The organism is Maritalea sp. (assembly GCF_051251695.1).
GTDB lineage: Bacteria > Pseudomonadota > Alphaproteobacteria > Rhizobiales > Devosiaceae > Maritalea.
This window is the reverse complement of record NZ_JBPOEU010000017.1, coordinates 1-55,517: the sequence shown is the minus strand read 5'-3', so window position 1 is coordinate 55,517 and position 55,517 is coordinate 1. Positions and strand designations below refer to the sequence as shown.

Sequence of the window (55,517 nt, the reverse complement as noted above, 5' to 3'; positions counted from 1 at the left end):
GCGCCCAATGGCGCTTCGCAAAGCTCTTTAAACCCGAATCGCACCGCGCCCGTAAAATGGCGATGGACGACGAAATCCCGTCCCATCAAATCAACCACCTTGGGAGCGGCCTCCACCCCCCCTGTCAGCGTATTCCACGCCTGATCAATGCCCTCACGGGTTTCGTTTTCTGGTCCAAAGAAATAAACCGGCTGAGCTTCCAGTTTTTGACGACGATAGTCCGTGTCCGATGCCAAATTAAGCACTTCTGCGTGGTTGAGCAGCAAATCAATGAACGGCAAAAACAGTTGCCGGTTAAGTCCGTTTTTATACAGCAAATCTGGCACAACATTGCTGGTTGCCACCACCACAATACCGGCTTCAAATAGTTTTTCGAACAACCGCTTCAACAGCATCGCATCTGTAATATCGTTGACGTGAAATTCGTCAAAACACAAAAGCTTTACAGATGCGATGATGGGCTCAACCGCATAGGGGATCGGATCACCGGTCTTTTCAGCATCGTCACTTTTGCGAAATGCGGAAATTCGATTATGTACTTCGTCCATAAACTCATGGAAATGCACACGTTGCTTTTTGGGCTCCTTCACCGCTTCAAAAAACATATCCATCAACAAGGTCTTGCCACGCCCTACATCGCCCCAGATATAAAGGCCTTTGATGGATTGTTCCGCTTGCCGACCAAATAGTTTTGAAATGAATGATGTTGGTGGTTTTTCGACATCTAAAGCCATGCGCACCCTGTCCAGGGCTTGCACACATTTGGCTTGTTGCTGATCGGGGTGCAGCACCCCATCATCTATGAGTTGACTGTAGGCCGCCCCGACACTGCCATTTGTATCTTGCAATTGAACAATGTCAGGCTGAACGCTCATTAGCCAACCATCGAAATGCCTTGACCACCGACCATTGTGCCAACGAAACGATCGCCATTTTGCAGCAATGCACCAATAAGTTGGCCAGCTTCATTGAACAATTGAACTTGGTTGCCTGCAAGCTGCCATGAGCTCACAGCAGCAACCGCAGGCACAATACAACCCGGCGAAGATGCACGATAACGGCCCGTTGAGCCTTTTGCTGATTGGGTCAGATTAAGCCGGCAAGTGTTTTCACCGCTCTGCACGGTCCAAACACCTAGCAATTTTAGTACTGTCAGGGGCCCGGTTAGATTACGACCAGCAACATTCGTGTTGGTGTCCAAATCATCCAGCGAAACAAATGATGGATCACTATCGCCAAATAAGTTTTCAGCGCCGCCATCAATCCGGCCCTCTGTGAAGGTTGGGTCACCATTTGATGCGGTTTGCGTCGAAGACGCGCCGCCAACTGGTGGCAATGATGATTTATTCACTGATCCGCTATTTACCGGCGTCAATTGTTCTGGCGGCTGCGAAGATCGAGTGGTCCGCGAACCAAAACGAGACGAAGTTGACGTGCATGCAGCAAGAACCATCAGCGCGCACATCACACTGCTGAACATGAACGGTTTAACCACAAATTTCATCAATTCATCCCTTTTGAGATAATAGCTGGGCCAACTTAAAGAAAATTTCTTAAGGCCCCATCAACTCCGGAAAGTTTCAAGTGTGCGTTGTGCCCCAAAGATTGTGGCAAACGTACGGCAATCGTCTACCGAACCAACCTAAAACGGGCGATTTTTGTCCGTTAGACGCTATTTTTCCATAATATCGGCCAAAAGCGCCTCTGCCAAAATTTTGGCGTCGTCTGCTTCGTCTTCGGGCACTTGAATCGAGATACCCCCCGGCCCGGCCATGCCACCCATACCCGAAACACCGATATCGGTGCCCTCAATCGGATGAAACCCATGTCCCTTTAGTGCGGGAATAAGGACGCGCGCATAAGCGACGTCCTCAACCGTGATAATGGTTTTAACACCCATCAATAAAATCCTTAGCCAACTATAATGCCTTTTTCTTTCGCCAACTTCTTGAATTTTTCCATCATCACCGGAATGTCTTGTTGGATTTTCGCCATCATACCGGGAAAAATTTCACCCATTAGCTTTGGGGTGATCTCAAGTGTCTTTTTACCCACTGGCGAGCGATAGAAATCCATCAATTCTTTCAACTCGTCTTCTGTGTAGTTTTCAGCATAAAACTCAGTAACAGTGCCCGTAAGAGAAACAATTAAACCTCGATTGAGTTCGATATATTCACTCTTCATTGCAGCTAAAGCTTCGTCACTGACATTTTCGTTCTTGGCCAAAATGCTGGCCTCAAGCGTTGGCCAAATTGCCCCAGCCATTTGGTCAACTAAAGCACCGGTTGTCGTCAAGTCCACAATATCCGCGGCAAGTTGCTTGCGTGACACATCATCGGCAAATGCGTTGCCAACAGACAAAACTAAAATCAAAAACCCAAACAAAAGTCTCATAAATTTGTCCCTTAAAAAAAGGTCGCACAACGCGGCGACCTTTTCTAAATAGCTAATCTCAAAAAATGGTCAACCTAAACGCGTCGTTCAACCATCATCTTTTTAATCTCGCCAATCGCCTTCGCTGGGTTCAAACCTTTAGGACAAGTATTGGCGCAGTTCATAATGGTATGGCAGCGATAAAGGCGGAATGGATCTTCCAAATCATCAAGCCGCTCACCCGTCGCTTCGTCACGACTATCGATCAACCAACGATAGGCTTGCAGCAAAACAGCTGGGCCTAAGTAGCGATCTCCATTCCACCAGTAACTTGGGCAGGAGGTTGAGCAACATGCGCAAAGAATACACTCATAAAGTCCATCCAGCTTGGCGCGATCCCCATGGGACTGCAACCATTCAGACTGAGGCTCAGGTGACTTGGTTTTCAACCAAGGCTCAATGGAGCGATGCTGTGCGTAAAAGTTCGTAAGATCAGGCACCAAGTCCTTAACCACAGGCAAGTGCGGCAACGGATAAATCGGGATCGCGCCTTTAAACTCGTCCATGCCTTTTGTGCAAGCCAACGTGTTCATGCCGCCAACATTCATCGCGCATGACCCACAAATACCTTCACGACAGGAGCGCCGCAGCGTCAAAGTCGGATCAATGTTGTCCTTGATGTACAAAAGCGCATCCAGAACCATCGGGCCACAATCATCAAGATCGACAAAAAACGTGTCGATCCGAGGGTTATCGCCGCTATCCGGGTCGAAGCGGTAAATATGGAACTCACGCACATTTTCGCCAGTTGGTTTTGGCCAAATCTTGCCTTTAGTCGGCTGCGAGTTTTTAGGCAGGGTCAGTTGTACCATCAGCTGGAGCTCCCAATATTATCCATGTAAGTGCCGTCTTTCTTTGCGGATAACGAGTTTTAAGCCCGACCAAACCGCATCAACTGCACAAACTTTTACATCCACCAAATCAAGGGTCAGCGCCTTGGCGCGCACCACATCTTCGGTGATATCTGTTTCAATTTTCGCCGCCTTCTTTGGCCACGAAATCCATATCATGCCATCTGGAACAATAAGGCTTTGCAAATGTTCCATTTGGCCGTTTAAATCGGCTTGGGATTTAGTGAACCCGTGGATCACATCAAACCCTTTTTTAAGCCCACCCAACTCATTCCAACTAATTTGAACCAATTCAATGAATTGCCGCGCTTCGCATAATTCCGTTTGTTGGTTGGGCAGATCAACAAACAATATTCGTTGCCCATCTTTCAGCCCAAGCTTCTTGGGTAGTGGCGTTCCAGAATATCCAGCCTGTTCCGCCAAATCTTACCACCGTTTCAAATGGGCTTTGACGACAGCACCGTTTGTCAGCGTAATGACGCCTCGATAAAGGCTTTTATTAACCTTGTCGAACTCACCAATATTGGTGCCCGACTTATCGACCAAAATGATCACATCACCAACTGTGCTACCCGTAGGGCGCCATGCCGCGATATGAGCCATTTCAAGATGACATTCTGCAATTGTTCTAAAGGCATAGTTGTAAGTGCCCAATTTTGCCGATTTTAGATCCACATAGCAGTGACGGTTGCCACTTTTTTCATCGTCATAGTCTTGAATGTGCCACGGTCCACCAAAATCAAACGGCTTTGTTTGTTCTGGCAGTTTTTCAAACCCGACTTTATGGGAATTAGTTGTTACCTTTTTGCCATCAACCCATGTGGAATTGGACGACCACGTTTCAACACGCTGTGTGCCTTCAGGTGCCTCAGTTGTTGTGCAGGCACTTAAGCCTGCCCACAACATCAACCCTAAAAACGCAATCCAAATCCGTCCCATAATCCGGCTCCTAGTAAACCCGTGCTTTGGGCGCGATCTTTTTAAGATCGACGTCCTTAGTTAGCGGCTTCGTATGAACACCCCGATAGCTTAACTCCACATCACCATTTTCGCTCAACCGAGAAATTGTGTGCTTGCGCCAAACCTTATCATCCCGATCAGGATAATCTTCACGCGCATGGGCACCGCGACTTTCGTGACGCGCTTCTGCCGAAACAACCGTTGTCACAGCGTTCGCCATCAGGTTTTCAAGTTCAAGCGTTTCCACCAAATCCGTATTCCAAATCATGGAGTGGTCATGAACTTTAACGTCTGACATCTCTTTGAAAATCGCAGTCATGCGCTTCACGCCTGATTGCAATGTTTCTTCGGTTCTAAACACAGCCGCATCTTCTTGCATCGTGTGCTGCATCTTGTCGCGCAAAGCGGCCGTTGGTGTGCCGCCATCCGCGTAACGCAAACGATCCAAACGATCCAAAGCTTTTTCTTCACTTGCAGGATTAACCGAAGGAACTGGCGCAGCCGCATCAACCACCTTGCCAGCTTTAATCGCCGCCGCACGACCAAATACCACCAAATCAATCAGTGAATTTGAACCCAAACGGTTCGCCCCATGCACCGACGCACAACCCGCTTCACCCACGGCCATCAAGCCCGGCACCACTGCCTCGCTATCATCCGCTGTAGGGTTCAGCACTTCGCCCCAATAATTGGTCGGAATGCCGCCCATATTATAGTGAACTGTTGGAATAACCGGGATCGGCTCACGGGTCAGATCAACACCCGCAAAAACTTTCGCGCTTTCGGTAATGCCCGGCAAACGTTCTGCCAACACCGCAGGGTCAAGGTGATCTAGGTGCAAATGGATGTGATCTTTGTTCGGACCAACACCGCGACCTTCGCGAATTTCCATTGTCATGCAACGCGAGACAACATCACGGGACGCAAGGTCTTTCGCGTTTGGCGCATAACGCTCCATAAAGCGCTCGCCTTCGGAGTTGGTGACATAGCCACCCTCGCCCCGTGCGCCTTCTGTAATCAACACACCCGCACCGTAAATGCCGGTTGGGTGGAACTGAACAAATTCCATATCCTGAAGCGGCAAACCAGCCCGTGCAACCATCCCGCCACCATCACCTGTGCAGGTGTGGGCCGATGTTGCAGAGAAATAAGCACGACCATACCCGCCTGTTGCCAAAACAGTTTGTTTGGCGCGGAAGCGGTGAATGGTGCCATCGTCAAGTTTCCAAGCGATAACCCCGATACATTCGCCGTCTTCACTCATCAGCAAATCTGTGGCGAAATATTCGATGAAAAACTCTGCATTGTTGCGCAAAGATTGCCCATAAAGCGTGTGCAAAATCGCGTGACCTGTCCGGTCAGCAGCGGCGCATGTGCGCTGTACCGGGGGGCCGTCGCCAAAGTTTTGCATATGACCACCAAACGGACGTTGGTAGATCTTACCTTCTTCGGTCCGCGAGAATGGAACGCCATAATGCTCCAATTCATAAACCGCAGCCGGAGCTTCCCGCGCGAGATACTCCATCGCGTCATTATCCCCAAGCCAGTCTGAGCCTTTGACCGTGTCATACATATGCCACTGCCAGCTATCAGGCCCCATATTGCTCAAAGAAGCCGCAATGCCACCCTGCGCCGCGACCGTGTGCGAGCGTGTTGGAAACACTTTTGAAATACATGCGGTGCGCAAACCTTGTTCGGCCATACCAAGCGTTGCGCGCAACCCAGCGCCACCAGCACCAACAACCACCACATCAAATGCGTGATCAATTATTTCGTAATTGCCTTTGCGTGCCATCAGCTCTTAGCTCCCGAAACTGAGTTTAAGAAGCGAAACAACTGCAACAGCAGCAACGCCATATGAAAAGAAATAGTTTAAAAGAACCAACAACAGTTTGATGCTGTGATCTTGTACATAATCCTCAATCACCACTTGTAGCCCCAACCGCATATGAACGGTTGCACTCACGATCATCAAAATCGTGGCAGCAGCAATAAAAGGATTGGAAAATATCGCAAGCATTTCTGCCCGATCAGCACCAATCAAGCTGATAACTAACCAAACGAAAAAAAGCATAAGCGGCACATTGGCCACCGCGCTCATACGTTGAACCCAAAAATGCTGGGTGCCTTCCTTGGCAGAACCAAGGCCCGTTACCCGACTTAGCGGCGTACGAAAACTCATATTGAGACCCCCAAAGGTTCTATATTAGAAAAAGCCAAACAATGGCCGTCAGCAAAACTGAACCGCCAAGCGTCAGCCAGCCCATCAAATAGCGCTCTTCACCATAGCCCTTGCCCATGTCCCAGACAAAATGGCGCAAGCCACCCAACATATGGTGAAACAAAGACCATGTGTAACCAAGCAAAATGAAGCGCCCAAACCAGTGATTGAAAAAGCTCTGCGCCAAATCAAAGGCGCCATCACCAATAGCGGCGGCCGCAAACCACCACGCAACCAACGCCGTGCCAAAATAAAGCGCAGTGCCAGTAATTCGATGGACAATCGACATCACCATGGTGATCTCATATTTATAGATCATTAGGTGCGGAGAGAGAGGGCGATTTGGTTCAGCCATTGCGACAGGGCCTCTTAATCTTTTTGCGTTGCACCCGCAAATGCGTTCTTTAGCGCACATTCAGGCGTGAAATATGTACCGTTCAATTTGAGATTCGTCAAAGAATACGGCCTAGTTCTAAAGTTGAGCGACCTTAGCTTACCTATGGGTAAACAAAAGTTAACTCTATGCCAGTTGCCCCAACACTCAATAATCTGTCAAGGCTTTGTCCATATCAAATGGCTGATCAGCAACCTCTTTTGTCACAGCTTGACCGCAACGCATCACATTTTGTGCGGCGTCAAACGTGTATTTTGGTTCACCATACAATTCCCAACCCTCAGTTAACGCCTTGGCAACGCGTTTACAAAATTGGGCGTCGTCATTGTTGGTAATGAAACGATAAATCTTCACTTGCCTGTTCCTTGAACAAATTCCATTGCCTGCCAATGGCATATTTCGTGAGCCATTACAAATTTGCATGGCAGGTCGATCATTTCGCACATTGTAAAAAGCTACATTTGCATGTATTCGAAAAGCTATGAAAAGCTTTCCGACAAAATTGCTCAATGGCTATCGCGAATTTATAGATGGCCGTTTCCAAAACGAACGTGAAAATATCCGCGACTTGGCCGACAAAGGTCAACACCCTTCAACCATGATTATTGCCTGTTGCGATAGCCGCGCTGCGCCTGAAATGATTTTCAGCGCAAATCCCGGAGAGCTATTCGTGGTGCGCAATGTGGCCAATTTGGTGCCCCAATATGCGCCTGATGGACGTCATCACTCCACCTCTGCCGCCATTGAGTTTGCGGTAAAAGGCCTTGGCGTATCCAACATCGTGGTCATGGGCCATGGCAGATGCGGGGGCATTCAAGCCGCACTTTCTGCTGCAGATGGCAATAAACTTGATGAAGGTGACTTTATCGGCAAATGGATGAGCCAACTCGGCCCTGTGGCTGAGCAAGTTGCTGCCGCCGGCATCATGACCGAAGGTGAACGCCAGACCGCGCTTGAACGGGTGGGTGTACGCCAATCGATCAAAAGCCTGCGCACATTTCCTTATATCAGCGCTCTTGCTGAAGAAGGAAAACTCAATCTTCACGGCGCTTGGTTTGATATTTCCAGTGCAGAGCTTTGGGTGATGGACGGGGAAACAGGCGACTTCACGCGCCCTGAAACAAATTAAGTTTCCTTCTGCCAACGATAAAGCCGATCAGGGAGCTTTTCTTCATTGTCCCCATCGGTTTCGCGAACGCAGATAAAACCGTTCTTTTCATAAAAAGAGCGGGCGGCCCAGTTTTGTTGGAAGCACCATAACTCCAATGTCTTGCGTCGCCGCTTGACCTCGGCCAATAGCATTTCGCCGATTCCCTGACGCAAAAAATCCGGATCCAGGTAAAGATGTGCGATCCAACCATCAAGGTCGACAAGAAACCCAACAATTTTTTGATCAAGCGTTGCAACATTGATAATGCCGCGTTCCAACATATCACGCATGTGCGCACGATCTTGCTGTGCGGAATGAAGGATAGGCAAAAACGGCAACACAACCTGACGGGACCGCAAAAACAATGCTGCGATCTCATCAATGTCGCGAGCATCGGCCGCACGCAATTCGATGGTCAAATTGCGTCCTCAAAACCTGGTGCGATGTGCGCCGCAGCCAAACGGTAGCCGTTTCGGCGGCCCGACGTGAAAAACGGATCATTTTCGCAAATTTTAGCCGCCGCGTTGCGGCTATCCGCTTCAATAATCCACATGCCACCGTAAGACGGATCGCCTTGGTTCTTACAAAGACCAGCCGCAAATTTCACATAAGACTTGTGCGCCGCCAAATAAACCAAATGCGCAGCTTTGTTCTCATCGAACAAATGCTGCGTATTTGGCTTGTCTTCAAAAATGGCGATCCAAACACCCATTTAAGCAGCCTTCGTCATCAATCCACGTTCGATGATGCTCTCAGCGATCTGAATGGTATTCAGCGCCGCGCCCTTACGCAGATTGTCTGAAACAACCCAGATATTCAAACCGTTTTCAACCGTTGCATCTTCGCGAATTCGGCTCACATATGTCGCGTCTTCACCAGCAGCTTCAACCGGGGTGATATATCCCCCATCTTCGCGGCTATCAATGACAGCAACACCGGGTGCTTCGCGCAAAATATTTCGCGCTTCATCCGCAGTGATCTCGTTTTCAAATTCGATATTCACGGCTTCCGAATGGCTAACAAATACGGGCACACGCACGGCGGTACACGTCACTTTGATTTTCGGGTCGAGCATTTTTTTAGTTTCAGCCAAAACCTTCCACTCTTCCTTGGTGTAACCATCTTCCATGAAGACATCGATGTGTGGGATCACATTAAACGCGATTTGTTTTGTGAAAACAGAAGGTGTTGGTAAGTCTGTGACGAACACACCTTTAGTTTGATTCCACAACTCCTCTGAGGCTTCTTTGCCAGAGCCTGAAACAGACTGATAAGTCGACACAACAATCCGCTTGATTTTTGCAAAATCATGCAAAGGCTTAAGCGCCACAACCAATTGAGCAGTTGAACAGTTTGGGTTGGCAATAATGTTCATGCGATCGTTTTTGGCCATATAAGTGTTGAGCACGTCGCCGTTCACTTCTGGCACAATCAGTGGCACATCCTGATGGTAGCGCCATGCGGAGGAATTATCGATGACGATACAGCCCTGCGCGCCAATTTTTGGTGCCCATTTTTCCGAAATGGAGCCGCCTGCGGACATGAACGCAAAATCAACGCCGGTGAAATCAAAATGCTGCAAATCTTTGCATTTGAGCGTTTTATCGCCAAATGTCACTTCGCGCCCTACAGAACGGGATGAAGCAATCGCAATCACTTCATCTGCGGGGAAACCGCGTTCAGCCAAAATTGAAAGCATTTCGCGACCGACATTACCTGTCGCGCCGACAACCGCTACCCTATAACCCATAATCGTTTGATCCTTGTCTTCACCCCCCGCGCAACCAAGGTTGCGGCCGTCGCTTTGACCCTCCACCCTGTCGGGGGAAAGCCCAGGGAAGACGGTTAAACGGTTTTGGTGGTGGTCTTTTTTGTTGTTCCAAGTGTTGGTGCATCAAATGCTTTGGCCACGCCACGAAAAGTTGGCATGGTTTTCATCTTCATCGCAGTTTTCACAACTAAGCGCATCAAATGCTCACACATTGTTCAAAAAATAACTTTGCCATTTCTATAGGCAAAACTTTAAGAGTCAATAACACATTGGCCAAGAACAGTTCCGTGTTGCTTTACCCAAACAAAAATGGGGCCGATTTCCGACCCCATTTCATCAATTCAATCAGCATATTTTAAAGTTTAGCGATAATCGCATCACCCATTTCAGCAGTGGTAACTTTCTTCCCGCCCGCCTGCATAATGTCTCCAGTGCGCAAGCCGTCATCCAACACAGCGGCGATCGCAGCCTCGACTTTATCGGCCAACTCAATCATTTCAAATGAATAGCGCAACGCCATCGCAAAGCTTGCAATCATCGCAATCGGGTTCGCCATGCCTTGGCCAGCAATATCAGGCGCAGAACCGTGTACAGGTTCATACATCGCTTTGCGCTTGCCCGTTGTTGCGTCTTGCGCCCCAAGTGAAGCAGAGGGCAACATGCCCAGAGAACCCGTTAGCATCGCAGCTGCATCAGACAAAATATCACCAAACAAATTGTCCGTTACAATCACATCAAACTGGTTGGGATTGCGCACCAATTGCATCGCGCAATTGTCCGCTAAAATATGATCCAATTTAACATCAGCATAATCAGCGGCATGAATTTGTGTCACAACTTCATGCCACAATACGCCAGACTTCATCACGTTGCGTTTTTCAGCTGACGACACACGATTGTCCCGCGTCCGTGCCAGTTCAAAGGCAACCCGCGCAATCCGGTCAATTTCGTAAGTGTCATAGACTTGCGTATCAATCGCCCGCTTTTGCCCATCACCTAGATCAATGATTTCCTTCGGCTCGCCGAAATAAACCCCACCGGTTAATTCCCGCACGATCAAAATATCCAAACCTTCTACAATCTCTTTTTTCAAAGAAGACGCATCAGCCAAAGCCGGATAACAAATCGCCGGGCGCAGGTTTGCAAAAAGACCCAAATCTTTACGCAAGCGAAGAAGTCCAGCCTCTGGCCGCGCTTCGTAAGGAACATCATCCCATTTCGGTCCGCCAACAGCACCAAAGATCACCGCATCTGCCGCTAGCGCTTTTTCCATGTCTGCATCCGAAATTGCTGCCCCATGTGCGTCATACGCGCAGCCACCAACTAGGCCAGAATCATAGTCAAAGTCTGTTTGGCCAGTTGAATTAAGGTGGGCAATTAGCTTTTCCACCTCAACCATAATTTCAGTGCCAATCCCGTCGCCGGGCAACAATAATAGATTTTGCTTTGCCATGATCTGCTGTCCTAAATTTACGAATTTGGGGCTTTGCTACGCTTAGTACTTGCGCCTGACAAGGCTTTGCACGTCAAAACCGTCTAAATTCTAGCCAAACCTTGGGCGAACACGGCACCTAAATGCAGCAAGCCGATGCAGATTGCACAGGCTGAAAAGATAAAATCTCTTGGCTGGGGCTTTTCACCATCCGAAAACGTCGTCACACCCATAAATTGGAATGCGATAGCGCCGCCGCGCAAAATGAACACCAACCCAATGGCAACAACCAAATATCGGGCCCAATCTGCAAACGCATTTTGCGTGCTCGCCCAAAAGCAAATCAACGCCCACAATAAAAACACCGTGGAAACGAACCCCGTAAGCACGGCCGGCCAACGTTCGCCATCTTGGTCCGCCTTAGCCATCCGTTTTCCAGCACGCAAGAACAGATAGGCTGGCGCGCCGATGAAAATCGCAGCCACATGCAAGATAAATAAAATTAGATCGACAATCGCCGCAAAAATGAACAACATTTCCAAATCCTCGTCAAAACATACGCCATCGTATATTAATTCGAGAATTCAAACAAACGACAATTCGCCTCACCTGAGTTGCGGGCTAGTCACCAGCCCCAATTCGGGCGGTTACTTCAATTTCAATTTTCATCTCGGGTTTGATTAAGCCTGAAACCACCATAGTGGCGGCAGGGCGAACATCGCCAAAATATTTACCGGTCACACCAAACACCGCTTCAGCAAAACTTGGGTCTGTAATGTAATAGCGTGCCCGCACGACGTCTTTAAGCGAAGATCCTGCTTCCTCAAGTGCCGCTGCAATTGTCGTAAAACAATTTTCGGCCTGTTCCGCCACACTGTCAGGCATCACCATTGTCGCGTAATCATAGCCTGTTGTACCCGCAACATGCACCCAGTCGCCATCTCTTATCGCACGAGAATAGCCCGCCGCTTTTTCAAATGGCGAACCAGTAGAAATTTTCACAACAGCCATTTTATCCTCCAAAATTGCGCTCAACTTCTGAACTGAACGCATATGCTCCAAAACAAAAAAGGCGACGCAATGCGCCGCCTTCGAATTCATCGATTTAGACAAAACCAGATACTAAATCCAGGGTCGCTCAGTACCAACTTTATCTTCAAAGCCTGCAATCGCATCACCCTTTGCCATAGTGATCCCCACATCGTCCAAACCTTCAAGCAGCGCAGTTTTGCGCGACGGGTCAATATCAAAGCTAATTGTGCCCCCGTCCGGGCCGGAAATGGTTTGGCCTTCCAAATCAACTGTGATGGTCGCGTTAGAACCACGATCAGCATCATCAAGCAACGCTGCCAATTGTTCTTCGGTGACCACAACGGGCAAAATACCGTTTTTAAAGCAGTTATTGTAAAAGATGTCCGCAAAGCTAGTGGAAATCACACAGCGAATGCCAAAATCTTTAAGCGCCCATGGCGCATGTTCCCGACTGGAACCGCAGCCAAAATTGTCACCTGCAACAATGATAGACGCGTTACGATACGCGTCCTTATTGAGCACAAATTCTGGCTTCTCGGTCACACCATCTTCTTCAAAACGCATTTCCGCAAACAACGCTTTACCCAAGCCCGTGCGTTTGATGGTTTTTAGATACTGCTTTGGAATGATCATATCCGTATCGATATTGATCAACGGCAATGGTGCGGCAACACCTGTCAAATTGGTAAACTTGTCCATTTGCATATCCTTATAATTCAGCCCTTCAATGCCCCAGCCTCGCACAAGCGTCAAGCCATCCCCGTGAATGAACCGTTGAATCAGTGCGCAAAAAGTGCCTAGATGCCAGAAAAAATATTTGACCGGAGAGTAAAATGACGCCCCACAATAATGCAAAACCTGATGACTACGCTGAAACCGTTCTTCTTCCTGGCGATCCATTGCGCGCAAAATGGGTTGCGGACACCTTTTTGCAAGACGTTAAGCTGGTCAATTCGGTGCGCAATTGTTTGGGCTACACCGGCACATTCAACGGCAAACCCGTAAGCGTTCAAGCCACAGGCATGGGCCAGCCTTCTTTGGCGATTTATGTCAATGAACTGATCGACAAATACGAGGTGAAAAACCTAATTCGCATCGGCACCTGTGGCGGCCTGAATAAAAAAGTCAAAGTGCGCGATCTCGTGCTCGGCGCATCGGCGTCAACCGAAAGCAAAATGTTCGACCATGTGTTTGGCCATTTTACTTATGCACCACATGCCGACTTTGGTTTAATGCGAAAAGCTGCAGATTTGGCAGACAGCAAAGAAATGAAGTGGCACGCAGGCGGCATTGTTTCGTCTGATAGCTTTTATCAGCCCAAGGGCATCGAAAGCTACCAGCCATTGATCGACCATGATATTCTTGCCGTTGAAATGGAAGCCGCCGCGCTTTACACCATTGCATCAGCCAAAAAATGCCGCGCCATCGCCATTTGCACCATGACCGATTGCATTCTGACCGGTGACGAAATCGACGCAGAACAACGTCAATCATCACTGACCGATATGGCACAATTATCCTTAGAGTTGGCCACACAGATCTAATTTCAACAAAACTTGAGGGCCGCATTGGGTAAAACTAAGACGGTCCTCTCTCCAACGATTCTATCGTAACTTCTAGCAAATTCAAAAACCCTTGTGCCCGCTCGATGGTGGTTTTCACTTCCTGCGCCTTGACCTTCAAAAAGCCCTCACCATCAAAATCTTGGCCTGTGCCATCCCAGAACGCAGTTAGGTATTTCAAATCTGAAATGGAAAAGCCTGCATCTTGCGCCTGACCAATAACATCCAACCGGTCCAAAATTTCTTCGGGATAATGGCGATAGCTATTAGTCGCTTCTAGTGCTGGCATAGATTGGATCAGACCCTCGCGTTCGTAAAAGCGAATTGTGTCACGGCTCAATCCACTTCGCTTTGACAATTCCCCTATGCGCATTTCAAATTTCCAAAACCCAAGATTACAAACCATTGACTTTACTCCATGGTTTTTATATCAACACTCATGCCCATGCAATCTGCTGGTGGACATAACCGCCAGATTTGCACAATTAAGTAACTTGAGGATTTGATCATGTCCGGACTTTGTCAAAGCTGCTCGATGCCGCTCAAGAAAGACCCAAATGGCGGCGGCACCGAAGCCGATGGCCAAAAGAGTGAAAAATATTGCTCGCTCTGCTATGAAGCTGGTGAATTCAAACAACCCAATTTTACGGTGAGTGAAATGCAAGACTTTTGTGTTGAGCAACTCCAAAAACAAGGCATGCCCAAATTTATGGCGTGGCTTTTTACCCGCGGGTTACCGAAACTGGAACGGTGGCAATAATGAGTCTAGCAGATCAGCTCGCCTGCGCTCTTGAGCGCAATGACGAAGAGCCAAATATCGAATTGGCAAAGCGAATTGCTGCGAAGTCTGAAAACAGCGCTGATGTTTTGGAACTCTTCGGTATTGTAGCAAACGGCAACAAAGCGCAAAAGCATGATGCGATTAAAGTGCTTTATGAAGTTGCTGCAATTTCTCCGGGCTCGTTTGATCAAAAAACCTCGTTTTTGTTCGACCTCTTATCCACCAAAGACAATCGAATTTTGTGGGGTTCGCTCACTGCAATCGCCCATATTGGGACGGCACACCCCGGTGCGGTATTTGATCAACTAGATAAGATTTTACAAGCCGCTGAACGTGGCTCAGTCATCGCAAAAGATAGAGCCGTTGAAGTTCTCGTGGCCCTTGCTGGAAACGAGCAATATAGAGATACAGCAATGCCCAAACTGCTGACCCAGCTTAAAAGCGCGGCTCCCAATCAACTCCCCATGTACGCAGAAATAGCCGCAAACACGATCCCCATTGATCAACAAGCCGACATGGTCGACGTGCTAAAAAACAGACTTCCAGATCTACCAACGCCAGCTAAACGCAAACGGGTTGAAAAAATCATCATCCAGCATTCTCTATATCAGCCCTTGCGGATCAGTTGACGTGCCTGACTTTTCGCCGCTAAGTCCATCTTGATATGTTTAGTCTGGGATTTGTATGAAAAAACGTGATCTAGCGCTGACTTTGGTCATAATCAGCTATTTTTGGCTGGCGGCGACCGTTGTTATTGGGGCCACCAATTATCCAAATTATAGTCACATCACCCAATTCATGAGTGAATTGGGCGCGCAAGGCGCACCCAACGCGCAGTTGGTCAATTTGGCCGGCTATTTTGTTGTTGAAGTCGTTTTGCTTATCGGACTTCGTTTTGCCTACACTTACATGCCAAAATCCACGGCCCTCAAGGTCGGTTTTGCCATCTTTCTTGCCTATCCAATCCTCATCGGCGTTGCATCACTCTCGCCGTGTGATTTTGAATGTCGCCCAGACGATCCATCAATAACCCATATCGTGCATGTCAGTTCGGGGTTGATCGCCTATTTATGCGCCATATTGGGCCTCGCGATTTTGACCTATTATAGCCCCATCGGTAAAAAACCGGATGAACTCAAGCGCCTAACCTATACTTGCGCGCCAGTTCTATTGATATTTTTGATGAACGTTACTGCTGACAATCAATATGTTGGTCTCGCGCAACGCTTGATGGAAACGGGCATATATATCTGGCTTGTCTATTTACTGGTTTATTGGCGCAACAATAGCTTCAGCGCTAACCATAAAAGCTCAACAAGCTGACAATCTTGCCAACTGCCCTTTTTTAGTCGCGATTTATCCCCTTAATATAGGTCAAACTTATTTGAGGACCGATTGCGATGCTCGACGACAATAATGCTGTTCGCCTGCGGGATGGGGTGAAAAGCCTCGAAACAATGACGCGATTTGCCCTTGCGGTGCTGGCGCTTGCTAGTGGTGTCTATACCTATCTAGGCGTCCGCAGCTTGCTCGACGGTTCCTCTGACACTGTTTTTGCAGCAGCAATCATATATTCAGTGGCCGTGTCCGTCGGCATTTATGCCTTTTGGACCTATATGATGAAATTCCTGCCCCTAATGCGCGACACCGCACGGCGTGTCTCCCTGATTGCTGTCATGGGGCTTGGCAGTTTGATGATTGTCGCCATGTCGTCTTGGTTGAACGCCGCCGCCCTTGCTGGGTCTGCCGCTTTGGAACAGCATTTAGCGGTAACGCTGGAAGATTATGTGGCCGACCTCGACGCCGCCCACGGCAATGCCCTTGCCGCCCAAAGTCTATTGCCCGACGTCCAACGCGCTTCCTCTCGCTTTTCAAGATTGGCCGATGACGAACGCCAGTCGGGTGCTTTAACCGGCACGTCAGGTTCCGGCTCCGTTGTGCAATTGCTCACCCAAATGTCCGCGCAACTTGATGAGTTGGGCGACACCATTTTGGCATCGCGTAGCACCGTTAGCGCTTCGTTCGAGCAAGGATCAACTCATTTGGCCAACATGCGCGCCTTGGTTTCTGGCGAAGGTGAGGTGCAACCCCGCGCCGATAAATTCGCCGCAGAAGCTGTTGCCCTAACCGGGGTCATCGCGGCCTTGCAAGAAACATCTATCGCATCATCGGTTAGCCGATCGGCTGATGATTTATCCCTTGGCTTCATTGCGCCAGCAGCTGATGGCGGCACGCAAGATTTAGCCGCACGCCAAGATGCGGTTATGCGTTCAGTAATGGGCGCAGTGCAGGCCCAGTCCGTAGCGCTTAAAACAGCTGCCGATGCCATCCTCGAACAACCAAGAGTTCAACCGCGTCGGTTTGTGCCCCTTTCATCTGCCGAAGCGGTGCTGCTCTACGCTCGGGACTTTTTACCAAGCTGGGCCGGAGCGATCTCAATTGATCTTTTGCCCATGGTTTTGGTGCTCATCCTCGCGGTTGTTTATTCTGCCAGCCGTCGTGAAGCGCAAACCCTAGACGTAGCGGACAAAATCACCGCCGCTGAAATGATGCGCGCGGTTAGTCTGTTCAATGAAATGAATACCAACGCTCGACCCGCTAGCGAACCAAGCGACCCTCCTCAAACCGAAGAAGTTGAAGAAGACGAGCCCGAACAGGTTCCCGAGGTGGCAACGTCTGACGATCCAAACGTAACCCCTATCGATGCGGCAAAACGTCAAGACTATAAAAAAGACAATAAATCCACATGAGCGTTGGTGAAACCGATATACCAAAATCCAAATGGTGGGGCTGGCCCAGCGACGCTAATCTGATGCGCACCATTTTCTTTGGCCTCTTGATCGGCAGCGCCACGGTGCTTTATCTCGACTTCACCGCGCTAGATAACCAAGACGGGGTAGATCCTTTACAAACAGATCGACCTATTTTGCCAGCGGTTGATCGGCCAGAGATCAACCCAAACGCTCCCCAATATCGTCCAACTGAACAAATCACCGTTCAGCCCGACATTTTATCGGCTCCGATGAGTGCAACATTGGCCCCCAATGGGATCATGCTGTTATCCGGGCATATCGACCCCGGCGCAGCAGAACGCATAAAAGTCGAACTTGACCGCACCAAGGAATATATCAAGACCGTGCAAATCAATTCCCCTGGCGGGTCTGTAAGCGACGCTTTGGAAATTTCCGACAAAATTCGAGACTTAGGGTTTAACACCCTTGTTGAAGATGGCGGTTACTGCGCTTCTTCGTGCCCGATTGTATTTGCTGGCGGCGTATCCCGTGTAGCGGGTAAAAAGGCAACCATTGGCGTTCATCAAATTTATGGGGCCAGCGGCAAAATATCTGCACCACAAGCCATGTCAGACGCTCAAACCACAACGGCCCAGATCACCAAGCATCTTGTCGACATGGGAATAGATCCCACACTTTGGGTTCATGCGTTAGAAACCCCGCCAGAAAAGCTTTACTATTTCACGCAAGCTGAGTTGAAAAAATTCAAGCTGGCGACAAAGCTCAACTGATCAATCACAACATTGAACAGAGCCGGTAGCGCAATTGCTCCAATTGCCATGGGCGGAGGCCAAAAAACTTGGCACGCAAAAAGATCACATTTTAACAACTTGGCGCATTTTGGTGCAGCTGTACCAGATTGGGGTTTACGTTAATCATTAACGGGACGTAAACAGCTCAAATATGCGCCAATTTGACACAAAAAAACTGGCACACCGTTTGCACTCTATTTGACAACCGCTTCAGGGCGGAAACTTTGGTCAAAACAAATAGAGGTTATTATGCGTAACACATTCAAAACACTTTCAGTCGCTGCATTGGCACTTGCAACCACAACATTTGCTGCATCTGCTTGGGATCTTACTTCATATGTCTCCAACACTCAGACATCTCCAGCTTTCGTAACGCAGGAAACAAATGTAAATATTGGTTCAGTTGCAAAGAACCTAGAAGTTACCGGCATTGCCATTGGCAACGACTTCCAGGCAAACCTAATCGGTGATGCAAACATTTCGACAACACAATCATTTGGTGCAGATGTTTTTTCAGATGTAAACGTCGATGTTCATGAAGTTTGGGGCAAAACAAAAATCGCCAACTTGGCAATTGGTTCAAATGTCGACATCAAAACAGCTGGCAACCCTTGTGATACTGGTGACTGTTTGGGTACACATTATGTTACGATCGACAATGACCAATCATTCATCACACCACCAGTTGTAAACCCAACACCAATCGATCCTGCTGCTGTTTCAAACATCAACATCGGCACACAAAATGGTAGCTTTGAGTTGACAAACCTAGCATCTAACAATCAGTTCAAAGTGTCTTCACCTGGTGCTGTGTTGGACATCAACTCAAATCAAGTTGCTGGCGCAATCACAACTTCAACTGCCAATGTGAATATCAATGAAGCTCTAAAAGGCGTGAAAATCACCTCAGCTGCCATTGGCAACTCTGTGAATATCTCAAACGTATTCGCTGACGAATAAGAATAATCAACACGCATAGTGTTGACCAAAAGAGGGGTAGCGAGAAATCGCTGCTCCTTTTTTGTTTATCAATCAATTAACCAAGTTTAGTTACTTTTGCACCAAATCGTGGAGACAAAACCAGAAGGATTTCTCCAAGTGCGCCAATTGAGTATCTGTTTATTATCGAGTGTTTGTTGGGCGTTTTTCCCCTTCGCCGCTAGCGCCAACGACCTGAGCAGCCCAGGAACTGGGTGGGCAGAAAAGCACTATGGCTGGCAAAATGACGAAGAAAAATCCGTCCCCAAATTTGGCCTTCGCGACAGCTCTGGCAATGTCACCTTCACAAATTCATTCACCGGTTTCGGGCACGGCATATTGTTTGACCATGGCGTATTGTCCACCGGCGCAATTGACCAAACTGGCAACAAAGCCTCAACCACCGGCGGCATCAACGTCACTGTGGGCGGCAACATCATGAACGTGATTACTTCGGGTATCAACAACACCGTAATTGTTGACGCGGACCAAACCAACACCGGCGATCAATCAAGTACGATTGAGCTCAATGGCAATTTGAAATTTTGAGTGAACACATGAAAAAACTAATCCCAACAGTCGTAACACTCAGCCTTTTAGCTGCCTGCAGCGGACCAATGAGCAAGAGTGAACTTGGTTACGCTCGGCCAATTGGCGGATCCCAAGTCACCGCAAACGGCACGATTTATTCAAGCGCGTTGACGTGTATGGCCGAAGCGGCAAAAGCCAAAAGCGCGATCATTCCACGCATCGCGGTAGGCGCTATTTCAGATTACACTCAAAAAGCCGACGAAGATGGCGGTAAGAAAATCACCCAAGGTGCATCTTTGATGGCCATGAGCGCATTTTCCAAAGCTGGTGCCAACCTTGTCGAACGTTTTGACATGAGCATCCCGGAAGCCGAATTGAAATTGGCCAATAACAAGCTAATCGGCGATGCGGGCGGCGATCCACGCCTCAACCCAAACGCATCCAAATCGCCATATCGGCCAATTCACGCGGGCATGATCGAAGGGTCTGACTTCCTGTTGTTGGGCGGCATAACCGAGCTCAACTACAATATTTCATCCCAAGGGGTAAACGGCTTTTACAATGATAGCTCGATACAAGGTATCAAAGCCGCTTTTCAGGGCAAAACATACGTCATGAATGTGGGCATGGACCTACGCCTAGTAGATTCCAAATCCTTGCGCGTGGTCAACACCGTATCGTTGCAAAAACAAATTCTTGGCCGAGAAGTTTCAGGCGGCATATTTGCATTCCTTTGGGGCAAGCAAATATTTGATATTGGTGGCGGCAATCGTGCGCTTGAACCCATCCAATGGGCCGTCCGCTCTGTCATCGAACGTAGCGTCTTAGATATGAGTTCCAAAATTTATAAGGTCGAGATTGATCAATGTCTTGATTATGCAGGCAGCAAATATGACTATTTCAGCGGCTAGGCAGCTCAATATCGCCAAAATTCCAAAATCAGTTGGGCTGATGGTGTTCCTATTGGGAGCCGTCAGTTTCAATACCCTTGCCTTTGCGCAAGAACTCAATGGCCAACTCAAGTTGAACCAGACCCAAACCGGTGCGCAACTTACACAAAACACCATCAATATTGAGAACTTTGCGGATACGTATATCAGCGGTACGACATTAGCCGCCGGCAATCAGATTAATGCTGACCTGCTAAATGGCGACGCTCAGATCACCCAAACCCAATCCGGCACGGCCAAAGCGCTGTCCACCGTTACAGTTGGCACTGGCACATTTTTGCAAGACACGGCTGTTGCAGCAGGCAACCTCATCACGCTTTCCGGCGACGCGAACGAGCGAACCGGAATAGCTGACCAAAAGAATTCTGGCGACATAACTGGTGATGTTTGGCTCACCTCAAATTCAACAGAAATCTACCAGTCCAATTTGAGCATTACAGGCAACGAAACAAAGCTCACCTCAACCGGATTTCGGTCTAGCTTTTCGCTCGACCAAAACAATGACGGAATAACAACCGGTATTGTGCGTCAAACGGGTGGGGTTTCCAGCGCAACCTCAACCGCAGTGATTGCCGGCAACAAAGCGAGTTTTGTGAATAAGACACAAATCCCAACAAACTTGCCAGCCTTCAATCAGTAGCGGCGAACCAGCTCGATCACATCAAAAACAGATTCGAAAAACGGCTTGGGCAACTCCAGAATAAGACTTTCGGGTTTACCGACTGACTGCACCAAACACCCAACCTGATCACGATCGCTATCGCCAACATATTGGTTAGGCTGCTCGTAGCCATAATGGCCAGCGCCCTTATAGGCTATGCCATCTTTTTGAACGAACAACTCTCCTGTAAAACGCTGAGAGCCGGTGAGCTTTTCCAGTTTAAGCTGCTCGCCATCTGCAGAAATTCGACAATCGAAAAACGAGTAACTCACAAGGGCAGAAATATTACCGCCCAGCTTTATCGTCCGGCATTTGTAATTGCCAGGCTGCACCAGCTTGGGCACCTCGATACCAGTCGAGTATAGGGACGAAACCATCGCCCGTTCTGATTTTTGTTCACCCACCAACGCCGCGGACAAACCTAACATTCTGGTGTGACTGATATGTTCCAGTCGAGTGACATCACGAACGGAAAGGCCAAGCCCATCCGTTCCGCATTCTTGGCCCAAAATTGTAGAGGTCGTCGATAAGACGAAAATCGCCGCTAATGCTATTTTCGCCTTGATCATATCATCCCCTATTGGACATCACGAATGTCAACAAAATGCCCAGCGACCGCCGCAGCTGCTGCCATTGCAGGCGACACCAAGTGAGTGCGCCCCTTAAAGCCTTGACGGCCTTCAAAGTTACGGTTCGACGTTGAAGCGCAACGCTCTTCAGGCTTAAGCTTATCTGCGTTCATTGCTAGACACATTGAACAACCCGGCTCACGCCACTCGCAGCCCGCATCGACAAATATCTTATCCAAACCTTCAGCTTCCGCCTGGGCTTTAACAAGACCTGAACCCGGTACGATCATCGCACTTACACTGCTGGCAATTTTTTTGCCGTCTAAGATCGCTGCCGCTGCCCGGAAATCTTCAATCCGGCCATTAGTACAAGACCCAATGAAAACACGGTCGATCGGAATATCAGTGATTTTTGTACCAGGTTTCAGACCCATATATTCAAGCGCTCGCCATTTTGACGCGCGGGTGTTTTCATTTTCAATATCGTCTGGGTTTGGCACAACACCAGTTACCGCCACAACATCCTCTGGTGAAGAACCCCATGTCACAATCGGCGTCAGATCTTCAGCGTTTAATGTGATCTCTTTGTCAAAGACCGCACCCTCATCCGTATTCAACGTGCGCCAATAGGCTTTCGCCATATCAAACGCTTCGCCTTTTGGTGCCCGAGGTTTGCCTTCGATATATTCGTACGTTTTTTCGTCTGAAGCGATGAGGCCAGCGCGCGCGCCGCCTTCAATCGACATGTTACAAACCGTCATCCGGCCTTCCATGGACAGCGCTTCAATCGCTTCACCAGCATATTCAATCACATGGCCCGTGCCACCTGCCGTGCCGATTTCCCCAATGATCGCCAGAACAATATCCTTTGCCGTCACACCATCGCGCAACTTACCGTTGACGGTTACACGCATATTTTTGGCTTTGGATTGGATCAATGTTTGTGTGGCAAGCACATGCTCAACTTCTGACGTGCCAATACCATGCGCCAAAGCGCCAAAAGCGCCATGTGTTGATGTATGGCTATCGCCACACACAATCGTCATACCCGGCAGCGTAAAACCTTGCTCAGGCCCAACAATGTGAACAACACCTTGGCGCTTATCGAGCTCGTCGAAATACTCAACATCAAAATCTTTAGCATTCATTGCAAGCGTATCAACCTGCAATTTGCTGTCTGGGTCATCAATGCCGTTTGAACGATCTGTGGTGGGCACATTGTGATCCACAACTGCCAATGTACGTTTTGGTGCGCGCACTTTTCGGCCTGCCATCCGCAAGCCTTCAAATGCCTGAGGGCTCGTGACTTCATGCACCAAATGACGGTCAATATAAAGAAGGCTGGTGCCATCTCCATTATCGGCGACCAAATGATCGTCCCAGATCTTGTCATAAAGTGTACGTGGTGCGCTGGTCATCGGCTCTGGTTCTTTCGGCGTAGATCAAAAGGAATTTTCAAGCGCCAGTTTTAGGTCGCCCTTAAAACCGGGTCAAGGCTAAGGTTTTAAGATCAGTTCCCCACCAGATTTAGACCAACCGGAGCGAATATTGCTACAATCTTATCAAATACCCAAATGTACGGGTCAATTCATACTTCTATTATTTACACTCTGGGATTAGGCTCCCTTTATGTCATCTCTAAAGGGGCCACACGATGGCGCAGGTTAATACCTCACAAAAAGCAGAATTGATTGCCACAGCACACGAACTGGGTAACCAAGAAAAAAGTTTCGCAAATTTCCTAATTCATTTGGTCAACTCAATCGATGAGGCTGACCTAACTCACTATAATCGTGATGAATTTATGGATATTGCCCGCGAGGCATTTGATAATTTTTCACAGCGACATTCACAGCATCATACCATTGATGTTTCCGCTTTGAACAACAAAGCAAACACCCACGTCGTTAATGTGTGCAACGAAGATATGCCATTTATCGTTGATTCGGGTTTGGCTGCCATTCGCGCCTGCGGTGCGGATATTCGCCTGTTCGCCCATCCCATTCTGCCCGTTAAATATGACGGTGATCAACTCGAAGTGCTGGAAAAAGCACAAGATGGCTCAACAACCGAAAGCCTTTTGCACGTTCATTTTGAGCCCGGTCTTGAGCCAAACGCGCTTGAGAACATCAAAAATGAACTCAATGCAGTTTTAACCCAGGTGCGCCGTTCCGTTGTGGGCTGGCGACCAATGCTGGAAAAACTAGGTGATGTGGTTCGAAACTATCGAAACAACCCACCCAATGTGGAAGAAGCCGTTCTTTCAGAAAGCATGCATTTTCTGGGCTGGCTAGCTGACCATAATTTCACTTTCCTGGGTATGCGCGAATATAAGTTCTCAGAGGTCAACGGCGAGCCACATTTAGAGCCTATCCCAGACAGTGGCTTGGGTATCTTGTCTGATCCTAATCTGTATTTTTTGCGCCACGGCGCAGACTATGTGGAAATGACCGCACAACATGCTGACTTTTTAACAAAATCAGCGCCCTTGATGGTCACAAAAGCCAACATAAAATCGATCGTCCACCGCCGTGCCCACATGGATTATATCGGCATCAAACAGTTCAACGAAGATGGCTCCGTCGCAGGTGAATTGCGTATTCTTGGACTATTCACATCCATGTCGTTGGCGACGCCACATACCGAAGTGCCTTTGTTGCGCCGAAAAGTCATGGAAGTGATGCGCAAATCGGGCCATAATCTGAACTCGCATTCCGGCAAAGCTTTGATGAACGCACTGGATAATTATCCACGCGAAGAGCTGTTCCAAATCGATGAAGACTTGCTGTTTGAATTTGCGACCACGATTTCTGCCCTGGCCGACCGACCACGCGTGCGGGTTTTGCCGCGCATTGATCCTTTCGACAATTTCGTGTCGATCCTCTTGTTCATGTCGCGTGAAAAATATAACTCCAATTTGCGCGAACAAGTGGGCGACTATCTCGCGGAACAATATGACGCGCGCGTTTCTGCCTATTATCCCCATTTCCCTGAGGGCGAATTGGTTTCGGTTCATTTCATTCTGGGCCGCAATGGCGGCAAAACGCCTCGCCCGAGCAGAGATGAACTTGAAACCCACATCACCAATCTGACCTTTACCTTCGGCGACCGATTGCTTGCCGCAGCGGATGACCCGCGTCAGGTACTTGATTATGCAGGTGCGTTCACCAACGCATATCAAGAAAAATACGACCACTCAGAAGCGCTTAGAGATATCGAGCAATTCCAACTGCTGAAGAACGACGAACAAATTGCGGTCCGTTTGACCAAACATGCGCGTCGAGAAGATGCGTATTCCCTAAAGCTCTATCATCGATCCACTGCCATTCCGCTTAGCGCCCGTGTGCCTATGCTTGAGAATTTCGGCTTTAAAGTGGTGAATGAACGTACCTACACAGTATCACCACTAAATACGGATGAGCGGGTTATGCATGACATGACCCTTAAAATCCCGGACATTGATGCTGACCTCACTCAAATCGACCATGTGATCGAACGCGCACTTAAAGCGGTTTGGTACAAAGAAGCGGCAAACGATGGCTATAACAAGCTTACAGTGCGCGCGGCTTTGGAGTGGGATGACGTCTCAATTGTGCGGGCACTTGGCCGTTATCTAAAGCAAACCAACATCACCTATTCCCAACGCTATATGTGGAACACTTTGGCCAAACATCCCGATGTGGCCGAAGCAATTGTGAACCTGTTCCACACCCGCCACGCGCCAGAATTTGTCGGTGATCAGAAGACCATTGAGGCAAAAGCCCGCGATACAATTAGCGCAGCGCTTCAATCGATAACGTCCCTTGATGACGATACAATCGTGCGTCGCTTTGTCAATTTGGTCGATTCAAGTCTGCGCACCAACTTCTTCCAACGCGTTGACGGCAAACGTCGCCCCGCCTTGGCCATCAAATATGATGCGGCCAAAGTGGACGGCTTGCCCGACCCTCGGCCATTCCGCGAAATTCACGTTTACAGCCCTCGGGTCGAAGGCGTTCACTTGCGTGGCGGCATGATCGCTCGTGGTGGTTTACGCTGGTCTGACCGGCATGAAGATTTCCGCACTGAAGTTTTGGGCCTTGTTAAAGCCCAAATGGTGAAAAACGCGGTGATTGTTCCCGTTGGGGCCAAAGGTGGGTTTGTGCCAAAACACATCCCAGCTAATCCAACACGAGAGCAATATATCGCCGAAGGCACCGAAGCCTATAAAATATTCATCGGCTCACTGTTGGACATTACCGATAATCTTGATGGCGACGAGATTATTCCGCCCAAATCAGTGAACCGCCTTGATGGAGACGATCCCTATTTGGTGGTGGCTGCTGATAAAGGTACTGCCACTTTCTCAGACACCGCAAACGCCATTTCTGACGACCGTAATTTCTGGCTATCTGACGCCTTTGCGTCCGGTGGTTCTGTCGGCTATGACCATAAAAAAATGGGCATCACCGCCCGTGGCGGTTGGGAAGCGGTAAAACGCCATTTCCGCGAATTGGATATCGATATTCAAACAACCCCGTTTACAGCGGTTGGTGTGGGCGATATGTCCGGGGACGTTTTTGGCAATGGCATGTTGCTATCAAAAGCAACAAAATTGATCGCCGCTTTTGACCACCGTGATATCTTTATTGATCCAGACCCAGACCCCCAATCAACTTGGGAAGAGCGCAAACGCATTTTTGATTTAGGGCGTTCAAGCTGGCAAGATTACGATCAAACCAAGCTTTCCAAAGGTGGTGCAATTTATCCGCGTTCCTCCAAATCAATTCAGCTCACACCAGAGGCCGTTGCGGCTCTGGGCTTAGAAAAAGACGAGATGACCCCGAACGAATTGATGCGGGCCATTCTTGTTGCCAAGGCTGATCTATTGTGGTTCGGCGGTATCGGCACCTATGTGCGTGCCAGCACTGAAACGGATGCGGATGCAGGCGATCGGGCCAATGATGCGCTTAGGATCACGGGCGCTGAAGTTGGCGCAAAGGCAATTGGCGAAGGCGCAAACCTTGGCATCACCCAACTGGGTCGCGTTGAATTTGCAAAATCCGGTGGCCGTATAAACACCGATGCAATTGACAATTCAGCAGGGGTTAATTCCTCTGACTTGGAGGTCAACATCAAAATTGCTTTGGGCACATTGGTCCGCGACGACGAAATGTCGATGGAAAAACGCAATTCATTCCTCGCGGGAATGACCGATGAAGTTGCAGAATTATGCTTACGCAACAACTATTTGCAGACCCTTGCATTGTCACTTGCTGAACGGCGACAATTGGATGACCTGCCCTATCATGCTGATTTCATGAAAACACTTGAGGCTGAAGGGCATTTGAACCGAAAGGTTGAATATCTACCAAAGCACATCGATCTCATGGAGAGAGAGAACCAAGGTGCAGGGCTTTATCGTCCTGAATTGGCGGTGATTTTGGCCTATGCGAAAAACACCCTTTATAGCCAATTGCTGGACAGTGAGGTGCCGGACGACCCTTATTTGGGTAAAGAGCTATTCCGCTACTTCCCCGAACAACTCACAGATACATATCCTGAAACGGTGAAAAATCACCGGCTACGGCGCGAAGTTATCGCTACGGTATTGTGCAACGCCATGATCAATCGAGGCGGCCCAGATTTTGTACACCGGATATGCGCTGCAACTGGTTCCGATCCATCCCAAGTCGCCGCAGCATACGCCGCCGCTCGAGATAGTTTTGGACTAACGGATATGAATGTTGCGATTGATGAGCTTGATAACAAAATGAACGGCGAAACCCAGCTCAAACTCTATGATGAGCTGCGCACATTATTGTTAAGTCAAACGGCTTGGTTCTTGAGAAATGTCAGCTTTGACGATGGTATTTCCAGTGTTGTAGAGACCTATGCGAAGGGCATAAATATCGTTCGCTCGATGCTGGATGACATTTTGCCAAGCTTTATCGCCAAGTCAATTTCCGACCAGGTCAAACAGTTTGTTGATCATGGCGCGCCGGCGGTACTGGCAAAGCAGATTGCACATCTTTCGGCGCTAACTTTGGCGTCAGAAATTGTGCTGGTCAGCGAACGCGCAGACATTTCGGTAAAAGATGCAGCAAAAGCCTATTTTGCTGTGCTGGAAACCTTCAAACTTGGGCGGATCACCGAGCAACAGGACACCATCGAAGTCAATGACTACTACGATCGGATGGCACTTGATCGGGCTATTGCAAACCTGATGCGCGCCCAGCGGGACATTACACTGGACGTGCTAAGCTTTGACAGCGCAGACGTTGAAACCGGTCTTGCCGCTTGGCGTGAAGCGCGTCGAAGTGACATTGATCGCACAAGTGAGATCGTCACGGGCATTACGGAAAGCACCTTAAGCGTATCCCGCCTTTCTGTGGCAGCAGGTCTGTTGTCAGATTTGGTGCGCGGTTAAAACTACGACGGCCGAGTATATGCGCGCAAGCGCGTTGCTCGGCCCCAATCAATGCTTCGCCCGAACATCAATCCGAATTGGGTGATGGTCAGTATTTGCAAAATTTAGATCAATCGCTGCGACGTCCAACAGTTCAACGTTTGGCGAGATCAAAAACCCATCAATCGATGCAACATAGTTTCCGCCTGCAACATAAGGCTTATGCAACGTTCGCACGGTCGGCACTTTGGAATCTGAGACGATTTGCCATCTTTCAGGCAACAGCTCTTTTGGAAATGGTCTAAGCCAGAATAAAAACTCTTCGGCCGTGTCATGAGGAAAGGTTGAAGGCTCTATTTCCATGTTCCAGTCACCGCCAACCACAACAAAGTGCCCCTTGGCAAATTCCTCCTGCGCAAATCTAAGAACAGCCTTTACTTGATTTATTCGGACATCACCTTTGTCGAAAGCAGAAAGGTGCAAGTTGACCACGACCCATTGCTGATCATCCTCTCGACGATCAAAACGTGCAACTTGCAAACCATAACGCCTCTTAATAAAGCCCATCAAATGGCCGGGTTCCAAAGGCAATGGCACAATTTCGATTTCTTGCGCTTCAGTTCGACTAGCAAAAATAGTGCCATGATTAATTCGCAGTGGCCAAGGCAAAAATCGAGTAGACACATCTTTGCGAAAATGCTGCGCATAGTTGTGCAAGGCATCCTGAATGAACGTAAATTGATCAACCCAATGATTCAGAATTGACCCATCAGAAACCTCTTGCAGCAAGTATATATCAAATTCTTGCTGGGCCAACAGTGCGGCAACTGCTTTATTATTTCCCAACACTACTGATTTTTCACTCGAAATCAGTTTGGTGCCTCCATCCGCGATAAAGTCCGCACCTTCGCCCAACGCGCCATAACCAATGTTCCAAGATAAAAGTGACAGTTGATCACCAAGCAGCATTCTCGCATCTTCCATTTGTGTGGAGGGTTGTTCTACCCACTGTCCTAAAAACTCCGGCTGCCGATTCGCGCCAACAATTATCACGACCAGAACAATCATCACGAAGAACAATAAAGCTATATATCGCCAAATCTTTTTGGCCATACTATGCCCTCTCAACAGCAGCTGGTTGTGGACGTCCAATTAGCTGTAAAAGAGGGACAAGCAGAATTAACCCTCCACGATCAGTTGAGAGCGCGAGCAAAAAGCCAAATATTCCTCTTTGCCCACTCAGATCTGCAATGATTTCGTGATAACGACGCACAACAGTCCAGTCGGCCATCGCCAGAGAACTCGAAAAACGGGCGTAATATAATAGTAGGCTATCCACGAACGCTAAATACATGGAGAAAAACACATAGCACCCATAAACAATGCATAGCCCAAGCATCACAAAAATAGCAATTCTCAAAGTGCTCAAAGCACTTTCGGCGAAAACCTCGCGGAACCGCGACCGGTAAATCGCTACATAAGCCAAATAGACGCTCAATAGCAACATGAGAACAGCGTTAACCTGATCAACAACATAACCTACAACTATTCGGGAGCGGCCGAACAATTCCTCAAAACCGCGCAGAGTGTTGGAAATGTCTTCGTCAACGGGTGAAAGCGACATTTTTATTGTTTCAACCGCAAGTGCATTTGATTGAAAATTGTCATAATCAATCGTCATCTGATAAACGGTTATCCCAAATATAGTAATGCCAAGCAAATAAATCACAGTGCAATACATCGAATAGGGGAAATATCCGGCACTAAGCTTTCTGATATTGTCTCTGTCGATCGAAATGTCTTTCACAAAGCCACTATTACGCTTCAAGTGAACAGCAATTCGGCCATATAAAATAGAGACCAAAAATAGTGTAACAATTAGCCCAACGCTTACCTGTGGATGAATGGAAAGCAGTCCAAAAACGCTGGCATCCGGGGTCAAAATCAGTAACACGAACAGCATGCAGACAAGAATACAAAGATTAAAAAACTCACCCTGCTCAGCGCTAGTTAGCCCGAGTAGGTGGTATTGTTCGGTGTTCTCGCCGAACCCAAACTCTTTGACCCAAACCGAGCCACCAAAATAATAGGAAAACTTGATTGCAAGCGAGCCTATAAGGAACAAAAAAATCAGCAGAGAAATATCTTCAAATAGGTGATTCACGGATCTTTCCTGCTGATTTTAAAACTCAACTTACATACTTTTATTGTGCAACGCGATTGAATCTAGAATGATCTGTTTAGCGACATCAACACCTTTGATGCCTTCAATTTTCGCCCATTTACCTGGCTCAAGATCTTTATAGTGTGTGAAGAAATGTTCAACTTTTGCCACTTCGATCTCAGGCATATCTGAAATATCGTTGATGCCCTCATATGATTTAGTCATTTTCGAAATCGGCAGCGCAAGAAGCTTCTCGTCCATACCGCCATCATCTTCCATAATCAAAACGCCAATTGGGCGGCATTTGATCACAGCACCGGGCATAATGGGACGTGAATTCATCACAACAACATCCAGCGGGTCGCCATCGCCACATAGAGTGTTAGGCACAAAACCATAATTGCCCGGATAGCGCATTGGGGTGTGAAGGAACCGATCAACGAATAGCGCACCGCTATCTTTATCAAATTCATATTTGATCGGCTCGCCGCCAACCGGCACTTCGATCACAACATTGATTTCCTCAGGTGGGTTTTTACCAGCACCAATTGCATTGAGATCCATCAATTTGCTCCCTTTGATGAACAATTTTCAAATTCGCCAGCACTAATGCCTAGCGGACGCCATGATTGCAAGCCATAATGCCGCAGATGCGATAAATTGACCGGTTCGGGAGAAAAACAGGCATGCGCAAATCCATTTTTGGAACTGTTTTAGTTCATTTCACTTTTTTGGCGCTTTTTTCAACCGGCGCATTTGCGCAGGCCAATAGCAGTGTTTACACAGATCTCGACCTAGACAATGACTGCTCCATCATTCAGGCTGATGATTTCGGCGCAACTTTTGCGTGTCCAGGCTATCGTGGCTACCCTGTAATGGTCGCTGAAGGCGATTTACGGATGTTTGTGAGCTATGGGCTAGATTCGCTCAACGAACGCGCTGCAGAGCAAACCCTTTCCCCATTCAACACCATCGGTGAAACACTGGAATGGCGATTATCTGATCGGGCGCGTGGTTTGACGCCTATCGCCACAATTTTGCGGTACTTCGCCGAAGATGGCATGGGCGGCAAGCAGCAATATTTGATTGTGACCAAAATAGAACAAGGCGCGACTTGCCAGGTCGCCCGGATCAATGCTTCCGAATACCCCAACGCCAATCAAATCGCTCAAAATGTTGCGGACACAATGGCGCAAGATTTCGATTGCGCCAATGAACCTATTGAATGGGCTGAATAATCGCATTTAAGCCGCCGTTTGCGACCAAAGTTATAGCTCACGTGGTGCACCACAAATCTCATGACGAACTAACCCGGCCTACTCGACTTGTTGTACCTGCGCGGGCGCGGCCAAAAAATTGGCCGGGGTCCCCGCGATACTCGTCCATCTTGTCGCTCGCTTACGCAGAATTGGTGAAGTACACCAATCAGCGGGGGTGCCGGGGTCGGGAGCAAAGCGACCAACGGCGGCGCGAAAAAACCTGCGAAAATTAATGCCGGAAATGTCGCATGCCTGTGAACACCATCGCAATACCAGCTTCATCCGCGGCGGCAATAACCTCGTCATCCCGAATTGAACCGCCCGGTTGAATAACCGCAGTTGCACCCGCATTGACCGCTGATATTAAACCGTCAGCAAATGGGAAGAATGCATCTGATGCAACGACGGACCCTTCGGTAAGGGCACCCTTTTGCTTCATAGCCTTGGCCGCATCTTTGGACTTGCGATAGGCCGTGCGTGAAGAATCAACACGGCTCATTTGCCCCGCACCAATGCCAACCGTTGCGCCGTCTTTTGTGTAAATGACAGCGTTGGATTTCACGTGTTTTGCAACAATTGCTGCCACTTTTAGATCAATCAGTTCTTGATCCGTTGGCTGACGTTTAGTTACGACTTTCAGCTCACAGTCCATGACGCTTTTGTTGTCACGTCCCTGAACAAGCAAGCCACCAGAAACTGACTTAACGGTCAGTCCATCCGCTTTGGTGTCGCTCAATCCACCCGTCAATAAAAGACGTAGATTTTTCTTGGTTTCAAATACCGCCAAAGCTTGAGGTGTCGCGCTTGGTGCAATAATTACTTCGGTGAAAACCTCGATGATCTTTTGCGCCACATCTGCGTCGATTTCCTGGTTAAGCGCGACAATGCCGCCAAAAGCCGATACCGGATCACAACGCAACGCTTTTTCGTATGCCTCAGCCAAAGTCTCGCCTAAACCAACCCCACACGGATTGGCGTGCTTGATGATTGCAACCGCAGCGTGCTCGCCAGGGTCAAACTCGCTGACCAATTCAAACGCTGCGTCGGTATCATTGATATTGTTATAGGAAAGCGCTTTGCCTTGAAGTTGCTCGGCGGTTGCCACGCCAGTTTTTTCTGACCCATCTTTATAGAACGCCGCCCATTGATGTGGGTTTTCGCCATAGCGCATCACCTGATCAAGTTTGCCGGAAAAGCTGCGATAGGGCATTTCTTCAAATTCCAGCGTTTCAGCAAACCAATTGGAAATCGCCGCATCATATGCCGCCGTACGCGCATAGGCTTTCGCCGCAAACCGCTGGCGTGACTTCAGTGCGATTTCGCCGTTTTCATTAAGCTCATCAATAACTTTTGCGTAATCATCCGGATCAACAATCACCGTAACTGAAGCATGATTTTTCGCCGCAGCGCGGATCATGGCAGGGCCGCCAATATCAATATTTTCAATCACCGTATCGTAGTCAGCGCCGCTTTTTACGGTCGAAACGAAGGGATAAAGATTAGACACCAACAAATCGATATTCGAAATCTGGTGAATGCGCATCGCGCTTTTATGGCTATCACTATCGCGCCGCCCCAACAGCCCCCCGTGAATTTTAGGGTGAAGCGTTTTAACGCGCCCATCCATAATTTCGGGGAACCCAGTAACTTCGGCCACGTCGATGACTGGAATTTTCTCGTCTTCGAGCATTTTCTTAGTGCCCCCGGTTGAGATCAACTCAACCCCACTGGCAGCAAGATGCCGAGCGAAATCCGCAAGGCCGGTTTTATCTGAAACGGAAAGGAGGGCACGTTTGATGGTCACTGAGAAACTCATCTGCTGTTGGTTAAACAAGTGCGCTTGGCGCTAAGTTTGCTTCGCTAGCATGATATTTTACGAAAAGAAACCACCCAACGCCCGAATCTGACTCAATTGGCCAATACCGCTTAAGTTTGCGGCATAAAGGTCCAAACAACTTCTTGCTCCGCCTGAATTGAACCACTCAAGACAATCTGCTGAATTGGTTGAAGCCCCTTATGAGCAGAATAGCGCGCACTCGGCTCAACAATTGCATTCGCGCCTTCCCAAATAAACGCCCATTTTCCTCCGGAACGAAGGCGCAATTCAATTTGGTTTGAACTGTCATTCAGTTCTGCTTCAACCCCGGGTCCCAAATGAAACCGCAGCAAAAACTGGTCTGGCGCGTTTTTGTGGGTGAGATCACACCGAATAATATCTTGGCCCAAAAGCGCGTCGCCATCATTTGCTAAAACGCTTAAAATTCGCTCGTGTACAAGTCCGGTCATCGCTTCATAACCAGCATTGTTAAGCGTTACGGTGCGCTCCTCAAGGTTCAACTTTGGCACCCGGTCGCGATTTGCCTTCATATGGCCCGCAAGCAATTGCTCAGATTTGATGGGAAACTTGCCCTGATATTCAATTTCTAAAGTCGAATGGGACGCAGGCAATCGGAATAGATCTGCATCTTCGCCCAACGACGAAGGCCCAGGCCCACAATTGGTGACAATCAAGTCATTGCGAAAACTATATTCAAAACTGGCCGCCCCAGCGAACAATCGACTTCGAAAGTCGTCACCAAGTTCTTGACCACTTTCAGCAATCAATTTGGAATTTTGGCCCAAAAGAGCTGCGTAACCGCCACTGATCGCCCCGCGTTCAATATCCAAATTATCGGTCGCCCGCGATTGAACCGACAATAACATTTCATGCGGCACCGTACGTGTACCGTTAAAAAACGACAATTCTCCGGTCGTGTGCATAAGCAGCGAAAGGCTTTGATGCATTCGGTCCAAAACCTGCGCAAATTGTTTGGCCAAGTCGGGCAGTAAGGGCGTGATCGCATGGCGTACCGGGATCATTTCCAACAACAGCAAAAACTGTTCTTCCCCACTCCGGCTCTTGTGCAAGCCATTCGCATCGATTTGTCGGTTCAGTGAAAGCAAGGTGCGTTCTAAAAGTTTGGCCACATCTTCTTTTGGCCGTTCCACAGCAATCGCCGCCCCAAGCAAGGCAACACGCATCAGCAAACGTCGCGCCGGATCCGCTTCAAAATTTATCCGAATGCGTAAACTTTGCACCTGTTCAAAAAAACTGCGTTCCACAACCGCGCGACGCGGGTCATTAAGGCCAAAATTAAGCACGTCAAAATGCTTCGCCCAATTCAAAACGCGCAAAGCAGTGATCTTATTGTCCCAAATCTTTTTGGAAAACTGGCCATAGCGAGATATCCAGTCCATGGCCAAAGTGCCCGCGAACTTTTTTGATCCCTCATCATGGGCAGCTGAAAAATGTCGCAGCCACGTAAAGCCGTGCAGCTCTTCAAACCACTCGTCCGTGCCATAATCCACAGCAAACGGCGACGTTCCGCTGGTATCGACCAGCCGTTGGGCAAGCAGATATTGACCGATCATCATATCGTCGACCGAATGCCCGTCCGCAGGCCGTATCTCTAAAAGCTTACGCTTAACATTACCTTTTTCAGGCGCTGCCCATGTCCAGCGAAACGCCGGACTAGTAACGAACCAATCCGCAATGGCCCCTAAAGTATGCCGCAAAAATGGTCCGCCTGACACGTAGATTTACCCTCAACAATAACAAAGAAGATTAGCACGTTTGCAATCGGTTTTCACGTTAAGTTACCGATTGCGAACAATTTATTCTGTTCGCGTGAAACGAGCCGCAAAGAACCCGTCAAGATCGCCTTCATTATTCGGTATTTTCATACCTGGCAAGGTTCGCAAAAACCCATCGTTTAAAATAACGTCGGCCCAACCGCCCAATTCTTCTCGCTCAATCGGCTTTAAATCAAAATCCGCATGGCTTGAAAGGAACGATTTAGCTTGTTGCTCGCCCTCTTCAGGCTCCAACGAGCAAGTGCAAAAAACAAGCTGTCCACCCGGCTTCACCAAACGGGCCGCATTTTGCAACATTTGCGCCTGCAGCTCACCACGTTGGGCAATATCTTTTTCTCGTCGGTGCCAAATCACCTCGGGATGACGTCGAAACGTGCCGGTTGCACTACAAGGCGCATCAAGAATGACCCGATCATATTGACGTTCTGTTGAAAGGTTCGTCGCGTCCGCTTCAACCAACTTTGCCGTTAGGCCGACCCGGTCTAAGTTTTCCTTCACCCGCTCAAGCCGTTTGCCATCAAGATCAACCGCCGTCACTTGTGCCCCACTGGCCGCGAGTTGAGCGGTTTTTCCGCCCGGTGCTGCACAAATATCTAGGATTGAATGTTCTTTTTGCGGGTCGCTCAGAAAGACGGGCAGTGTGGCCGCAAAGTCTTGCACCCACCAATGACCGTCTTGATAACCTGCCAGTTCTTCAACTGGCACTTCGCGTTCACCAACCCTAAAACTTGCGCCCAAACTATGCACCGCACCAATTTGGTCAAACAGGTCTTTTTTCTCGTCTGCATTTTTGGCGGTTAGGTCTAACGGGGCTTGCACAAGCAGCGATTGAACCATCTTTGCCGCTGCGTCTTCCCCATAATGGGTACACCAACGCGCATAAATCCAGCTTGGCACCAAGTCTTTAGGGTCAAGATCATCAACCGCGAACCCACGCTGAACATTGCGTAAAGCCGCATTGGCCAATTTGGCAAACCGTCCGGCCCGACGGTCTTTTTTGATTACTTCCACTGCCAGATTAATGGCTGAATGGTCACCCATATCGGGCAAAAACATCAGCTGGGCCACCCCAATACGCAGCGCTGCTTCAAAAAGGCCAGCACGTTTGGGCATGCCTTTTTCCAAAACAGAGGCCAATATCTGGCTGATTTGACCATGTCGGCGCAAACTAACGGTCACCAGCTTGTTCGCAAGTGCGCGATCGCGCGGATCAGCGATATCGCGGGCTGGAAACGGCACAAAAGGCGCACCGGTCAACACTGTTTGCAAACGCTGCGCCGCAGCCCGACGAATTTCAAACCCGGTGGCCTGAGAAGATCTACTCATTTAATGTCCTAAATCGAATTAGCGCCATTTCACTAACTTTAGCTCCATGGGCCCTTTTGCTGACTTTGATTGTCACTATTCGGCTGATGGCTATTTGGAATACGCCAACTGCTGATGTTTGATCGCCCCGCAATTGGCCTACCACGGCGCTCAAGCTTACTGTTGGGGTTCTTTTGCGGCATTTGCTTACTAAGTTCAACCAAAGCCGCGATTCTATTGTCAACATTTGGGTGAGTAGAGAACAAATTGTCTGCCCCACGCCCCGCCAATGGGTTGATAATAAACATGTGCGCCATGCCTGGCGCGCGCCGGGCAAACGGGTTTTCAAACTTTTTGGCCATGCCGGAAATTTTTCGCAATGCCCGGGCCAAGGCCAACGGATCGCCACATATTTCTGCCCCGTCCCGATCTGCTTCATATTCTCGGGTGCGGCTAACCGCCATTTGAACCATCACCGCAGCCAGCGGCGCCACAATGATCATAAAGATCGATCCAATTGGCCCAACCGGGTTGTTCGAATTTCGTGCCCCGAAAAACAGTCCGAATTGCGCGAGCATTGAAATGGCCCCGGCAAACGTTGCTGTTATCGTCATGATAAGGGTGTCACGCGACCGAATATGAGCCAATTCGTGCGCAACAACCGCGCCAATTTCGTCATATTCCAAATTGTTCAACAACCCTGTTGAAACGGCAACCGCCGCGTTTTCTGGGTTGCGACCTGTCGCAAAGGCGTTGGGTTGATCATTTTCAATCACATATAATTTGGGCATTGGAATGCCCGCATTCATTGTGAGTTGCTCAACCATTTCAAAAAGATCGGAACTATCGCGACGTCCCAATTCCCGGGCCCTTTGCAGCCGCAGAACAACTTTATCCGAATTCCAATAGGCAAGTAGGTTGGTCACCATGGCGATGACCAACGCAAAGAACATCCCAAAACTGCCCGCAACGACAAAACCGATGGCCATAAACAGCCCGGTCATCACCGCAAGCAAAAATGTTGTCCTGATTGCATTGAACATGCAAACTCCCAATTGTCATTTCGCCCCTAAAGATGGTAGCCAATTACGGCCCTTACAAGGTGACGCGAAATGCTTATTGACAATGGAAGGCGACAAAAACATGGCCAAATCGGACATCAACGCCAAAAAACCTGACCCCGAAATCGCGAAACGCGCACTTGAAGAAGCAAAAGCTAGACGCGAAAAAATCGACGCCATTACCAAATTAGCCCCCCGCGAAGTCAACGGCAAAGAAGGGCCTGACCCAGCCCGTTATGGCGACTGGGAAAATAAAGGCATCGCTAGCGATTTCTAGGTTTGAACTGATCGGCCAGGCTAACTCGCTTTAGCCAAACGATCAGGCACCATGCCATTTTCAACGTCGATCTGAACATGCTCATCTTCTTCATTTCCAAGTTGGAAACTTCCGACCAATTTATCCAGTTCGCTCGCACGGCTCTCAGTCTGTTCAATCGCGGCGTTGGTTTCTTCAACAAGCGCAGCATTGTGCTGTGTGGTTTCATCCATTTGCCGAACCGAACTGTTTAACACTTCAATTTTCTCGGATTGCGTCCGACTTACATCAGCTATTTCAGACATCATATGGGAAAGACTGCCAACAGCATCAACGATAGTTTCCAACTGTTCGCCAGCTTTAGCCACAAGTTCTGAACCTTGCTCGACTTCACCCGCACTTTTTTGAATGAGATCTTTCACTTCTTTTGACGCCTGGGCTGTTGATTGCGCCAACCGTCGCACTTCAACCGCGACAACCGCAAAACCTTTCCCCGCTTCGCCAGCACGCGCCGCCTCCACCGAGGCATTGAGCGCCAAAAGGTTCGTTTGAAAAGCAATACCATCAATCATTTCAATTACTTTTGAAATATGTTGCGAACTTTCGCTTATGCGCTCCATCGCCACATTGGCGCATTGCATGGCTTGTCCACTTTCTTCCACCATGGCTTTAGTGGAAATAGCTTGTTCTCGCCCCGCCCTTGCTTGCTCAGAACTCTCTTGCACTGTTTCCGCCATCTCAGACATGGCGGCAGATGTATGCTCCAATGTCGCCGCCTGATGCATGGTGCGCTGGGCTAAATCATCAGAGCCGGATAGTATTTCGCCGGTTGCCGACTTCAACGAACCAGATGTATTGCGTAAGCCAAACATTATGGATGATAGCCGCTCAGCCACATCATTGGTGTCATCCCGCAATTTACCAAATGCCCCATGAAAGTCCCCGTCAACCCGAGTGGTCAAATTGGCTTCAGCCAAATCTGCTAGTACACGGCCGGTTTCAGAAATCCCCAAATCTATGGTGATCATCAGACGGTTGATCATTTCGGCGAGCTCATTTAACCCGTCATCCGCAAAATTGGCATCCACCCGGTGGTTCAAATCGCCCTCAATGCCGCGTTCCACAACAAATCCAATTGAACTTCTTAATTCGCTTAGCATCGCATCAAACGCTGCCATCTTATCGATCCCAGCATTCACACCCTGCGTCGCGTGTTGATAGGCACCCAATAGTCCTTCAGGCCGAATTTTCCGGTAATACCGCCCCTCGCTCGCTGCCTGCATCGCGAGGTAACTTTCACGGACAAATGCATCCGACACGTCAACAAGATCATTAAAACTATCGCGCACCTCAGCGCACTCGCCACTTGCTTTTGGCATATGCAATCGGAAATCAAAATCTCCGCGCACAAGCTGGCGCGACACATCACGCAATTCCCTAACAAAGTTTCGCAATGCATAAAATTGCATGCCAGCATAAATCAGACCAAACACACAAAGACAGCCCGCCGCCAAGAGCAACCAACCGGGCGCATCAAAAAAAGCAAAAGCACCAAATGCAATTGTTGAAATCAAAACGAGCGAAATGGCGATGCCGAACCTAGAGAGTGAATATGAATTCATCATAGTCCATTCCTTTCTCATTCAGCATTTCATGAAGGGCTGCGGTTGAATTCTCTAAGCCTACTTTTCGGCTATCCGATGAGCGCTCGATCTCGAGCAATTTCCCATATAGCTCAGAAATTTGTGCCTGCGCTTCAGGGGAAGCAACGCGACGATTAGAATGATAAGAGGTCACCTCGCCAGCAGCATTCATGCTTGGTGTGACATGGGCGAAAACCCAATAATGGTCATTGAATTTTGACTTATTGACCACATAGGCGAAAACCTCGCGCTTTTGTTCCAATCTGTCCCACAAGAGCTTAAATACACATCGCGGCATTGCGCTGCTGCGGATCATGCTATGTGGCTGGCCGATCACCTCATCTTCGGTAAACTCGGCCAACTCCAAAAACTCTTTGTTTGCGTAGGTGATACGCCCTTTTACATTGGTTTTTGAAACGACAATGCGGTCTTTGTCGAACGTTCTACAGTTTCCCTCGGGGGTAAACATTTAGTGCCTCACAATGTCCAAAATATAATTTGCCGGATCATGGCCAGTATTTTTCAATTAAGTATGGGACGCATCACTTAACAAACACTGAAAACAAGACAAGAGATATCGCCGCCAAATATATTGTCGGATATTTACGCTAAGGTATTATAAAATATATATAAATTTGGATAATTAACGCGCAAAAGACCGCAGGGAAATTGATCCAGATCAACACGAAAAGTGACGCCGAATAGTTCAGAACAAAACGCAAATAAATTTGCAATATTCGGCGCAACTCAAATCGAACTTATGCCAACAGGCCGATAACAACGCCTTGAATAATCATCACCCCGAGCAAATATCCCCCGTCAATAATGGTGAGAGATAGCTTTTGCCCCTGATAAGTGTGGTTCAAAATCATGCCCGTCATGATGAAACCCACCCACATATGCGCAGCAACGATCACAGCGTCCAACATTTGCACGTCGGTTGCGCTTGTCGCCATGATCGCCCGGGTGAGTAGCAACACAAAATAGGCCATCACAACCTGACAAATTCCAGCCACGACAAACGGCATTGGCGAGCCTTTGCCCTCTGGCATTATTTGTTCTTTGGTTTTACCCAAAGCCCGCATCCATTGATTGCCCAGTATTGTGTACCAGCCCATCCCCAATGCCATACTGGCCACTGCCGCCAGCACCACCGCAAGCCAGTTAATATCTGCAAAGTGGTTCATGTCCCCAAATCTCCCTCATGCGTTTGCAAATTGCTCAATCACGCAAAGTGATCAAGAGCCAATTATGCTGAAACGCCGCCCAACTTGCAAATAATCTGCCATTCCTTTTCAGAAAGCGGCTGAACGGAAAGCCGCGAATTGTTTGCCAGCACCATTTCTGAGAGCACCGGATGCGCTTTTACGTCTTCAAGCGTCACCGGCGTTTCAAGCGGTTTAACCGCTTCAATATCAACGCATTCCCAACGCGCATCATCAATGGTGCTATCCGGATGCGCCTCAACTGCGACCCGTACAATGCCAACAATCCGCTTTTCATCAATTGAATGATAGAAAAAACCAAGATCGCCAACCTTCATTTCACGCATATTGTTACGCGCTTGATAGTTGCGAACGCCATCCCATTCTTCGGGCGCACCCTTTTTGACCTGATCGTCCCAGCCCCATTTATTTGGTTCGCTCTTAAATAGCCAATATGCCATTATTCAGTGTCCTCCGCTGGCGCATTTACCGCCCACATCCATTGAGTTACCCCAACAGATTCAAACACACCCTGGGTGACATACGGGTCAGCTTCCGCATAAGTGCGGGCAGCCAACAAAGTCGGTGCCTTGATGATAATCAGGCTACCAGAAGGATTGCCATCTTCGTCTAGATACGGCCCTGCAAGCTTAAAATCCGCGCCCAAATCGCCCCAATAGGACAAATGCGCCGCGCGCGTTGCTTTGCGCTTTTCCAATGCGTCGGGCTGATCGCGCCCTGAAATAACAAAATACAAGCTGGTGCCTCTTTGGTGTGAATTAACTGTCGCCAGAATATTCCAGTTCACGCTCAAATGTACAAGGGCGAATGACAATCAATTGTACCCAATTCAGCGGCAAAACTCTATTCAGAACGCAATGGTCGGGCCATTAAATTGGCCACCAACACATCAATCGTCACTTTACCAACAAGCAATGCATTTACCGCGCCAACGATCGGCACATCAACACTGTTTTGCTGGGCAAGCTTAAACCCAACCGGCGCTGAAAAAACACCTTCAGCGAGTTTTGCGCCACTATCCAAAATTTCTTGTACGCTTTCACCTGCACCCAAGCGAAACCCAAACTCGTAATTGCGGCTTTCCCGCGCTGTGCAACTCATGGTGAGATCGCCCAATCCGGCCAACCCGTTTAACGTGGCGGGTGATCCACCAAGCGCCTCAACAAGTCGCCCCATTTCAGCAAAACCCCGGGCAATCAGTGACGACCGGGCCGAAAAGCCTAGTCCTGCACCTTCAACCGCACCTGCACCAAGCGCGTAAATGTTCTTCAATGCACCCGCCAATTCAACGCCAACTAAATCGTCGCTGGAATAGGGACGAAATGTTGGTCCGGCCAACACGTCCACAATCGCACGGGCTTGTTCGATATCTGGCCCGGCAAGAGTAACCGCCGTTGGTTTAGACTGCGCCACATCGATGGCAAAGCTTGGCCCCGAAAGCGCGTAAGCCACAGCGTCAGGCGTGATTTCACGCACAATTTCACTTTGCCGTTTTAACGTGCCTTGCTCCAACCCCTTAGCGCATAGAACAAGATTTTTACCCGCTAGGTTTTTAACGCCAATATCCAAAAGCGCTTGCCGCGTGGCTTGGGCCGGCACCACCACCAAGATGGTTTTTGCAGCCGCAATGCCTTCATAGCCAACTTGGGCCGAGACTTTGTTATCGACCTTAGCGACGGCAGGATATTGTGGGTTGGTGTGGTGCTGGTTGATCATATCAACGACAGTTTGATCTCGACCACAAAGGCATACATCGGAACCGCTCAAAGCCGTGGCATGGGCCAGTGCAACGCCCCAAGCCCCGGCACCAACAACGAATATTTGTTCAGCTTCAGTCATGAATATAGTCCATCTTCATGTCCTCAGAATCCAGCGGCCATCGTGGCCGCGCCGCAAAGTTTGAACTGTTCACTTGCCCAAGCACAAGCCGTTCAGCTCCCGCCCAAGCAATCATCGCGCCATTATCGGTACATAGATTTAGCGGTGGCACAATCAATTCAGCATCATTATTTTCTGCCACATGTTGCAGTGCAGCGCCAATTTGCTTGTTTGCTGCTACCCCGCCAGCGACCACCAAGCGAATTGGCGTGTTGGGCAATTCAGTTGCAAATCGCTCCAGCGCTTGGTCACAACGTTTTTCAAGCACCGCCACAATGGTCGCCTGAAAGCTTGCGCAAATATCCGCCACATCCTGATCCGACAAAGGTGCCGCCGCTTCCGCCGCCAAACGCACCGCCGTTTTTAAACCTGAAAATGAAAAATCGAGCCGCTTTTCTCTGAGCAAAGGTCGCGGAAACTTAAACCGCGTCGCATCGCCTTTCAGCGCCCATTCTTCAACCTTCGGCCCACCGGGGAAACCCAAATTGAGCATTTTAGCGACCTTATCAAACGCCTCGCCCAGCGCATCGTCAATAGTCGTGCCCCAGCGCTCATAGTCACCAACACCGCGCACCAAAACAAATTGACTGTGCCCACCCGAAACCAGCAGCAGCAAAAAAGGAAAGGCAATATTGTCGGTCAATCGGGCCGTCAGCGCGTGCCCCTCAAGATGATTGACTGCGATCAGAGGTTTTCCAGCCGCCTTGGCAATCGCTTTCGCCGTGGTCAAACCAACCAACACCCCGCCAATCAGTCCCGGACCGGCGGTTGCGGCAACCCCATCCAAATCAGCATATCCAATATTTGCTTCTTCCAGCGCCTGTGCGACGATGTGATCCAGCCATTGCACATGGGAACGCGCGGCAATTTCAGGTACCACACCACCAAATGCTTTATGTTCATCAAGCTGCGTACGCACAACGTTAGATATGATTTGTCCGCGCCCATCTTGATGGCGCACAACAATGGAAGCTGCGGTTTCATCGCAGCTGGTTTCAATGCCCAAAATCGTTGTACCAACAATCGTTGTGCCATTAATCATTGTGTGTGCTTGCGACATAGGTTGTGATTAGATAAGCCCAATAGTGAAAAGTTGCTATTGCCTACATCAAGTGGAAAGCCCATTGCAAACAAATCAACAAAAACAATCATTTTTGCGCATCGGAACCCGTGGTTCGTTGTTGGCATTGTACCAAGCCAAATTGGTGCGCTCTAGGCTCGCAACATTCCACAATGTACCTGTTGAAGACATTCATATTGAAGTGATCAAAACCTCAGGCGACATCATTCAAGACCGGCCATTGTCCGAAGTAGGCGGCAAAGGCTTGTTCACCAAGGAAATAGAAATTGCGCTACTTGAGGGACGTGTAGACATCGGCGTGCATTCGTCAAAAGACGTCGCCACCCAATTACCCAAAGGCTTAGGGCTTTACGCCTTTTTGGAACGCGAAGACATCCGAGACGCCTTTGTTTCACTTCACCATCGATCTGTTGAAGAACTTCCCCAGGGTGCGCAATTCGGCACGTCTTCGCTCCGACGCGCGGCACAAATGCGCCGCCTGCGCCCAGACCTTAAAATTGTTGAATTTCGCGGCAACGTGCAAACCCGCATGGCAAAGCTGGAAAACAATGTCGCTGATGCAACCTTGTTGGCATATGCAGGATTATTAAGACTGGACCAATCCCACGTTGCAAAGCAATTAATCGACCCCAACATTTTGATGCCCGCCCCCGCCCAAGGGGCCATCGGCATTGAAGCGCGAGAAAATGACGAACGCACCCGCGAACTTATCGCCCCACTCAATCATGCGCCAACCGCTGCTTCCCTTGTAGCCGAGCGCCACTATTTACATGGACTAGACGGCTCTTGCCGCACGCCAATTGGCGCGTTTACTGAAATCAATGGCAATGACTTAAAGCTCAGCGGGCAGGTATTATCCCTTGATGGCCAGGCCGCATTTGAAGGCGAAGTCACCGGCCATGTTGCAGATTGCGAACAAATAGGTCAGCATCTGTCACAAATTTTGCGAAAACAAGCAGGCGAGCAGTTCTTTGAAAGTTTCGAGGTGAGATAATGAGCGGCAAAACCCTATTGGTGACAAGACCCTTCCCCGACGGCCAAAAAACCGTCGCAAGCCTATTAGGGTTGGGACACACACCAATGGCCGCGCCGCTTTTTTCCAAACGAATATTACCTTTTGATTTGCCGTCCCCTCGCCACATCGTGGCGACAATATTCACCTCCGCCAATGCCGTTAAAGCAGTGCTATCAGCAGACTTAGAAATCGGCCATCAATTGCTGCCCTGCTTCACAGTTGGCGACACAACTGCGCAAGTCGCGGAAAATAACGGTTTTCACAATGTCATAAACGCCAAAGGCAACGCGCAGGATTTGATCGCAACGATCAAGAAAATGAGCTTGGTTGGCCCCTATTTCTATCCGTGCGCCATTGATCGAAAATCCGATATCGAGGATGCATTTCGCGACACTGAAGTCGCGTTGGAATTGGCCCCGGTTTACGAGATGATGCCAACAAAAACTTTGCCAAATCCAGTGATCAACAAACTAAAAGCCAACAAAATTGATGCGATACTGCTTTATTCGCAACGCGCGGCCCAACACTTTGTCCATCTATGCACGCAAAATGACCTTAAAATTTCCGACTTTACATTTATCTGCTTATCGCCATCAATTTGGCATAATCTTAAAACATCTGGGGCACAAAATGGGGTGGTTGCAGACGAACCCAACCAAAATGCACTTTTTGCGCAAATTGATAAACTGTCTGCTAGCAAATCGGCATAACAAAGCTTAAATCAAGTATGTTCCCGTTTTGGCGGCACAAGGAATTAGATCTATGGCTGACGATGACAAAAAAGGGCCCGTAAAGCCTCCAATTATTGATGCAAAGCCTGCTGAAAAGCCAACGGTAAAACCTGGCGCTAAGCCAGTTGCACCAGCATCTGCATCTGTTGGCGCAAACCCTTCGTCGCCAAAACCATCCAGCGCATCAAAACCAACATCACCTCCGCGCTCCGCCTCTTCAACTTCAAAAGTTGAAGCAAAGCGAAGCTCAAACATTGGCACCATTGTCATCGCCACATTATTGGGCGCAACATTGGGTGCCGGAACCATCGGCTTCATGGCCTACAACAATATCGTGCCGTTTGAAAAATCAGCCTCCCGCTCTGAACTTTCAGCCGCCGTGGAAACATTGCAAAAGCGCATTTTCGATTTGGAGAACGCGCCCGCTATCGACACTTCAAAGTTTGCACAAAAACAAGATCTTGATGGTCTGGTAAGCGCAGAACAATTTGAAGATTTCACCGCGGCCCAAGCTGAACTAGACGATCAGCTATTGGCGCTTGAAACCACGATTGCAGGCCTAAACGACAATAGTGCTTCAATCGACATTTCGCCCGATTTGGAAAACTTGAAAACTGAACTTGCCGCGCTGAAATCCTCAATCATTGAACTGTCTCCGGACAATTCAACCGCCGTTGAACAAGGATTGCTGCAAAACGAACGACTTGAACAAACGATCGCCCAAATCGCTTCGATCGCGCGGGGACAAAACGTAAATTCGGACGCCATCAAAGCGCTAAAATCTGAGACTGAAACCTTAGTCCAATCTCTCGCCACACTGTCGGCCAAGGTTGAAGAAGAACCCGCAATTATTGAGCAACCTGCGACAGCCAATTTGCCCCTTATTCTAAATGCGTGGGACAGCGCCATACATTCTGGAACCCCTTATGCTAGTTATCTTTCAGGCGCGATTGAGATTTTGCCTGATTTGGAACCATCAGAACAAGCGCTGTCAAACGCGGCGACCGGCGTCAGCACCTTAAGTGAGCTAAGCGCGACATTTGCTCAACAGATCCCATTATTCGTTAAAGACAGCGCCGACCTGCCTGCTGATGCAGCATGGTATGACAAGTTGGCCGCCCAAGCAAAATCTGCAATTGGCTTACGTCCGCTTGATCAATCAGGGGATAACCCGTTAGCTTTAGTCGCCCGCATCGAAGCAGCGCTTGAGGCAGAAGACCTTTCAGCCGCCAAGTCTACGTTCGAGCAACTGCCACAGAACATGAAAGCCCTCGCTGGTGATTTTGGGGAAAAGCTTAACGCAACATTCAGCGCCCATCAGTTATTCTCTGAGGCACAGCGCATGGCGCTAGAATTGGCAACTTCACCTCAAGGAACAAATCAATGATCCGCATGCTGCTCGTTGTTGCAATTTCTTTAGCCATCGCGCTTGGCGCAAGTTGGATTATTAGCCTGCCGGGCAACGTAACGATTGAAGCTTTTGGCTATCAGATGCAACCCGGCCTTGGCCTTACCATTTTCGGCCTCGTTGTGCTTGTGCTGGTGACCATTTTCGTCTGGGCAATTTTGCGCCGGATTTTTGGCATCCCTGCGCTCTTTTCCCGCGTCGCGGCCAAACGAAAGCAAAACCGGGGTGTTGATGCGCTCTCAAACGCCATTATCGCCCTACAAACTGGCGATCCAGCTCGGGCGAAACAATTGGCCCGTGAAGCTCGTGTAAAACTTGGTGGCAACAGCGCCGCGCAGTTGCTAGAAGCCCAAGCCAGTGTTGATCTGGGTAATTGGAGTGATGCGCGCGAACAATATCGCGAAATGATCGCCAACCCAGATACCGCTATTGCCGCACTTTCCGGGCTTTATGAACAAGCCACCCGCCAAAACCGCACCGATGCCGCCCTAAAATTTGCGCAAAAGGCCGTCACCCTTGCCCCAAAACTTGAATGGGCCAGTCAGGCCGTTTTCGATGATTTGACCAAAAACGACCGGTTTGAAGAAGCGCTTGAACATCTTGCCAATATGCCCACTTCTCGGGCAGATAAGGCCAAAACAAAACGGATGGATGGCGTGTTGCGCACCGCAATCGCCAAACAGACCGAAGACAGCGACCCGGATAAAGCGATCCAATTCGCGACGGAAGCGCTCAAACGCATCCCCGAATTTGTGCCTGCCGCACTAATCGCTGCGCGTATTTACATCAATCGTGGCGAAGTGCGTAAAGCGTCTGGCCTATTACGCCGCGTTTGGCGGGCCAACCCGCACCCACATATTGCTTTGCTTTATGCAAACGCCCAACCCGGCGCGTCTGCGGTTGAACGGCTTAAGCGCACCAAAAGCTTAGTCTCAGAAGTCAGCACCGATCTGGACGCACAAGTTGTTCTCGCAACCGCCGCAGTAGAAGCCCATGAATGGGATTTAGCCCGCGCCGCACTGCAACCCTTCGTCGACAAAGACCCCACACAATCGGTTTGTACATTGATGGCTCAAATCGAGCAGGGTCAAACCGGCGATCAAGGCAAAGCACGCGCTTGGCTTGGCCGGGCAATTACAGCCCACCCAGATAATAGCTGGATAGGCGACGGGATCAGTTCTGACGAATGGGAACCAACATCGCCGCTAAGCGGCAAGTTGGACAGTTTCGAGTGGAAAATGCCCCAACGTGCGGTGAGTAAGTCAACGACCAGCCGGGAAGCGCCGGTCAATAATAGCGAACCCAAGCCAGACGCGCTCGACGTTTCTAAAACAGCTTTGATTGCTCAACAGACAGAAAAAGATCCTGACGACATAAAGGCTTAAGGCAAATTCATGATGGTCCAATAAACGATTGGTAGCTCCTCCAACCGCTAGCCGACTTTCCTTTGCATTCGTTGAGATGTATTTTACTGGTCAGTTATGCCGATGGCGGGTAAGCTTTATGAAATTTAAAACTTATTGAAGCTCCAACATGCGCTTTTATCCACTTTTTGTCGGCACATTCTTCCTCGTTTCGCTCATCGCAACGGTTCCCGTTTTTCACGAATATGTGGTGTTACGTTCGCAGTTTGAGATTGAGTGCGCTAAACCGATCCAAGACTATGTTTGTTTTCAAGACCGTCCAGATCGGGACGGGGAATGCCAAAAGTCAGACCCTGACTTTCCCAACGCAGACCTCGAATTCATCCGTGTTTTTCTGAATTCGCCGCCGCTTGTCAAACAAGCAACATGTTCCCTTGAGCGGATCAATTTCGTTCACTATCTCGATCAGGCGCCGGGTGGCCTTTTTTATGAAGATGGCCAAATGAGCATTGCTTGGAGCATGTTGAAAAACCGAGAATTCCTTTTTGCCGACAGGGTTTTATGGGCCCATGCGGGTTACAAATTCAAAGATCTTTTTGTTAAATATGCTGACCGGCGTGAACTCTGGATTGAGTTTCAACAATCTAAAGAACCAGACCTGGTTTTTGATCCCGGATTTGCTGTCGCCTATGCCCACGAAATCGCCCACCATATTGAGCAAATATATTTACAAAATGGGCCTCAACATTGCACAAAAACTGATCAAGCGGCCAACAGCACAATTGCGCCATCCAATAATTGCAGCTTTTTAGAAAGCAAATCGCAAGCAAAAATTTCCATTGATTTGGACAAGGATAGCGGTTTTACCCGAGCATACGATATCTGCTCACCAAAAGAACAATTTGCTCAAGCCTTTTCTGCCTATGTGTTCAAGCATCATTTTGGATTTTCGTTCAACATCTATGCTGATGGCCAATTGGCTCTCGCACAAAATGATATTTTTACCGCCGCCAAATTCACCCAAAAGTTAGACTTGGCAGAAGCGCTTTTGTCCTATGATATGACATCGCCTGAGGTGCGGCTGCAGCTTTCTCAGGATCATGAAAGCTGCCGGGGGCCATTTGCCATAAATTAGCAATCAGCGTTTGGCATCACTTTGGGTTCGCGATTGAACAGCAATAAAAAATTGCGCCGGATGAGGTTCTTCCAGATCAATATGGGCAATCCCTTCAGGAAATCCGCGAGCGATCCTTTGCCGCTATCCTTCATTGTTTTAACAACAATATCGGGACGTGCTGGTTTAAAGTAGCTCTTCACATTCGCCGGTTTGCCATTGAGCAAGTTTTTCAACGCTTTTGCTGTTGCGCCCGGGTTGTTCCAATCAGCCCGGAACAATACACAGCCGTTTTTATTGATGATAAAAACCGCATTTGGATATGACCCATAGGCACTGTGCGCAGTGCCTTCAAAATCATCCACCAGAATGCGACGGCCTTCACCGTCTGCAGCCAGACGGGTGGCACATGCTTTCTTTTGATCAAAATTGTCGTGAGCGCCGATACTTTTGCCCGGATGCGCTTCACGCACATACAAAACCGCAAAATCAATATTGGGATATTTCTTGACCAAATCGGTCATGCCACCCCGTCGCCCTTGGAAAAGAGGACATGTGATAGAGCCAATTTCCAGCACCAAGAACTGCCCATCAAAACCAAGTAAATCAACTTCTTCGCCACCAACGTCTTGCAGCGTGAAATTTGGTGCCTTCGTGCCCAATTGCGGCCCATGAAAGGTGGTCAAATTATAGTCGCCTGTTGAAAATTCAGCATAATTATACTCAGTCATTTTTCGCTCCTATCCGGTTAAATTGCCTGTCATTTTGCGCAACAAAGATACCAATGTTTTTTGCTCATCTTGGTTCAACCCTGCATGAGCTTGGCCAATAAGCTCTTTTGCAATCGGCACCAGTTGCGCCTCAAGATCACGCCCCTGCTCGGTCAAAACAATTTGAAACCGCCTCCGATCCTTAGGGTCCGCTTTTCGGGTGACCAGACCCTTTTTTTCCATACCATCGATGAACCTGGTGATGGTGGTGCGGTCTTTAATGGTCGCATCTGCAATATCACTGGGGGCAAGACCATCCTGACGCCATAGGTGCAACAGAACTGCCCATTCTTCAGCCCCAATATTGTGACCATTGGCCTTAAATCGATCGGCCAATTCACGCCGGATAAGAAACCCCAAACGGTTAATCCAGTGCAACGATATGTCTTCAAAATCCATCATAATAGCTGCAATATACAATAGTTGTAATATACAATCAACTAAGTTTTTCTTGACGAATTCCTATTTCGCGATCAATCTGAGGGCAACATTAACAGCTGAGAGGAGGTGATCCGATGTCTAATCATTATTCACAAAAAGGTTTGGGCTTTGGAATTGGGGTGATGCAAGCGGAGCCAACGCACCGCTAAATCAACTCCTTTCGGGGCAAAATGCAGCTCTCATCTGCATGCCACAAGGCTTATGCCTTTTTAGAATATTGAGATGGGTCGTGACTTAAACCAAGTCACGGCCCGTTTTATTGAATATGAACAATACGAGCACCCAAATGTCCCCAACTGATCGCACCGATACCTCAACCGAAGAATCTCAAACCGATGCGGCGGCACGCCGGAAAAAGGGAGAATTCGTTCGCGGTGTTAGCGCGTTTCGCAGCATACTTGGCGAAGCGGATGAGTTTCCTGCAGCGCCCGATCGGTATCATCTTTTTGTCGCCCTCAATTGCCCTTGGTGCCACCGTGTAACGATGGCGAGAAGTGTTTTGGGCCTTTCTGAAACCGTCACCATGGATGTTGCCTTCCCCAATCGCACAACTGAAGATGACCCTGTTGAGGCTGGGCGTTGGGAGTTTAACCCAACGCGCATCGCAACGCTGAGTGGCGACACATTGGCTGAATGTACATTTGAAACTGCCACCGGAAATCAGTTCCGATTGGCCACACAAATCTATCAAGCCGAAGGCTCAAGCGAAGCTTCGGTGCCCATTCTTTATGATAAAAAGCAAAAGCAAATTGTAACGAATGAAAGCGCCGAGATCGTGCGCATGCTCAACAAGCAGGCCAAACAACTTGGCAGTTCTTTTTCAGATGCAGAGCGGCCTGACCTCTATCCGGAAGGTCAAGGCAACGCGGCCGTACGGGATGAAATTGATGAGCTCAATCATTTCATCTATGTGAACATCAATAATGGCGCATATAAAGCCGGGTTTTCGTCCGACCAAACCATCTACGCCACCGCGTATGAAAACTACTTCAACGCCCTTAATATGTTGGAAAACCGCCTCGCAAAAGATGATCGTCCGTTTTTAACAGGTGAGCATTTTACAGAAGCCGATTTACGCCTTTTCCCAACCCTTTACCGGCACGACCCGGTCTATTATTTGCGCATGAAGTTAAATGGCGCGAAAATTTTAAACTACCCGCATCTTTGGCGCTGGCTATGTCGGGTCTTTGCATTGCCCGGCGTGGCATCAAGTGGTTCGCTGATACATTGCCGCCAAGGATATTTTGGCCGATCATGGAACAATGTGGTCCCGTTGGGCCCCTCTTTTCCCATGACCTATCCCGAAGCCTACGAACACCCCGAACTGGCACAATAATTGAACCTGAGCTATGTGCTGGTTTCAACCACCTGACCATAAAGGTGCCAAGTGGCATGCCCTAAAACCGGCAGCACAATCAAAAGCCCCAAAAAGGCTGGCACCATGGCGATGGTCGTCAAGACCCCAACAATCAGGGCAAATCCAAGCATTGGCACCAGATTGCTCAAGACAGATTTAAAGCTGACAATAATCGCCGACACAAAGTCGATGTCCCTGTCCATTAGCAAGGGCATAGCCACGACGGTAGAGGCATAAAGAACAAACGCAATACCCGCACCAACCAAAGTGCCCACAATCAAAAACCCGATCCCTTCGGGCGTTGTGGTGATCACGCTGACAAATTCGCCAATGGAAGAAAAGCTCTTAAAGCCTAAGAACAGCGCCAGCAGCAGTCTAATTTGATATATCCATACCCAGAAGATAAACAGCACCACAAATGCCATCCAGCCAAGTTGACGTTCCCGCTGGCCCAATATCAGCAGAAAAATTTCACGCCATATGAGCGGTTTGCCATCCAGCAAACGACGGCTAACCTCATAAAGCCCGACCGCCACAAAGGGGCCAACCAAGGGAAACCCAATCGCCACCGGAATGATCATCCATGGCATATTGTACAGCATCAATCCGGCCCAAATCAGCAAGCCCCCGACGACATAAAATCCGCCAAACACCAACCCATAGATCGGCGCCTTTAAAAAATCCTGCCACCCAGCCAGTAGCGCCGCGCGCACATGGTCAAATGTAATTGATTTTACGGCCGGTAGTTTCGGCGGCTGATAGGCTGTTTTGCTTTGTTCGCTCATTGATCCCCCCCTCAAGGTAAACTTAAATTATCCCATATATCGGTGGATGCAATGATCTATCGCAATTCAAATATTGGAATCTAGATCTTTCAAGTTGCAACATTTGAGATGTTTTTCGCCCGTTTCAAGGCGGTATAAACCCGCCCCACAAAAGTAGAAAACCCAGCTGCGACTGCCGTTGATTTTTCGTTGAAAGGCATAATTTGTGACCAGACATGTCACTTTTTACTGCCCTGATACGTCTATATTGGTAGATATGAATGAAAAGAGGACGCGGCAAATGACCGACATTTTTGAAAAACAACGTCCTCGCCTCATGGGGCTCGCTTATCGAATGCTTGGATCTGTCACCGAGGCTGAAGATATCATTCAAGATGCGTGGGTGCGTTGGCACAATATCGATCAAACAGTAATTGATAGCCCGCCCAGTTTTCTTTCCACCATTGTGACCCGCCTTTGTCTTGATCAACTGCGCGCCACAAAGCGCAAAAGAGAAACATATATCGGCGCGTGGTTGCCCGAACCGTTGCTCGAACAAAATAATCTGGGTGATAAAATGCGACCTGATCACGCCAAAGAAATTGCCGACGATGTTTCTTTTGCGCTCATCCTAACGCTAGAAAAGCTCTCCCCCGCCGAACGCGCCGCCTTTTTATTACATGACGTTTTTGATTTAGGCTTTGATGAGATCGCAAATACCTTAGACCGCTCAGAGCCAAGTTGCCGTAAATTGGCTTCCCGAGCGCGGCAAAAGGTGCGTGATCATCGGCCTGAAACACGACCAGCGCACAAAATACAAGAGCCACTCATCACGTCATTTCACCAAGCCCTAAAAACCGGCGACCTAGACGGCTTTTCAAAATTCTTAGCCGATGACGCCGTCATGGTAACCGATGGTGGCGGCATCAAAAGCGCAACCTTTAACCCCATTTATGGGCGAGAAAAGATCATGCGATTTTTTGTCAACCTATTGAAGAAAAACCCACAACCAAAAGCGTTCGCCTTTAAACTCATTTCCATTAATGCCAACCCCGGCATTTTAATAAAAGAGCCAGACGGTAGCTTGCAAACATGGTCCATCGATTGGACAGACGCCGGACAAATCGCCCAACTTTACATCGTCCGCAACCCAGAGAAGTTGGGGCATGTGGTGTTTGAATAAGTGGTTATTGTGCGGGCGCATCTTTCACAATGTCGGCAATATGTTTTAAATCAATGCCCAAGCACTCTGCCTTTTCAACTATAATTGGAAGCAAGTATGGTCGGTGTCCTAGATGATCTAAAAGTCGTTTCTGGCCGATGCGTGAACCGATCTCAACCATGTGCGCACGTCCTGCGTCCTCATCTGCAATAGCCAACGCATCCGCCAGTTTTAATGCATCCGCTACTTTCGTTTCAGCCTTGACCCCTGTTCGATGGTCATGTGCCTTGATCGCCTCCAATGCTTCTTGAGAAAGCTGACCATCCAACCATTCCGCAGTGACCATGCCATGCCGCGAGCGGTCGTTTTTGGTGACATTTTCGTCCAAGTCATGGACAAGTCCGACGACCTCCCATAGCCCTCTATCTTGGCGTAACATTTGGGCCAGCTCACGCATTAAATATGCAACAACACGCGAATGACTTGCCTTTGCACTTTGGCCAAGGTGCTTATTGAGTTGATCATTTGCTTGTTTGAGGTTCATCATTTCAAGCTCCACACCAATTTTACCAGACAATGTACCCCGTAACTGATAAATTATGAGCAGATAAAAATCGTAATTTTGAAAATGGGAGCAAAAGCGTGATCCTTCACTGTGTATTTTGTGATTTTAGAGATGATGTGGATGCCGCCGAACAACAAGCGATCCTTTCTGAACTGTCAGAGTTCAGCCGTGGTCTTGATGGTGTTGAGAAATTTGATTTTGGCCCCAATCGGGATTTTGAACAAAAATCATTGGCCTTCAATGCAGGTTTCGTGATCCACTTTTCCAATAAGGCCGCACTAGAAGCCTATGCGATACACCCCACGCACCAGGCTTTGGGCGGCCGTCTATGCGATCTTTGCAACAATGGTGCGAACGGAATTATTGTGTTTGATTTAGACGTTGCGAGTTGAAGACAACATTGACGTTCTGAAAATCTATAGATCAAAACAGATGGCGTCATTCGCTTTTGCGCAACGCATTGTCCTACCCTCCGTTTCACATTCAAATTGACATATAGAACAAAACATGAACATTTAGGGAGTCTGGAATTTAAGAGTCACATCAAGGCTCTAGCCAAAACATGTAGAACTTGGCGGGCGAACAAATGCATAAGGACAGACATCAAGAGCTTACAAATTTACGCCAGCAATTGCACAGAATCGAGCAATCTGGGGGGCAAAATGCTGGTGGAAAATCTGCTCACGCGCTTAAAACGGGCCTGTCGCAAAGTTTCACCGTTAACCCGGTTTTGATATTTGAATGATGAAACGAACTCCGAATTTGTGGAGTTCTGCGTTATGATTCTGAATAGCATTGTTGAAAAACTGAAGCGCCAATCGAAAAGTGACCTCAAAGAACGCCAGTTTGAAGCGTGGCTGATCGTTCAGGCCGTTGCTTGGTACTTGCGCTATCCGCTCAGCTATCGCGATCTGGAAGAAATGTTTCTCGAACGCGGGTTTGAGGTTGATCATAGCACCATCAATCGCTGGGTTTTGGCATATACTCTGACCTGAGACCCAACTCTCCTCCATTTATTTTGAGAATTTGTCGGTTTGTGACGTGCTCCCACTTTTTAGACCACCCAGTTGGAGCATTTTCCGGGTTTATTGCTCAGGTCGCAGTCGAGCCGA

63 protein-coding genes and 1 pseudogene (1 of these 64 running past the window's edge) are annotated in these 55,517 nt (G+C 48.7%); 24 read left to right on the top strand and 40 right to left on the bottom strand.

Translation table 11 applies throughout. From position 1 onward, the window contains the following. The 11 genes from zapE to ACSHWX_RS11740 all read right to left on the bottom strand — a co-directional run. Positions 1 to 875 carry the 5' portion of a cell division protein ZapE gene (zapE, locus tag ACSHWX_RS11790; protein WP_435668424.1) on the bottom strand. The gene continues 280 nt to the left of window position 1, outside the view, so 875 of the gene's 1,155 nt are visible here — the first part of the coding sequence; the start codon lies at positions 873 to 875; its stop codon lies off the left edge, out of view. After that, the gene (locus ACSHWX_RS11785; protein ID WP_435668423.1) at positions 875 to 1,504 is read right to left on the bottom strand and encodes an AprI/Inh family metalloprotease inhibitor; all 630 of its coding nucleotides are present in this window, start codon (positions 1,502 to 1,504) and stop codon (positions 875 to 877) included. Before ACSHWX_RS11785 ends, zapE begins: the two co-directional genes overlap by 1 nt. A gap of 168 nt (positions 1,505 to 1,672) precedes the next feature. Next, a complete protein-coding gene (locus ACSHWX_RS11780) occupies positions 1,673 to 1,900 on the bottom strand; it encodes a hypothetical protein (RefSeq protein ID WP_435668422.1) in 228 nt (75 codons plus the stop codon). Positions 1,901 to 1,911: 11 nt separating this feature from the next. Next, positions 1,912 to 2,394: a DUF2059 domain-containing protein gene (locus tag ACSHWX_RS11775; protein WP_435668421.1), complete on the bottom strand. Its 483-nt coding sequence runs from the start codon at positions 2,392 to 2,394 to the stop codon at positions 1,912 to 1,914. Positions 2,395 to 2,468: 74 nt separating this feature from the next. Next, positions 2,469 to 3,245 (bottom strand): succinate dehydrogenase iron-sulfur subunit, encoded by a 777-nt coding sequence (locus ACSHWX_RS11770; protein ID WP_435668420.1) that lies wholly within the window; start codon positions 3,243 to 3,245, stop codon positions 2,469 to 2,471. Positions 3,246 to 3,263: 18 nt separating this feature from the next. Further along, on the bottom strand, positions 3,264 to 3,707 hold the full coding sequence (locus ACSHWX_RS11765; RefSeq protein WP_435668419.1) for a DUF3052 domain-containing protein: 444 nt from the start codon (positions 3,705 to 3,707) through the stop codon (positions 3,264 to 3,266). A 3-nt stretch (positions 3,708 to 3,710) separates the two neighbouring features. Continuing rightward, entirely contained in the window at positions 3,711 to 4,223 is a 513-nt protein-coding gene (locus tag ACSHWX_RS11760) for an AprI/Inh family metalloprotease inhibitor (protein ID WP_435668418.1), read from the bottom strand. A gap of 10 nt (positions 4,224 to 4,233) precedes the next feature. Further along, on the bottom strand, positions 4,234 to 6,039 hold the full coding sequence (sdhA, locus tag ACSHWX_RS11755) for a succinate dehydrogenase flavoprotein subunit (protein ID WP_435668417.1): 1,806 nt from the start codon (positions 6,037 to 6,039) through the stop codon (positions 4,234 to 4,236). A gap of 6 nt (positions 6,040 to 6,045) precedes the next feature. Next, complete coding sequence (gene sdhD, locus ACSHWX_RS11750; protein WP_435668416.1) at positions 6,046 to 6,426, bottom strand: succinate dehydrogenase, hydrophobic membrane anchor protein; 381 nt, start codon at positions 6,424 to 6,426, stop codon at positions 6,046 to 6,048. A 19-nt stretch (positions 6,427 to 6,445) separates the two neighbouring features. Continuing rightward, entirely contained in the window at positions 6,446 to 6,820 is a 375-nt protein-coding gene (gene sdhC / locus ACSHWX_RS11745; protein ID WP_435668415.1) for a succinate dehydrogenase, cytochrome b556 subunit, read from the bottom strand. Positions 6,821 to 7,006: 186 nt separating this feature from the next. Beyond that, positions 7,007 to 7,213, bottom strand: coding sequence for a DUF1737 domain-containing protein (locus ACSHWX_RS11740; protein WP_435668414.1), 207 nt, complete (start codon positions 7,211 to 7,213; stop codon positions 7,007 to 7,009). A gap of 127 nt (positions 7,214 to 7,340) precedes the next feature. On the opposite strand from ACSHWX_RS11740, the gene ACSHWX_RS11735 reads away from it, so the two are divergent. After that, the gene (locus ACSHWX_RS11735) at positions 7,341 to 7,988 is read left to right on the top strand and encodes a carbonic anhydrase (protein ID WP_435668413.1); all 648 of its coding nucleotides are present in this window, start codon (positions 7,341 to 7,343) and stop codon (positions 7,986 to 7,988) included. Here the strand turns inward: ACSHWX_RS11735 and ACSHWX_RS11730 are convergent. The 8 genes from ACSHWX_RS11730 to leuD all read right to left on the bottom strand — a co-directional run bounded on the left by ACSHWX_RS11730 (position 7,985) and on the right by leuD (position 12,943). After that, positions 7,985 to 8,428, bottom strand: a complete 444-nt coding sequence (locus ACSHWX_RS11730) for an N-acetyltransferase family protein (protein WP_435668412.1) — start codon at positions 8,426 to 8,428, stop codon at positions 7,985 to 7,987. The two genes, ACSHWX_RS11735 and ACSHWX_RS11730, sit on opposite strands and share 4 nt — an antisense overlap. Beyond that, complete coding sequence (locus ACSHWX_RS11725) at positions 8,425 to 8,721, bottom strand: YciI family protein (protein ID WP_435668411.1); 297 nt, start codon at positions 8,719 to 8,721, stop codon at positions 8,425 to 8,427. The genes ACSHWX_RS11730 and ACSHWX_RS11725 overlap by 4 nt, the downstream gene beginning before the upstream one ends. Continuing rightward, positions 8,722 to 9,759, bottom strand: coding sequence for an aspartate-semialdehyde dehydrogenase (locus ACSHWX_RS11720; protein ID WP_435668410.1), 1,038 nt, complete (start codon positions 9,757 to 9,759; stop codon positions 8,722 to 8,724). A 95-nt stretch (positions 9,760 to 9,854) separates the two neighbouring features. Then, entirely contained in the window at positions 9,855 to 9,977 is a 123-nt protein-coding gene (locus tag ACSHWX_RS11715) for a hypothetical protein (protein WP_435668409.1), read from the bottom strand. A 158-nt stretch (positions 9,978 to 10,135) separates the two neighbouring features. Continuing rightward, positions 10,136 to 11,233, bottom strand: coding sequence for a 3-isopropylmalate dehydrogenase (gene leuB, locus ACSHWX_RS11710; protein WP_435668408.1), 1,098 nt, complete (start codon positions 11,231 to 11,233; stop codon positions 10,136 to 10,138). Between the two features lie 83 nt (positions 11,234 to 11,316). Beyond that, positions 11,317 to 11,748, bottom strand: a complete 432-nt coding sequence (locus tag ACSHWX_RS11705; protein WP_435668407.1) for a hypothetical protein — start codon at positions 11,746 to 11,748, stop codon at positions 11,317 to 11,319. A gap of 85 nt (positions 11,749 to 11,833) precedes the next feature. Further along, the gene (locus tag ACSHWX_RS11700) at positions 11,834 to 12,223 is read right to left on the bottom strand and encodes a RidA family protein (RefSeq protein WP_435668406.1); all 390 of its coding nucleotides are present in this window, start codon (positions 12,221 to 12,223) and stop codon (positions 11,834 to 11,836) included. A gap of 111 nt (positions 12,224 to 12,334) precedes the next feature. Beyond that, entirely contained in the window at positions 12,335 to 12,943 is a 609-nt protein-coding gene (gene leuD, locus ACSHWX_RS11695; RefSeq protein WP_435668405.1) for a 3-isopropylmalate dehydratase small subunit, read from the bottom strand. A gap of 134 nt (positions 12,944 to 13,077) precedes the next feature. On the opposite strand from leuD, the gene deoD reads away from it, so the two are divergent. Beyond that, positions 13,078 to 13,788, top strand: coding sequence for a purine-nucleoside phosphorylase (gene deoD / locus ACSHWX_RS11690; RefSeq protein ID WP_435668404.1), 711 nt, complete (start codon positions 13,078 to 13,080; stop codon positions 13,786 to 13,788). A gap of 34 nt (positions 13,789 to 13,822) precedes the next feature. Here deoD and ACSHWX_RS11685 read toward each other — a convergent pair whose 3' ends face one another. Next, a complete protein-coding gene (locus ACSHWX_RS11685; protein WP_435668403.1) occupies positions 13,823 to 14,212 on the bottom strand; it encodes a MerR family transcriptional regulator in 390 nt (129 codons plus the stop codon). 102 nt (positions 14,213 to 14,314) lie between these two features. On the opposite strand from ACSHWX_RS11685, the gene ACSHWX_RS11680 reads away from it, so the two are divergent. The 9 genes from ACSHWX_RS11680 to ACSHWX_RS11640 all read left to right on the top strand — a co-directional run bounded on the left by ACSHWX_RS11680 (position 14,315) and on the right by ACSHWX_RS11640 (position 21,230). Further along, a complete protein-coding gene (locus ACSHWX_RS11680; protein ID WP_435668402.1) occupies positions 14,315 to 14,566 on the top strand; it encodes a zinc ribbon domain-containing protein in 252 nt (83 codons plus the stop codon). Further along, positions 14,566 to 15,216: a hypothetical protein gene (locus ACSHWX_RS11675; RefSeq protein WP_435668401.1), complete on the top strand. Its 651-nt coding sequence runs from the start codon at positions 14,566 to 14,568 to the stop codon at positions 15,214 to 15,216. Before ACSHWX_RS11680 ends, ACSHWX_RS11675 begins: the two co-directional genes overlap by 1 nt. Positions 15,217 to 15,271: 55 nt before the next feature. Continuing rightward, positions 15,272 to 15,910: a DUF998 domain-containing protein gene (locus tag ACSHWX_RS11670; protein WP_435668400.1), complete on the top strand. Its 639-nt coding sequence runs from the start codon at positions 15,272 to 15,274 to the stop codon at positions 15,908 to 15,910. Between the two features lie 77 nt (positions 15,911 to 15,987). Beyond that, a complete protein-coding gene (locus tag ACSHWX_RS11665) occupies positions 15,988 to 17,337 on the top strand; it encodes a hypothetical protein (RefSeq protein ID WP_435668399.1) in 1,350 nt (449 codons plus the stop codon). Then, positions 17,334 to 18,110: an ATP-dependent Clp protease proteolytic subunit gene (locus tag ACSHWX_RS11660; RefSeq protein WP_435668398.1), complete on the top strand. Its 777-nt coding sequence runs from the start codon at positions 17,334 to 17,336 to the stop codon at positions 18,108 to 18,110. The genes ACSHWX_RS11665 and ACSHWX_RS11660 overlap by 4 nt, the downstream gene beginning before the upstream one ends. A 270-nt stretch (positions 18,111 to 18,380) precedes the next feature. Beyond that, positions 18,381 to 19,091 carry a hypothetical protein gene (locus tag ACSHWX_RS11655; protein ID WP_435668397.1) on the top strand — a complete coding sequence of 237 codons (711 nt, stop codon included), beginning with the start codon at positions 18,381 to 18,383 and terminating at the stop codon, positions 19,089 to 19,091. A 138-nt stretch (positions 19,092 to 19,229) separates the two neighbouring features. Beyond that, entirely contained in the window at positions 19,230 to 19,658 is a 429-nt protein-coding gene (locus ACSHWX_RS11650) for a hypothetical protein (protein ID WP_435668396.1), read from the top strand. Positions 19,659 to 19,666: 8 nt separating this feature from the next. Further along, the gene (gene hfaB, locus ACSHWX_RS11645; RefSeq protein WP_435668395.1) at positions 19,667 to 20,551 is read left to right on the top strand and encodes a holdfast anchoring protein HfaB; all 885 of its coding nucleotides are present in this window, start codon (positions 19,667 to 19,669) and stop codon (positions 20,549 to 20,551) included. Next, a complete protein-coding gene (locus ACSHWX_RS11640) occupies positions 20,532 to 21,230 on the top strand; it encodes a hypothetical protein (protein WP_435668394.1) in 699 nt (232 codons plus the stop codon). Before hfaB ends, ACSHWX_RS11640 begins: the two co-directional genes overlap by 20 nt. Here the strand turns inward: ACSHWX_RS11640 and ACSHWX_RS11635 are convergent. Both ACSHWX_RS11635 and leuC read right to left on the bottom strand, forming a co-directional pair. Next, entirely contained in the window at positions 21,224 to 21,820 is a 597-nt protein-coding gene (locus ACSHWX_RS11635) for a DUF4893 domain-containing protein (protein WP_435668393.1), read from the bottom strand. The two genes, ACSHWX_RS11640 and ACSHWX_RS11635, sit on opposite strands and share 7 nt — an antisense overlap. Before the next feature lie 8 nt (positions 21,821 to 21,828). Continuing rightward, positions 21,829 to 23,238 carry a 3-isopropylmalate dehydratase large subunit gene (leuC, locus tag ACSHWX_RS11630; protein WP_435668392.1) on the bottom strand — a complete coding sequence of 470 codons (1,410 nt, stop codon included), beginning with the start codon at positions 23,236 to 23,238 and terminating at the stop codon, positions 21,829 to 21,831. 236 nt (positions 23,239 to 23,474) lie between these two features. Between leuC and ACSHWX_RS11625 the strand changes: the two genes are divergently transcribed. Next, complete coding sequence (locus tag ACSHWX_RS11625; RefSeq protein WP_435668391.1) at positions 23,475 to 28,229, top strand: NAD-glutamate dehydrogenase; 4,755 nt, start codon at positions 23,475 to 23,477, stop codon at positions 28,227 to 28,229. A 48-nt stretch (positions 28,230 to 28,277) separates the two neighbouring features. Here ACSHWX_RS11625 and ACSHWX_RS11620 read toward each other — a convergent pair whose 3' ends face one another. From ACSHWX_RS11620 to ppa, 3 genes are read right to left on the bottom strand one after another with little or no spacing between them, the layout of a single operon-like run. Next, positions 28,278 to 29,321 carry an endonuclease/exonuclease/phosphatase family protein gene (locus tag ACSHWX_RS11620; protein WP_435668390.1) on the bottom strand — a complete coding sequence of 348 codons (1,044 nt, stop codon included), beginning with the start codon at positions 29,319 to 29,321 and terminating at the stop codon, positions 28,278 to 28,280. Between the two features lies 1 nt (position 29,322). Further along, positions 29,323 to 30,372, bottom strand: a complete 1,050-nt coding sequence (locus tag ACSHWX_RS11615) for a hypothetical protein (protein WP_435668389.1) — start codon at positions 30,370 to 30,372, stop codon at positions 29,323 to 29,325. A 30-nt stretch (positions 30,373 to 30,402) separates the two neighbouring features. Next, complete coding sequence (ppa, locus tag ACSHWX_RS11610) at positions 30,403 to 30,936, bottom strand: inorganic diphosphatase (protein ID WP_435668388.1); 534 nt, start codon at positions 30,934 to 30,936, stop codon at positions 30,403 to 30,405. Between the two features lie 122 nt (positions 30,937 to 31,058). On the opposite strand from ppa, the gene ACSHWX_RS11605 reads away from it, so the two are divergent. After that, positions 31,059 to 31,610, top strand: coding sequence for a hypothetical protein (locus tag ACSHWX_RS11605; protein ID WP_435668387.1), 552 nt, complete (start codon positions 31,059 to 31,061; stop codon positions 31,608 to 31,610). 250 nt (positions 31,611 to 31,860) lie between these two features. Here ACSHWX_RS11605 and purH read toward each other — a convergent pair whose 3' ends face one another. The 4 genes from purH to htpX all read right to left on the bottom strand — a co-directional run bounded on the left by purH (position 31,861) and on the right by htpX (position 37,612). Then, entirely contained in the window at positions 31,861 to 33,447 is a 1,587-nt protein-coding gene (gene purH / locus ACSHWX_RS11600; RefSeq protein WP_435668386.1) for a bifunctional phosphoribosylaminoimidazolecarboxamide formyltransferase/IMP cyclohydrolase, read from the bottom strand. A gap of 110 nt (positions 33,448 to 33,557) precedes the next feature. Further along, complete coding sequence (locus tag ACSHWX_RS11595; RefSeq protein ID WP_435668385.1) at positions 33,558 to 35,204, bottom strand: heparinase II/III family protein; 1,647 nt, start codon at positions 35,202 to 35,204, stop codon at positions 33,558 to 33,560. 81 nt (positions 35,205 to 35,285) lie between these two features. Further along, positions 35,286 to 36,590 carry an RsmB/NOP family class I SAM-dependent RNA methyltransferase gene (locus tag ACSHWX_RS11590; protein ID WP_435668384.1) on the bottom strand — a complete coding sequence of 435 codons (1,305 nt, stop codon included), beginning with the start codon at positions 36,588 to 36,590 and terminating at the stop codon, positions 35,286 to 35,288. 38 nt (positions 36,591 to 36,628) lie between these two features. After that, entirely contained in the window at positions 36,629 to 37,612 is a 984-nt protein-coding gene (gene htpX / locus ACSHWX_RS11585) for a zinc metalloprotease HtpX (RefSeq protein ID WP_435668383.1), read from the bottom strand. Positions 37,613 to 37,712: 100 nt separating this feature from the next. Between htpX and ACSHWX_RS11580 the strand changes: the two genes are divergently transcribed. Then, positions 37,713 to 37,907 (top strand): DUF1674 domain-containing protein, encoded by a 195-nt coding sequence (locus tag ACSHWX_RS11580; RefSeq protein WP_435668382.1) that lies wholly within the window; start codon positions 37,713 to 37,715, stop codon positions 37,905 to 37,907. Between the two features lie 20 nt (positions 37,908 to 37,927). Here ACSHWX_RS11580 and ACSHWX_RS11575 read toward each other — a convergent pair whose 3' ends face one another. The 7 genes from ACSHWX_RS11575 to tsaD form a co-directional block, all read right to left on the bottom strand. Beyond that, positions 37,928 to 39,511: a methyl-accepting chemotaxis protein gene (locus tag ACSHWX_RS11575; RefSeq protein ID WP_435668381.1), complete on the bottom strand. Its 1,584-nt coding sequence runs from the start codon at positions 39,509 to 39,511 to the stop codon at positions 37,928 to 37,930. Continuing rightward, on the bottom strand, positions 39,486 to 39,998 hold the full coding sequence (locus ACSHWX_RS11570; protein WP_435668380.1) for a PAS domain-containing protein: 513 nt from the start codon (positions 39,996 to 39,998) through the stop codon (positions 39,486 to 39,488). Before ACSHWX_RS11570 ends, ACSHWX_RS11575 begins: the two co-directional genes overlap by 26 nt. Positions 39,999 to 40,287: 289 nt before the next feature. Continuing rightward, the gene (locus ACSHWX_RS11565; protein WP_435668379.1) at positions 40,288 to 40,716 is read right to left on the bottom strand and encodes a DUF1761 domain-containing protein; all 429 of its coding nucleotides are present in this window, start codon (positions 40,714 to 40,716) and stop codon (positions 40,288 to 40,290) included. 62 nt (positions 40,717 to 40,778) lie between these two features. After that, on the bottom strand, positions 40,779 to 41,195 hold the full coding sequence (locus ACSHWX_RS11560; RefSeq protein ID WP_435668378.1) for an EVE domain-containing protein: 417 nt from the start codon (positions 41,193 to 41,195) through the stop codon (positions 40,779 to 40,781). After that, positions 41,195 to 41,491: a YciI family protein gene (locus ACSHWX_RS11555; protein ID WP_435668377.1), complete on the bottom strand. Its 297-nt coding sequence runs from the start codon at positions 41,489 to 41,491 to the stop codon at positions 41,195 to 41,197. The genes ACSHWX_RS11560 and ACSHWX_RS11555 overlap by 1 nt, the downstream gene beginning before the upstream one ends. A gap of 107 nt (positions 41,492 to 41,598) precedes the next feature. Then, positions 41,599 to 42,594, bottom strand: coding sequence for an NAD(P)H-dependent glycerol-3-phosphate dehydrogenase (locus ACSHWX_RS11550; RefSeq protein WP_435668376.1), 996 nt, complete (start codon positions 42,592 to 42,594; stop codon positions 41,599 to 41,601). After that, positions 42,587 to 43,675 (bottom strand): tRNA (adenosine(37)-N6)-threonylcarbamoyltransferase complex transferase subunit TsaD, encoded by a 1,089-nt coding sequence (gene tsaD / locus ACSHWX_RS11545; RefSeq protein ID WP_435668375.1) that lies wholly within the window; start codon positions 43,673 to 43,675, stop codon positions 42,587 to 42,589. Before tsaD ends, ACSHWX_RS11550 begins: the two co-directional genes overlap by 8 nt. Before the next feature lie 82 nt (positions 43,676 to 43,757). Here tsaD and hemC point away from each other — a divergent pair, with 82 nt between their 5' ends. The 5 genes from hemC to ACSHWX_RS11520 all read left to right on the top strand — a co-directional run bounded on the left by hemC (position 43,758) and on the right by ACSHWX_RS11520 (position 49,367). Continuing rightward, the gene (gene hemC, locus ACSHWX_RS11540) at positions 43,758 to 44,708 is read left to right on the top strand and encodes a hydroxymethylbilane synthase (RefSeq protein ID WP_435668374.1); all 951 of its coding nucleotides are present in this window, start codon (positions 43,758 to 43,760) and stop codon (positions 44,706 to 44,708) included. Next, complete coding sequence (locus ACSHWX_RS11535; protein ID WP_435668373.1) at positions 44,708 to 45,439, top strand: uroporphyrinogen-III synthase; 732 nt, start codon at positions 44,708 to 44,710, stop codon at positions 45,437 to 45,439. The genes hemC and ACSHWX_RS11535 overlap by 1 nt, the downstream gene beginning before the upstream one ends. A gap of 52 nt (positions 45,440 to 45,491) precedes the next feature. Next, a complete protein-coding gene (locus ACSHWX_RS11530) occupies positions 45,492 to 46,847 on the top strand; it encodes a COG4223 family protein (protein ID WP_435668372.1) in 1,356 nt (451 codons plus the stop codon). Continuing rightward, entirely contained in the window at positions 46,844 to 48,253 is a 1,410-nt protein-coding gene (locus ACSHWX_RS11525; protein ID WP_435668371.1) for a heme biosynthesis protein HemY, read from the top strand. The genes ACSHWX_RS11530 and ACSHWX_RS11525 overlap by 4 nt, the downstream gene beginning before the upstream one ends. Before the next feature lie 148 nt (positions 48,254 to 48,401). Continuing rightward, positions 48,402 to 49,367, top strand: coding sequence for a hypothetical protein (locus tag ACSHWX_RS11520; protein ID WP_435668370.1), 966 nt, complete (start codon positions 48,402 to 48,404; stop codon positions 49,365 to 49,367). On the opposite strand, the gene ACSHWX_RS11515 is transcribed toward ACSHWX_RS11520, so the two are convergent. Beyond that, positions 49,364 to 50,077 (bottom strand): deiodinase-like protein, encoded by a 714-nt coding sequence (locus ACSHWX_RS11515; protein ID WP_435668369.1) that lies wholly within the window; start codon positions 50,075 to 50,077, stop codon positions 49,364 to 49,366. The two genes, ACSHWX_RS11520 and ACSHWX_RS11515, sit on opposite strands and share 4 nt — an antisense overlap. A gap of 9 nt (positions 50,078 to 50,086) precedes the next feature. After that, positions 50,087 to 50,518, bottom strand: coding sequence for a MarR family winged helix-turn-helix transcriptional regulator (locus tag ACSHWX_RS11510; RefSeq protein WP_435668368.1), 432 nt, complete (start codon positions 50,516 to 50,518; stop codon positions 50,087 to 50,089). A 325-nt stretch (positions 50,519 to 50,843) separates the two neighbouring features. Between ACSHWX_RS11510 and ACSHWX_RS11505 the strand changes: the two genes are divergently transcribed. Then, the gene (locus tag ACSHWX_RS11505; RefSeq protein WP_435668367.1) at positions 50,844 to 51,893 is read left to right on the top strand and encodes a glutathione S-transferase C-terminal domain-containing protein; all 1,050 of its coding nucleotides are present in this window, start codon (positions 50,844 to 50,846) and stop codon (positions 51,891 to 51,893) included. Positions 51,894 to 51,904: 11 nt separating this feature from the next. Here ACSHWX_RS11505 and ACSHWX_RS11500 read toward each other — a convergent pair whose 3' ends face one another. Continuing rightward, positions 51,905 to 52,699, bottom strand: coding sequence for a DUF2189 domain-containing protein (locus ACSHWX_RS11500; protein WP_435668366.1), 795 nt, complete (start codon positions 52,697 to 52,699; stop codon positions 51,905 to 51,907). Positions 52,700 to 52,979: 280 nt separating this feature from the next. On the opposite strand from ACSHWX_RS11500, the gene ACSHWX_RS11495 reads away from it, so the two are divergent. After that, positions 52,980 to 53,861: a sigma-70 family RNA polymerase sigma factor gene (locus ACSHWX_RS11495; RefSeq protein WP_435668365.1), complete on the top strand. Its 882-nt coding sequence runs from the start codon at positions 52,980 to 52,982 to the stop codon at positions 53,859 to 53,861. Positions 53,862 to 53,865: 4 nt separating this feature from the next. On the opposite strand, the gene ACSHWX_RS11490 is transcribed toward ACSHWX_RS11495, so the two are convergent. After that, positions 53,866 to 54,387: an HD domain-containing protein gene (locus tag ACSHWX_RS11490; RefSeq protein ID WP_435668364.1), complete on the bottom strand. Its 522-nt coding sequence runs from the start codon at positions 54,385 to 54,387 to the stop codon at positions 53,866 to 53,868. A 95-nt stretch (positions 54,388 to 54,482) separates the two neighbouring features. Here ACSHWX_RS11490 and ACSHWX_RS11485 point away from each other — a divergent pair, with 95 nt between their 5' ends. From ACSHWX_RS11485 to ACSHWX_RS11475, 3 genes and pseudogenes are all read left to right on the top strand, one after another. Continuing rightward, positions 54,483 to 54,797, top strand: coding sequence for a Dabb family protein (locus ACSHWX_RS11485; RefSeq protein WP_435668363.1), 315 nt, complete (start codon positions 54,483 to 54,485; stop codon positions 54,795 to 54,797). Between the two features lie 194 nt (positions 54,798 to 54,991). Then, complete coding sequence (locus ACSHWX_RS11480) at positions 54,992 to 55,150, top strand: hypothetical protein (RefSeq protein WP_435668362.1); 159 nt, start codon at positions 54,992 to 54,994, stop codon at positions 55,148 to 55,150. A 34-nt stretch (positions 55,151 to 55,184) separates the two neighbouring features. Beyond that, positions 55,185 to 55,388 (top strand): annotated as a pseudogene (locus ACSHWX_RS11475) (IS6 family transposase); the annotation flags it as partial. Between the last annotated feature and the right edge of the window lie 129 nt (positions 55,389 to 55,517).

What these genes read in the sequence shown, in the direction of transcription:
- ACSHWX_RS11785 (WP_435668423.1), bottom strand. Translation starts at nt 1,504, where the DNA reads ATGAAATTTGTGGTTAAACCGTTCATGTTCAGCAGTGTGATGTGCGCG.
- ACSHWX_RS11780 (WP_435668422.1), bottom strand. Translation starts at nt 1,900, where the DNA reads ATGGGTGTTAAAACCATTATCACGGTTGAGGACGTCGCTTATGCGCGC.
- ACSHWX_RS11775 (WP_435668421.1), bottom strand. Translation starts at nt 2,394, where the DNA reads ATGAGACTTTTGTTTGGGTTTTTGATTTTAGTTTTGTCTGTTGGCAAC.
- ACSHWX_RS11770 (WP_435668420.1), bottom strand. Translation starts at nt 3,245, where the DNA reads ATGGTACAACTGACCCTGCCTAAAAACTCGCAGCCGACTAAAGGCAAG.
- ACSHWX_RS11760 (WP_435668418.1), bottom strand. Translation starts at nt 4,223, where the DNA reads ATGGGACGGATTTGGATTGCGTTTTTAGGGTTGATGTTGTGGGCAGGC.
- sdhA (WP_435668417.1), bottom strand. Translation starts at nt 6,039, where the DNA reads ATGGCACGCAAAGGCAATTACGAAATAATTGATCACGCATTTGATGTG.
- sdhD (WP_435668416.1), bottom strand. Translation starts at nt 6,426, where the DNA reads ATGAGTTTTCGTACGCCGCTAAGTCGGGTAACGGGCCTTGGTTCTGCC.
- sdhC (WP_435668415.1), bottom strand. Translation starts at nt 6,820, where the DNA reads ATGGCTGAACCAAATCGCCCTCTCTCTCCGCACCTAATGATCTATAAA.
- ACSHWX_RS11735 (WP_435668413.1), top strand. Translation starts at nt 7,341, where the DNA reads ATGAAAAGCTTTCCGACAAAATTGCTCAATGGCTATCGCGAATTTATA.
- ACSHWX_RS11725 (WP_435668411.1), bottom strand. Translation starts at nt 8,721, where the DNA reads ATGGGTGTTTGGATCGCCATTTTTGAAGACAAGCCAAATACGCAGCAT.
- ACSHWX_RS11720 (WP_435668410.1), bottom strand. Translation starts at nt 9,759, where the DNA reads ATGGGTTATAGGGTAGCGGTTGTCGGCGCGACAGGTAATGTCGGTCGC.
- ACSHWX_RS11715 (WP_435668409.1), bottom strand. Translation starts at nt 9,977, where the DNA reads ATGCGCTTAGTTGTGAAAACTGCGATGAAGATGAAAACCATGCCAACT.
- leuB (WP_435668408.1), bottom strand. Translation starts at nt 11,233, where the DNA reads ATGGCAAAGCAAAATCTATTATTGTTGCCCGGCGACGGGATTGGCACT.
- ACSHWX_RS11705 (WP_435668407.1), bottom strand. Translation starts at nt 11,748, where the DNA reads ATGTTGTTCATTTTTGCGGCGATTGTCGATCTAATTTTATTTATCTTG.
- ACSHWX_RS11700 (WP_435668406.1), bottom strand. Translation starts at nt 12,223, where the DNA reads ATGGCTGTTGTGAAAATTTCTACTGGTTCGCCATTTGAAAAAGCGGCG.
- leuD (WP_435668405.1), bottom strand. Translation starts at nt 12,943, where the DNA reads ATGGACAAGTTTACCAATTTGACAGGTGTTGCCGCACCATTGCCGTTG.
- deoD (WP_435668404.1), top strand. Translation starts at nt 13,078, where the DNA reads ATGACGCCCCACAATAATGCAAAACCTGATGACTACGCTGAAACCGTT.
- ACSHWX_RS11685 (WP_435668403.1), bottom strand. Translation starts at nt 14,212, where the DNA reads ATGGTTTGTAATCTTGGGTTTTGGAAATTTGAAATGCGCATAGGGGAA.
- ACSHWX_RS11680 (WP_435668402.1), top strand. Translation starts at nt 14,315, where the DNA reads ATGTCCGGACTTTGTCAAAGCTGCTCGATGCCGCTCAAGAAAGACCCA.
- ACSHWX_RS11675 (WP_435668401.1), top strand. Translation starts at nt 14,566, where the DNA reads ATGAGTCTAGCAGATCAGCTCGCCTGCGCTCTTGAGCGCAATGACGAA.
- ACSHWX_RS11670 (WP_435668400.1), top strand. Translation starts at nt 15,272, where the DNA reads ATGAAAAAACGTGATCTAGCGCTGACTTTGGTCATAATCAGCTATTTT.
- ACSHWX_RS11665 (WP_435668399.1), top strand. Translation starts at nt 15,988, where the DNA reads ATGCTCGACGACAATAATGCTGTTCGCCTGCGGGATGGGGTGAAAAGC.
- ACSHWX_RS11660 (WP_435668398.1), top strand. Translation starts at nt 17,334, where the DNA reads ATGAGCGTTGGTGAAACCGATATACCAAAATCCAAATGGTGGGGCTGG.
- ACSHWX_RS11655 (WP_435668397.1), top strand. Translation starts at nt 18,381, where the DNA reads ATGCGTAACACATTCAAAACACTTTCAGTCGCTGCATTGGCACTTGCA.
- hfaB (WP_435668395.1), top strand. Translation starts at nt 19,667, where the DNA reads ATGAAAAAACTAATCCCAACAGTCGTAACACTCAGCCTTTTAGCTGCC.
- ACSHWX_RS11640 (WP_435668394.1), top strand. Translation starts at nt 20,532, where the DNA reads ATGACTATTTCAGCGGCTAGGCAGCTCAATATCGCCAAAATTCCAAAA.
- ACSHWX_RS11635 (WP_435668393.1), bottom strand. Translation starts at nt 21,820, where the DNA reads ATGATCAAGGCGAAAATAGCATTAGCGGCGATTTTCGTCTTATCGACG.
- leuC (WP_435668392.1), bottom strand. Translation starts at nt 23,238, where the DNA reads ATGACCAGCGCACCACGTACACTTTATGACAAGATCTGGGACGATCAT.
- ACSHWX_RS11625 (WP_435668391.1), top strand. Translation starts at nt 23,475, where the DNA reads ATGGCGCAGGTTAATACCTCACAAAAAGCAGAATTGATTGCCACAGCA.
- ACSHWX_RS11620 (WP_435668390.1), bottom strand. Translation starts at nt 29,321, where the DNA reads ATGGCCAAAAAGATTTGGCGATATATAGCTTTATTGTTCTTCGTGATG.
- ppa (WP_435668388.1), bottom strand. Translation starts at nt 30,936, where the DNA reads ATGGATCTCAATGCAATTGGTGCTGGTAAAAACCCACCTGAGGAAATC.
- ACSHWX_RS11605 (WP_435668387.1), top strand. Translation starts at nt 31,059, where the DNA reads ATGCGCAAATCCATTTTTGGAACTGTTTTAGTTCATTTCACTTTTTTG.
- purH (WP_435668386.1), bottom strand. Translation starts at nt 33,447, where the DNA reads ATGAGTTTCTCAGTGACCATCAAACGTGCCCTCCTTTCCGTTTCAGAT.
- ACSHWX_RS11590 (WP_435668384.1), bottom strand. Translation starts at nt 36,590, where the DNA reads ATGAGTAGATCTTCTCAGGCCACCGGGTTTGAAATTCGTCGGGCTGCG.
- htpX (WP_435668383.1), bottom strand. Translation starts at nt 37,612, where the DNA reads ATGTTCAATGCAATCAGGACAACATTTTTGCTTGCGGTGATGACCGGG.
- ACSHWX_RS11580 (WP_435668382.1), top strand. Translation starts at nt 37,713, where the DNA reads ATGGCCAAATCGGACATCAACGCCAAAAAACCTGACCCCGAAATCGCG.
- ACSHWX_RS11575 (WP_435668381.1), bottom strand. Translation starts at nt 39,511, where the DNA reads ATGATGAATTCATATTCACTCTCTAGGTTCGGCATCGCCATTTCGCTC.
- ACSHWX_RS11570 (WP_435668380.1), bottom strand. Translation starts at nt 39,998, where the DNA reads ATGTTTACCCCCGAGGGAAACTGTAGAACGTTCGACAAAGACCGCATT.
- ACSHWX_RS11565 (WP_435668379.1), bottom strand. Translation starts at nt 40,716, where the DNA reads ATGAACCACTTTGCAGATATTAACTGGCTTGCGGTGGTGCTGGCGGCA.
- ACSHWX_RS11560 (WP_435668378.1), bottom strand. Translation starts at nt 41,195, where the DNA reads ATGGCATATTGGCTATTTAAGAGCGAACCAAATAAATGGGGCTGGGAC.
- ACSHWX_RS11550 (WP_435668376.1), bottom strand. Translation starts at nt 42,594, where the DNA reads ATGACTGAAGCTGAACAAATATTCGTTGTTGGTGCCGGGGCTTGGGGC.
- tsaD (WP_435668375.1), bottom strand. Translation starts at nt 43,675, where the DNA reads ATGATTAATGGCACAACGATTGTTGGTACAACGATTTTGGGCATTGAA.
- ACSHWX_RS11535 (WP_435668373.1), top strand. Translation starts at nt 44,708, where the DNA reads ATGAGCGGCAAAACCCTATTGGTGACAAGACCCTTCCCCGACGGCCAA.
- ACSHWX_RS11530 (WP_435668372.1), top strand. Translation starts at nt 45,492, where the DNA reads ATGGCTGACGATGACAAAAAAGGGCCCGTAAAGCCTCCAATTATTGAT.
- ACSHWX_RS11525 (WP_435668371.1), top strand. Translation starts at nt 46,844, where the DNA reads ATGATCCGCATGCTGCTCGTTGTTGCAATTTCTTTAGCCATCGCGCTT.
- ACSHWX_RS11520 (WP_435668370.1), top strand. Translation starts at nt 48,402, where the DNA reads ATGCGCTTTTATCCACTTTTTGTCGGCACATTCTTCCTCGTTTCGCTC.
- ACSHWX_RS11515 (WP_435668369.1), bottom strand. Translation starts at nt 50,077, where the DNA reads ATGACTGAGTATAATTATGCTGAATTTTCAACAGGCGACTATAATTTG.
- ACSHWX_RS11510 (WP_435668368.1), bottom strand. Translation starts at nt 50,518, where the DNA reads ATGATGGATTTTGAAGACATATCGTTGCACTGGATTAACCGTTTGGGG.
- ACSHWX_RS11505 (WP_435668367.1), top strand. Translation starts at nt 50,844, where the DNA reads ATGTCCCCAACTGATCGCACCGATACCTCAACCGAAGAATCTCAAACC.
- ACSHWX_RS11500 (WP_435668366.1), bottom strand. Translation starts at nt 52,699, where the DNA reads ATGAGCGAACAAAGCAAAACAGCCTATCAGCCGCCGAAACTACCGGCC.
- ACSHWX_RS11495 (WP_435668365.1), top strand. Translation starts at nt 52,980, where the DNA reads ATGACCGACATTTTTGAAAAACAACGTCCTCGCCTCATGGGGCTCGCT.
- ACSHWX_RS11490 (WP_435668364.1), bottom strand. Translation starts at nt 54,387, where the DNA reads ATGATGAACCTCAAACAAGCAAATGATCAACTCAATAAGCACCTTGGC.
- ACSHWX_RS11480 (WP_435668362.1), top strand. Translation starts at nt 54,992, where the DNA reads ATGCATAAGGACAGACATCAAGAGCTTACAAATTTACGCCAGCAATTG.